Source organism: Haloarcula amylolytica JCM 13557, from assembly GCF_000336615.1.
Classification (GTDB): domain Archaea; phylum Halobacteriota; class Halobacteria; order Halobacteriales; family Haloarculaceae; genus Haloarcula; species Haloarcula amylolytica.
This window is the reverse complement of record NZ_AOLW01000006.1, coordinates 165,074-220,745: the sequence shown is the minus strand read 5'-3', so window position 1 is coordinate 220,745 and position 55,672 is coordinate 165,074. Positions and strand designations below refer to the sequence as shown.

Genomic DNA, 55,672 nt, shown 5'->3' with positions numbered 1-55,672 from the left:
CGAGACAGCAGGGCCGGCTTCGAGACATCGGTGCGCCGGCCTCTGCCGTCGTCGCGACGCGTGTCCACGGCGATGACAGCGAACCCGTCGAGGACGCCGCACACACGGTTCCGCACATCGGCGCGGGCGCGTCCAGACCACTTGCGACGGACCCCGATTCCGATGTCGCACCGACCGTCGCTGCGATGGCCGAGGACCTGCTTGATGTCGACCTCGGCCTGACCTTCGAGGACGACGGCCTGTTCTCCCGCTAGGGAAGTGGGAGGACGATGACTGGGCGGTCAACGCGGGTCAGGAGGTCCCGGCCCGTCGAACCGATACCATCGCTACCGTCGGTCCCGCGGCTCGGGCCGATGAGGAGTTCGTCCGGGTCGTGTTCGTCAATCGCCGCCAGTATCTCCGTCACGGGCTCACCGTCTTTCGTTTCCGTTACGGGCATAAACGACGCGAGTCGCGAGCGGGCGACATTGACTGCGTCACCCGCGTCACGCGGCGGAGCATCAGGGTCGCGGACGGCGACCACGACGATGTCGTCATCAGCTGCCGGATCGAGGCGCTTCTGGAGGTAGTCAGCGGCGGCCGCAGTGACGTGAACCGAGTTGGTGGCGAGCAGAAACGTCGTCATGGGCTACACTGTGGCGTCGCTCGGCTTCGTGCTTTCGCTCGTCAGCAGCGCACCACAGCGAAGGACAACTATACAGATAGCAACAGAATCGGGGCGTAGCATACACATAGCGGCTGGCTACTCATATACGGGACTCCTTGCGAAGCCATGCCCCTATCCGAAACCCCGGACCCGGTACGGTTCGTCTGTCCGTTCTGTGAGCGGACGTTCGGCCGGCCCCAGTCAGTGTGTGACAGTTGCGATAGCACAGTCGTCGTCTCCGTGGAAAGTCAATCAGTGTACGACAGCATCCTTCCGATGTGTGGACGGTAGGCCGGGTGGGACATGACGCTCCGGTCGCCTGTCACGCGCACCGACGGGCTTACATACAGCCCAACCTGTACCCGAGAGCGTGCGCGTCGAGAACAGTTTCATCGGCACCGACGGCGTCGGGGAGAAGACCGAGCGGTCGATCTGGGAGCAGGGCGTGACTCACTGGGACGAGTTCGAACCGTCCGTCGTCGGCGGCCAGCGCGGCGACCGCATCCAGCAGTTCATCGACGAGGGGCGGGACCGCGTGGCCGAGACCGACGTGACCTACTTCGACCACGCGTTCCCGAACAGCGAGCGCTGGCGGCTGTACGAGACTTTCCGCGAGCGGGCCTGTTTCTTCGACATCGAGACGACCGGACTCGACCAGGACCGGAATCAGGTGACCACGGTGAGCCTCCACCAGAACGGGGAAACACAGACGCTCATCGCCGGCGACGACCTGACCGCGGAGAACCTTCGGGCCGCGTTCGACGGCGCGGACCTGCTGGTGACGTTCAACGGCAAGCGATTCGACGTGCCCTTCCTCGAAGCGAACTTCGACGTCGACCTCGACCGCCCGCATCTGGACCTGATGTACACCTGCAAGAAAATCGGCCTCTCCGGCGGCCTCAAACAGGTCGAGAAAGACATCGGCATCGAGCGGGACCGACCGGACATTTCGGGGCGAGACGCGGTACGGCTCTGGCGGGAACACGAACAGGGCCGAGACGGTGCACTCGAAACACTGGTATCATACAATCAGGAGGATACGGTGAACCTCAAGACGCTGGCCGAAACCGCCACTCAGCGGCTTGACGAGCAGGTTTTCGTCGGCTGACAAACCGGTCGTGAACCGTCACCATACCCCCATTGTTTCGAGTGGAGTGTGGAAGTGTGACGGAATATCAAATGATCCTGATGAACCCAGGCGTATCGAGTTATCGACTCCAGAAGGGCGTATGCCCGTGTCCGAGAACGATAGAAGCGACGTGCCAGGCAACGAGTTCGAGGAACAGCGCCGTATCCTGTCCGATGCCGACGCCGTAGAGCGACGGGAGATACAACAGCGGCAGTAGTACGGCTCCCCAGAACGCGAACGGTCGGACACCGACGAGCGTCACGGTCCAGAGCCCGCGGACCGCAAACACGAGCGTATCGAGGTATCGGCCGGTGTCCGTCGGTCGTAATCTATCGGTGTCGCTCTGGTGGGGTAACGGGGGGTTATCGCTGCTCGATGACCCCACCGTCACTCACCCTGTCTGGCCTCGGTATCATTGGTCGAAACAACAGTATACCGCACCTAATCGGTGGTTGTTACACATATAGGCGGCCGCTTCGGCGTGTCTATGTGTATTCACGTCCACGGTTTCTGTCATGTCTGTTCCAGCAGGAATCACACCGGATTCACCGCGCCCTCACAATCCGGGCACGTCGCGAGCATCCGCGGCCAGTCGCCAGCCGTGTCGTACGCGATGACGAGATTCGTCGCGGGAATCCTCACGTCACAGGCCGGACACCTCCCCAGCGGTGGGTCGGCCGTTTCTATGTCACTGTCCCACATACACTGCGCTACGCGCTCAGTACATATTGTTACCAGGCTCCTACGAAGTGTGGGGCCAGTATCAGCAGCGTCCTATCAGAACTGGCGTGGCGAAGCTGTCTCGGAACGACGTGCTGCTCAGTAGTTGGCGGCCTCTGGCGTCTGTGACGAGTCCGTCGGCCGCAGCAGGTGGACGCGCCCGGCAAGGAACCCTAGCAAAAGGCCGGTGAAGTGTGCGATAAGCGCGACGCCGGGGTTCGCGGTCGCGAGGGTGATTGCGGCGGCAACAATGCCGGCCAGCGCCAACTGGACGCGCGGCGCGAGTTCGAAGCCCCCGATGACAGTATCGGTCAGGCGGTTGGCAGCGAGCAGGTAGCCGAAGAGGGCAAACACCGCGCCGCTGGCCCCGAGCACGGAGACGTGGCTGACCATCCCAGGAACGAGCGGGCCGACGAGACTGGTAATCGAGACCTGTGAGACGCCGGCGAGCGCGCCGGTCGAGACGAAGAAGGCGTGGAACCGGAGCGGCGACGTCCGGCGTTCGAGGACGACCCCAGCGAGAGCCAGCCCGACGGCGTTTGCGAGGAGATGCGACGGACCGGCGTGGGAGTACACGCTGGTGACGAGCGTCCAGGGACGACTGAGCAGCGGGGGCGAGAGGGCGAACAGGCTCCGCGGGGCGGTCACCACGCCGACGGCCTGCTGAGCGAGGAACACGCCGACGATGACAGCCAGCGTGACCACGGTGGGGCTTTCACGCAGCGGCTTCATTGAGCCTGTATTGTCGCCCTCGATACAAGAAACGCTCGGACAGCCCCCCGTTTCAGAACGCATACGTGGCATCGTCGCGTTATGTCGCGTATGTCCGAGCTGACCGATGCCCTCACCACGGCGTTCGCCGACGAGACCGACGAGGAAATCGCACAGACAGCCGCCGAGAACATCGCCGACTTCGCCGAGGCGTACGACGAGGATCTGACGAGCGACCGCGTCACCGACCTGCTCGCGGACGCGCCTTACGACGGGTTCGACCGCCAGTTCAACTGGGTCATCGGCGAACTCGCCGCCGAGAACGAGGACTGCACCGACTCCCGGGCGTTCCGTATCGACGGGTTCGGCGAGATCGCCGCCGACCCCGACATCGGGACCTGAGCGGGCACATGCCCGGCGGAACCTACACGCTGATTCTCGAACGGGATGCCAGCGAGTCGATTGCGGTCGGCGCGCTGGGCGAAATCGAGTTCCCGGCGGGCTGGTACGCCTACACCGGGAGCGCGCTGGGTAGCGGCGGCTTCGGCCGCATCGACCGTCACCGCGCGGTCGCCGCCGGGGACAACGACACCCGCCACTGGCACGTCGACTACCTGCTCGGCGACGCGGCGACGACCGTCGACCGGGTCGTCACGACCGAGGCCGACGTCGAGTGCGCCGTCGCCCAGCGGGTCGACGGACCGGCAGCGGAAGGGTTCGACCGCGTCGATGCCTTCGGCTGCTCGGACTGTGACTGCCGCTCACACCTGATTTACCACGAGCAGCGGGACCGGCTACTCAGTGCAGTGACTGCCGCCCACGAAGCCGCCCGAAAGGGGACAGCGGCCGCGACCGAGTAATCAGGAGATGTGGATCGCGGGTTTGTTCGGCCGCGCTTTGGCTGCGAGGTCGTCGTCGGGTGCGGCCCGTCGGACGACCACGTCGCAGTCGAACTCGTCCTCGAACAGCCACGCGGCCTGCTGGAGCGTATCGAGTTCGCGCTCGCCGTCGATAATCGGTTCGAGGCCCGCCCCGCGGTCGGCCAGGCGGTCGGCGAAGTCGGCGGCCGTGTCGCCGTGCTGTTTGATGTCCTCGTCGGCCATGATTTCCCCGACGATGGCGTCGTCGGGGTCGGACTCGCGGGCGATCTCGTAGGCCCGGTACTTCCAGTCGGCGGCGACGACGAGTTCGATCTCGTTCGGCGCCTCGATGTCGACGACCTCCGTGATTTCGCGCACGTCGTCGAGGGTCTGCCGGACGACCTGGCGCTCGATGCGGTAGTCGTCCACGTCCCGGAGCGGTTCCGGCCACCGGCTCTCGGCGACGAGGCCGTCCTCGTCGAGCAGCTGCCACATCTCCTCGGCGAGGAAGGGGGCGATAGGTGCGACGAGGCCGGCGAGCACCCGCAGGCCGCGGCCGTAGGCGAACTGGTAGGGCCGGTCGTAGCCCGCGTAGCGCCCTAACAGCCGGGCGAAACGCTGTATTTCGCCGATGACCCGATGGAAGCGGAAGCGGTCGTACTCCTCGGTGACGGCCGCGATTGTCCGGTCGATTTCCCGCTCCAGGTAGGCGTCGTGGTCAGTGCTCTCGGTTCGGGTCTCGGTACGGTCGGCGTACTCGGCGACCAGCCGGTACAGCGTCTGCTGGAAATCGTAGGCCGTTGAAACGTCCTTGACAGTCCACTCGAAGTCCTGAGAGGGGTGGGCCGCCGAGAGGACAAACAGCCGCGTCGTCTCGGCCCCGTACTCGTGGGGCGCGATGTCGTTGCCCTTGGACTTGGACATCTTCTCGCCGCTGTGGAGCACCGTCCCCTGGTTGATGAGCCGGTCGACCGGTTCCTCACGGTCGAGCAGGCCGATATCTGAGAGTGCCCTTGTGAAGAATCGAATGTACAGCAGGTGGAGCACCGCGTGTTCCTCGCCGCCGACGTACACGTCGACCGGGAGCCACTCGTCGGCGGTTTCCTGGTCGAAGGGGGCGTCCTCGAAGTGCGGCGAGAGATACCTGAGGAAGTACCACGAGGAGTCGACGAACGTGTCCATCGTGTCCGTCTCCCGCACCGCGTCGGCCCCGCAGTCGGGACAGGTCGTCTGTTTCCACTCCTCAGCGGCATCGAGTGGATTCCCGGTCGTCTGGACGTAGTCGGGCAGTTCCACCGGCAGGTCGTCCTCGGGAACCGGGACGTGGCCGCAGTCGTCGCAGTGGACGATGGGAATCGGCGTTCCCCAGTAGCGCTGGCGGGAGATGAGCCAGTCCCGCAGGCGGTAGGTCACCGCGGACTCGGCAGCTTCGTGCTCGCGCAGGCGCTCGCGGGCGGCGGAACTGGCGAGGCCGTCGTACTCGCCGCTGTCCGTGAGCATCCCGTCACCGGTGTAGGGCGCGTGCGGGAGGTCCGTTCCGCTGCCGTCGACCGGTTCGACAGCCTGTTCCACGGGCAGGTCGTGCTCCGCGGCGAAGGCGTGGTCCTGCTCGTTGTGGGCCGGCACGCCCATGACCGCGCCCGTGCCCACGTCGTCCAGCACGTATGCCGCGACGTACACCGGCAGTTCCGCGCCGGTGTACGGGTGGGTCGCGGTGCGGTCCGTCTCGACGCCGCTCATCCCGGCGTCGTCCGTGCTCGCCACTGATTCCACGTACTCGGCGACGGCGTCGTCCTCGTCGGCCAGCGCTCGCGCGAGGTCGTGGCCCGGCGAGAGCGCCAGATACGTCGCGCCGTACACCGTGTCGAGTCGCGTCGTGAACGCCTCGACGGTGTCGTGGTCGTCGTGGCCGACGGTAAACGAGACGCGAGCGCCCTCCTGGCGGCCGATCCAGTTGCGCTGGCTGTCCCGCACGCCGTCGGGCCAGCCCTCCAGGTCGTCCAGCCCGTGATACAGCTCCTCGGCGTAGTCGGTGATGGCGAAGAACCACTGGTCGAGGTCGCGCTGCTCGACGCCGGTGCCACAGCGCCAGCAGACGCCGCCGCCGTGAGTGTGGCTGTGGCCGGTGCCGGCAGTCGTCTCGCCCTCGTCCGCTTCCGGCGACGTCTCGACCTGTGCGTCAGCAAGCACCGTCTCACAATCCGGACACCAGTTTACCGTCGCCGCGCCGTAATCGACCAGTCCCTCGTCGTAGAACTGGGTAAACAGCCACTGGTTCCACTGGTAGTACTCGGGGTCGCAGGTGGTGATCTCCCGGGACCAGTCGTAGCCAAAGCCCATCTCCCGGAGGTCGTCTTTCATCTGGTCGATACACGTCCGAGTCCAGGACTCGGGGTCGGTGTCCCGCTCGTAGGCCGCGTTCTCCGCCGGCAGGCCGAAGGCGTCCCACCCCATCGGGTGGAGCACGTCGTCACCGCCCATCCGCCGGTACCGGGCGTACGCGTCGGTGATAGCGTAGTTCCGGATGTGTCCCATGTGCAGTGAGCCGGACGTGTAGGGGAACATCCCCAGCACGTACGTCGGGTCCGCGGCGTCAGTGGGGCACTCGAAGACCTCGTCTCGCTCCCAGGCCTGCTGCCAGTACTCTTGAACCCGGGCGTGGTCATATCGGCGCGACATTTGCTACCTCGTCCTGTGCCTGCCGCGCACATGAGTGTTCGGCTAGGAAAGGTGGCGAGTCGTAGTGAGACAGTGGTTGTGTACAGCCAGAAAGCCCCGGCTGTCATCGGACGCGCAGCGTCCGATTGCCCGCGAGAGCGAAGCTCTCGCCCTGGCTGAACTCGGGGGTGGTTCGAAAGACGCGAAGCGTCTTTCGTCATCACGAGAGAGCTTCGCTCTCTCGAACGACAGCGAGTCGCGGGAGCCGAGACGGCAGGGGCTTTCTGGCTGTTCGCATTCGATCAACTGCTGCGGGCAGAAACAAGTCCAGAGAAGGTTGTTCCTAGCTCATTCCTCGCCGGACTCGTAGTGCTCGCCAGCGGCTTCTGGCAGGCGGGTTTTGCCCACCAGCGCGAGGACGACGATGACGGCGACGAACGGAATGGCCTGGACCAGTGAATCGGGGACGGCGATGACATCGGCCGTCTGGAGGCGCAACTGGACGGCGTCGAGGCCGGCAAACAGCGTCGTCGACAGCAGCGCGCCGACCGGGTTGTAGTTGCCGAACAGATAGGCGACGATGGCGATGAACCCCTTGCCGTTGACCATCGTCGGGCCGTTGCCGGTGAACTGGCCGATGTTGATGGCCAGCGCGGCCCCGCCCATCCCCGAGAGAACGCCGGAGAGGAGGACGGCTGCGTAGCGGACGCGGGACACGTCGACGCCAGCGGTGTCCAGCGCCTTCGGGTTCTCGCCGGCGGCCCGGACCCAGCGGCCGAAGGTGGTGCGGTTCAGCACGTACCACGACGCCGCCACGGCGAGGAACATGATGTACACCGCGGGCGAGGCGTCGAACAGCGCGCCGAAGAACGGGATGTCGGCCAGCGCTGGGACTGTTATCGTATCGAAGGTGCCGACGTTGCTGGTGTTCGGCCCGCCGTAGAACACCTGCGAGGCGAACGGCGCGAGGCCGAGCGCGATGAGCCAGACGGCCAGGCCGGCGATGATCTGGTCGGCGCGGAACTCGATACAGACGACGGCGAACACGGCAGCGAGCAGCGTCGACGCGACGATGCCGATGAGGAACCCGAGCCACAGCGACCCGGTGGCGTCGGCCCCGAAGATAGCTGCGAAGGCCGAGATGATGAGCAGGCCTTCGAGCCCGATGTTGATGATGCCGCTCTTCTCGGCGAAGATACCACCGAGCGCGGCGAGCACGATCGGGACCGAGAGCCGTAGCGTCGAGGACAGCGTCGATTTTGAGGCCAGTACCCAGAATATCTGCCCGGGCGTCGACGCCGGCGCAAGGAGGCCGAAGCCGGCGAGGACGGCCAGTGAGAGGACCGCCGCGGCGGCGATGAACAGCCGGCCTGACATCGACGAGAGCCGATCCATTGCGCTGTCGTTAGTCATCGGCACCACCTCCCGCGGTCGCGGTGGCCTGTCTGTCGCTCTGTCCCCTTGCGAGCCGCCGACCGATGATACGGAAGAACTCCGGCATCGCGACGAACAGGATGATGAGCCCGCGCAGGACACCGACCAACTGTGGCGGCACGTTAGTCGCGAACGCCACCACGTTCGACCCGGATTTGAGGACGCCGAAGAGGAACGCGGCGAAGACGGCCCCGATGGGGTTGTTGCCGGCGAGGATAGAGACGGTGATCCCGTCGAAGCCGTAGCTCGGGATGCCAGTCTGGAACTTCCCGAGGGTCATCATCACGAACACGGCCCCACCGATGCCGCCGAGCGCACCGGACAGCGTCAGCGAGGTCAGGATGGTCCGGGCGGAGTCGACACCGCCGTACTCCGCGGCCGCGGGCTGGATGCCGGCGGTCCGCAGGTCGTAGCCGAAGGCCGTGTGTTCGAGCAGGTAGTAGACGCCGCCGACGAACACGAGCGCAATCAGGAGCGCGAGCAAGGAGAAGTCCGTCCGCGGGTCGAACAGTATCGAGGGGAACTGCCCCTCGACGGGCAGTGTTCGGGTCTGTGTCGCCTGGCTCGTCGGGTCGGCGAAGTGGTTCCGGACGAGATACAGCGAGACCCGGACAGCGACGAAGTTGAGCATGATAGTGGTAATTACCTCGTTCGCGTCGGCGTAAGCTTTCAACGCGCCGGGTATCGCACCGTAGAGGCCGCCACCGATTGCGCCGGCGAGCAGCCCGAGCGGGATGAACAGAACGAGCGCGATCGTTCCGGAGACCAGTGAACCGGCCCACAGCACCGTCAGTGCGGCCGCCAGCGCGCCGATGATGAGCTGGCCCTGCGTCCCGATGTTGAAGATGCCCGCACGGAAGGCTAAGGCCACCGAGAGTCCGGTGAACACCAGAATCGTCGTCTCCCGGAGTGTCGCCGCGAACTGCGCGTTCAGCGGCGACCAGCCGCCCGTGAAGGGGTCACCCAGTGCGCCGAGGAACAGGCGGTTGAACACGTAGAACGGGTCGTAGCACAGCGTCGTGGAACCGAAGGTAAGGACCGGCGACCGGCACGTCGCCATCAGTCCCGCAGCGGTGACGATAATCGTCCCGACGACGAGAGAGAGCAACAGCGCCGAGACGGCGATGAGAATCCGCTCGCCGACGGAGGTCTGGCCCAGCCTGATGAGTCGCTGCCGGTACTGTGACCATCGGTCGTCCGAGGCCGGTGCCGGCGGGTCGTCGCCGTTCCGCGACGGGCCGTCGTCGCTCATTGGTGACCCTCCCCGTTCGCCGCAATGGTCGGGACGGCGTCAGGTTGCTGCCCGGCCATCAGCAGTCCGAGCTGTTCCTCGGTCACGCGCTCGGGGTCGACGATGTCGACGATCTCGCCCTCGTAGACGACGGCGAGACGGTCCGAGAGCGACTGGACCTCGTCGAGGTTCGAGGAGATGAGCAACACGGCCCGTCCTGCTTCGCGGAGCGCGTTGATCTGATCGTGGATGAACTCCATCGACCCTACGTCCACGCCACGGGTGGGGTGGGAGGCGACGACGAGACGCGGGTCCCGGGCGAACTCCCGGCCGACGACGAACTTCTGCTGGTTCCCGCCGGAGAGGGACTTGGCGTGGGCGTTGGCATCCGGCGGCCGAACGTCGTACTCTTCGATTATCTCCTCCGCGTGGTCGCGCGTGTGGTTCCAGTCGATGCGCCCCTTCGAGGTGTAGTCGGCCGCGTGCTGGCTCCCCAGCAGGCCGTTCTCGACGAGGTCGAAGTCCATCACCAGTCCCCGCTCCTGTCGGTCTTCCGGGATGTAGGCCAGCCCGGCCTCGATGCGCTCCCGACGGCTGTCGGTGGTCCGGTCGACGTCGTCGTACGTTATCGTCCCCTCGTCAGGCATCTGGAGCCCGGTGATCGCTTCGACCAGTTCCGACTGGCCGTTCCCGTCGACGCCAGCGATACCGAGTACCTCGCCGGCCCGGACCTCGAGCGAAATCCCGTCGACCGCGCGGACGCCCCGGTCGTCCTCCACGACGAGGTCATCGACGTCGAGGATAGACCGGCCCGGCTCGGCGGGCTCCCGGTCGAGATCCAGCAGCACCTCCCGGCCGACCATCATCTCGGCCAGTTCCTCCCGAGTAATATCGTCGGCGGGCACCGTCCCGACGTTTTTCCCCTCGCGCAGGACGGTGATTTCGTCGGCAGCCTCCATCGCCTCGCCGAGCTTGTGCGTGATGAAGATAATCGTCTTGCCCTGGTCGGTCAGCTCTTCGAGCACGCGAAAGAGGTCCTCGACTTCCTGTGGCGTGAGTACTGCCGTCGGTTCGTCCAGAATCAGGACGTCTGCGCCGCGGTAGAGCGCTTTGAGGATCTCGACGCGCTGCTGGACGCCGACGCCGACGTCTTCGATGCGGGCGTCGGGGTCCACGTCGAACCCGTATCGCTCGGACAGTTCACGTACCTGTTCTCGGGACTGTTCACTGTCAACCGTGAGTCCAAGCCACTTGCGGGGCTCGTTCCCAAGCGTGATGTTTTCGGTGACGGTCATCGGATCGACCAGCATGAAGTGCTGGTGGATCATACCGACACCCTCGTCGATGGCGTCGCGCGGCGAGTCGAACTGCTGTGTCTCGCCGTGCACGTTGACCGTCCCCTCGGTGGGCTGGTAGAGCCCGTAGAGGACGTTCATCAGGGTGGTTTTTCCCGCACCGTTCTCGCCGAGCAGTGCGTGAACCGTCCCCTTCTCAACCGCCAGATCAACGTCGTCATTCGCGACTACCCCCGGAAACCGCTTTGTAATACCATCGAGGTGGACGGCCTGTTCCATACTCTGAGCCGTTACCTTCCCGTTGTTTTAACTTCACGGTTCCACATGTCTGGCAAAAATATGCGGCAACTGCGTGTGTGGCCGCGGTGACTGGGACGGGTTGTTGTATATTATTTTCGGATAATTCCGACCGCGGGGCGGAACAGATCGACAAATCGCTTTAACAATCCGTCTCAGGCATTGTCGGGGTCAGTCGGCACGCTGATGTCGCCGTCGATGATGCTCTGGCGGACCTCGGACACCTCGTCTTTGACGCCCTGTGGGATCTCCGAGCCGATCTGCTGGCCGTACACCGCTTCGACACCGTTCTGTTCGAGACCGAGCGTGTTCACGGCACCGCCCTCGAAGTTGTCGTTGACGACCGATTCGACCGACGTGTACACCGCGTTGTCGACGCGTTTGACCATACTCGCGAGGATGACGTCGCTGAAGTCCTCTTTCGTGACCGACTGGTCGCGGTCGACGCCGACTGCGAAGCGCCCCGCCTCCTGGGCCGCACGGAACACGCCGGTCCCGGTGTTACCGGCCGCGTGGTAGACGATGTCGGCACCGGATTCGTACATCGAGAGGGCCGCCTCCTGTCCGCCGGAAGGGTCGTTGAAATCGCCGACGTAGGCTGACTGCACCTCGACGTCCTCCTCCGCGTGCTTGACGCCGGCTTTGTAGCCGGCCTCGAAGCGACCGATGAGGTCACCCTCGACGCCGCCGACGAAGCCGACGCTCGCGGAGTCACCCTGCGTGGCACCGGCTCCAGCCGAGAAGTCCTGACTGGTCAGCTTAGCGGCCATCAGTCCGATGAGGAACGAGCCCTGATGCTCACCGAACACGTACGAGCCGACGTTGTCCGCCTCGACGACGGAGTCGACGATCATGAAGTCCTGCTCGGGGTACTGTTCGGCGGTCTCCGTGAGGGCGTCCGCCTGCAGGAAGCCGATACAGCAGACGAGGTCGTAGTCCGGGTTCGAGGACTGCGCGTACTGCTGCTGGAGGCTGCCGAAGTCCTGTGCCGCTTCCGGCTGAGACTCGTCGTATTCGATACTCAGCTCGTCTGCCGCCCGGATAGCGCCGGTCTGAGCCTGGTCGTTGAACGACCCGTCACCGAGCCCGCCCGTCGCGTACACCATTCCGACACGAGCGGCCGGGCCGCTGTCGCCGCCGTCCCCGCCATCGCTGTCGGTGTCCCCGCCGTCGCCTCCGCCGCCGTCCCCGCCATCGCCACCGAGGCATCCGGCTAACCCGATTGCAGTTGCGGTACCAACACTACTGATGAACGTGCGTCTCCGCTGTGACATGTCCCACCAGCGGTGTCGATAGGCGTTAAAGACTTCGGTGTCGCACATTAGCCACATCGGCGACAAATCATGGCAAGGCGGGCCGATCAGCTGTCGATACCGACGCCGCGGACATTTTATGTACTGGGTGTGAACGGCTGGCAATGACAGTCTGGTCGCGTTCACACAGCAGCAACTGGCAGGCCCTGACGGGCCCCAGCACGCGGTGACTACCGTCGTCTTCGGGGCGCTGGTCGCCCTCGCGACGCTCACCGGGCTGGTGACGGCCTGGACACTCGGTGCGAACAGCAACTCGCCGCCCTTCGCCCCGGCTATCGGCGCGAACGCCATTTCGACGATGCGTGCCGCCTTCATGATCGGCATCCTCGCCGCGCTGGGCGCACTGACCCAGGGCGGGAGTATCTCCGAGACAGTCGGAGCCGGCCTCATCGACGGTGTCGCCATCACATCGCTCGCGGCCATTGCCGGCCTGTTGACCGCGACGGGGTTCATGGCGTTCGGGATCTACTCGGGCTACCCCGTTCCGGCGGCGTTCGCAACGACGGGCGCGATGGTCGGCGTCGGGCTCTCGCTGGGCGGCCAGCCGGTCTTCGACACCTACCGCCGCATCGTCACGTTCTGGCTGCTCGTCCCGCCAGTGTCGGGGAGCCTGGCCTATCTCACCGCGACCGTGTTGCGCCGGGACGACATCCCCGAGACGGTCGGAGTCCCGTTACTCGCCGGCGTCGTCGGCGGTATCGTCGCCAACGTCCAGTTGAGCATCATCCCGTCGCCGGCCGGCACCGACCAGGGCTCGCTGGCCGGCTTCGCCGCGATGGTCACCGGAACGGATATCGCCGCCGTCGCCGCGACGCTGCTGGTTGCCGCCGGGAGCTTCTACTACATCCGCCTGCAGACCCAGGCCTCCGTCGACAAGGGTATCAAGACCTTTCTCGTCGTTCTCGGCAGCGTCGTCGCCTTCTCCAGTGGCGGGAGTCAGGTCGGCCTCGCGACCGGACCACTGGAGAACCTCTACCGCGCCGAACTCGGCCTGCCCGGATTTGTGTTGCTGGCGCTCGGTGCCGTGGGTATCCTCGGCGGCGCGTGGATGGGCGCGCCCCGCCTGCTACAGGCGACCTCCCGCGAGTACGCACAGCTGGGCGTCCGGCGCTCAATCGCCGCACTGGTTCCCGGGTTCATCATCGCACAGGCCGCCATCGCGCTGGGCATCCCCATCTCGTTCAATAACATCATCTCCGGGGTCATCGGCGGCGGCCTGGCCGGTGGCTCCGCTGGTGTCTCGCGCCGGAAGATCGGCGTGACTGTCGGGTTCTGGCTCATCACGCTCGTCACCAGCGTCGCGCTCGGCTTCGGCGTGTATCAGGTGCTGGAAGCGGCCCTCGGCAGCCAGGCCTGAGACGGTCCCGCGTACTGTCTCCGGGTCGACGGCTACCGGACGACCGTCACCGTCACCGGCGCTTCGCTGACGACCGCCGTCGCAACGGTCCCGAGCAACCGCCGGGCGATCTCGTTTCGCGTCCCGCCGTGACCACCCATCACCACCTGGTCCACGTCGACCGCCTCGACATAGTCCAGGATCGTTTCGGCTGGATTACCGGTCTCGACGGCCGTCTCGACCTGTTGACCGGCCTCGCTGGCCTGCTGTGACGCCCGGTCGACGAGAGTCGCGGCCCGCTCGTCGGCCGCCGCCCGGCGATCCGCGCCCGGTTCGAGCATCCCACCTTCACTCATTCCCGTATCGAGCGGCGCGACGACGTTCAGGACCGTAATCCGACAGTCGAACGTCTCCAGCGCGTACGTCAGCGCCTCGTCAGCCAGCGGTGAGCCGTCCAGCGGGACGAGGACGTGCGTCGGTGCCATATGTTCTCTCTGGCAGGAAGCTACAAGTAGCCACGGGCAAGCCGGCGCTTGCCAGATGTGTGTCAAGCCCGTCCCACATGAGTTCGAACCAGTGGAAGACTCGCTTCGCTGTGTGCGACTGGTAGGTTTCGAATCAGTAATTACGATTTCGCGGCTCGCCAGTTTGCTCGCCGCAGAAATAGTCCATCCTGGATTCGAACCGGAGGAAGACTCGCTTCGCTCGTCTTCCAGGGCTCGAATCCACTAATCACGACGCTGTCGCTCACGGGTTGTTCGCGACAAGAGTAGTCCATCCTGGATTCGAACCGGAGCCAGACGTGCTCGCTTCGCTGCGCGCGACTGGCGGGGTTCGAATCAGTAATTACGATTTCGCGGCTCGCGAGTTTGCTCGCCGCAGAAATAGTCCATCCTGGATTCGAACCAGGGTCGAAGCCCCCAGAAGGCTTCAGGATTGGCCTCTACCCCAATGGACTGATTGCAATATTCAGTATCCGGCTGCCGTATTTCAGTGTTGCGGAGTCAGGCGGCTATGTCACTCCTCGCCATCCACCTGCCCGGCTGTTGTCGGTCGAACCCCAGTCGGGACCTCATGATGTTCTTTTCTATGGCAGTTAGCACAGAGAATGTCACACTTATCCATCTCAACGCGGAGCTTCGACTTCGAGAAGCCGTATGTAATCATCTTGGAGATAGTCATCTCTTTGTCTGAATCGTTGCGATGGTGAAAATCGAGACACGCTGGGTCGGCTTCTCCGCAACGACAACAGCCGCCACTATCTCGTTTGTACTCATACACCCATGCCCGGTGTTTTGCCCGCCGGTTCAGGGTTCGTTGTTGATTCCGGTCAGCGTTTTTGTAGTGCCATCGCTGGTCCTGAGAAAGGTCAGCCCACGAAGAACCATCAGGGAGCGAAACGTCGGCAGGTTTCGTACCGAGTCGAGAACCGCGAGAATGATTGGTCTCTAATCCAGCAGCCTTCTTCGCACCGTTCCAGCTTTCCATCACCCGCTGAATCGTGCCAGATGCCGGCGTCACACCAAGTTCCTCGTACTGCGCTTTCGTCGGCGACTCGCCTAGTTCCACAGCGGCGCTGCGGAGGGCTCGAACACAGTCCTCTTCGCTTGTCACGATATCAGTTTGACATAGAAGTATATTTCAAGTTACCTTTCTGGGCGGTCACAAAATGGTCTAAGCGAACGGCTACTGCGACACCACGAACGAACATCGACAGCGCTTTTTCGGGGTGCCGTGCACACTCGCGTATGTACGTCGGACGATTCGTCGTCGTCAGTCCCGAGGTCGGCGCGTACCGCGTCTCCTCGCGCTCGTTCCCCAACCGCCAGACAGTACAGCGCGACGGCACGGTGACCGTCGAGCCGACGCCGGACGCCCCGGAGACGGACAACCCATACATCTCCTACAACGGCGTCCGCGTCACCGAGCGCGGCGCGGTCGTCGGCAACGGTTCCCACGTCGACCCAATCGCGGAGAAGCTCGAACTCGGCTATCCGGCACGGGACGCTATCGCGGAGCCGCTCCTCTCGCTCGACTTCGAGAAGGACGACTACGACACGCCACGGGTCGCCGGCATCGTCGGCGTCGACGGGGCGGACCCGACGACCAACGCCGACGGGCCGGGAGCGGTCATCGGGACCGTCCGCCGAGACGCGCTGCTGGTCGAGGAGGTCACCGAGCCGACGCTGGTGGCGACCTACGAGGAGAACAGCCCGACGGCGTTCGACCTGGCTGCGACCGAGGCCGGCGAGGTGGCCCGCGAGGTGTACGACCACGAGTACGAGCACGCCGTCTGTTCGGCCGGCGTCGCGGGGTCAGCGGGCGAGTTCGACGTGGCAGTGTACAACGGGGAGTGAGCGGATGGCCGCACAGCGGGCACAGATACTGAGTCAGGACCGACACTCAAGACCCCACAGGGGGTAGACACTAGCAATGAAACTCGGCATACTCTCTGATATCCACGGCAATCGGGTGGCGCTAGCGGCGGTGCTTGCGGACATGCCGCCGGTCGACAGGCTGGTCTGTGCGGGCGACGTGGTCGGCTACAACCCCTGGCACGCCGACTGTGTCGACGCGATGCGGGGGCACACCGATGGGCTCCCAGCGGACGTTCCCTGGCCGACCGAAGAAGTCCCGACGGTGATGGGCAACCACGACAGAGCGGTCGCCGCCGAGACGCCGTTCGCGTTCAACGGGATGGCACAGGCCGGCGTCGAACACGCCACGGAGCAGTTATCCGACGAGCAGATCGAGTGGCTGGCGGCGCTGCCCGACGAGCGCCGCGTCTGTGACGACCGGGTAAAACTCGTCCACGGCCACCCTGACGACCCGGACCACTACACCTACCCCGAGGAGTTCGGCCCGGACCTGCTGGGCGACGAGGACGTACTCGTGATGGGGCACACACACCATCAACACCACGAGGTGTACGAGGACGGCATCGTGATGAACCCCGGCAGCGTGGGCCAGCCCCGCGACAAGGACCACCGGGCGGCCTACGCCGTGCTCGACCTCGCGGACCTGACTGTCGAGGAGCACCGCGTGGCCTACGACACGAGCGAGGTCATCGACGCGGTTACCGACGCTGACCTGCCGCGGCAAATCGGCTTCCGGTTGACGCAGGGCCGGTAGCCACAGGGAGTGTACGTCGCCTGTTGCCGGCAGCCTGCAGAAACTGCAGCGGGAGGAGGGAATTTATGTCCGTGACCGCTACCGTGTGGTGTGGAGTCCCCATTCGAGGTCCTCGGAATTCTGCCGGACGCGGACGACGGGGAGATCGTCGATGCGTACCGCGAGCGGGTGAAGGAAGCCCACCCGGACCAGGGCGGCTCGACAGAGGAGTTCCAGGCGGTCAAAGACGCCTACGAGCGACTGCAGAACGGCTACGAGCCCGGGGACCCGCTGCCGGACGAGTCACCGACGGCCGAACCCGGGTCCGAGACCGAGCAAGCCCCGCCGGAACCGGACGACCCGCTGGTGGAGTTTCTCAACTTCGAGGTGCTGGAGGACCACGGCTGGGCGCTCGAAGACGATGACCTGTTCGAGAAAGCCGCCGACGCGAACCTGCGGTCGTCTGATTTCGGGCGGTTCTACGTCGATCCGAACGACACGCTGCTGGAAGCGGCCGAGAAGAACGGTTTCGCGTGGCCCTTTGCCTGTCGCGGCGGCGCGTGTACGAACTGTGCCGTCGCGGTCGTCGAGGGCGAGATGCCGTCGCCGGCGAGCCACATTCTCCCGCCGGACCTCACCGAGAAGGGGATTCGGCTCTCGTGTATCGCCGCACCGGTGTCTGACGACGCGAGGATCGTCTACAACCTGAAACACCTTCCCGAAGTCAGCGAACTCCTGCTGCCCGCGAGTCGGTTCGAGCAGGCCTCCTCGACCGATTAAAAAGAACCCAGCGGTCAGAACACGTCCTGTACGAGCGAGAGGGCCTGTTCGCGGTCCTCCCACGGAACGAACACCGAGACCGACGTCGCGGACGTGATCACGTCGTAGAGGTGGATGTGAGCGTCGGCCAGCGGTGCGACGACCTGATGGGCGAGCGCCGACTGGCTCGGATCGCCGCCGGTGACACGGATGACGGCGATATCGTCCTCGACGGTGACCGACGAGAGCGTCTCGTCGTCGACGATACGGGCGTGCAGCAGTGCTTCGGCTTCCTCGGCGTCGTCTTCGTCGACGTAGAACGTCAGCGAGTCCATTCCCGAGGAGTTGGCCTCGATATTTATCTCCTCGTCGGCGATAGCGCTGGCCAGGTCCGCGAGGATGCCCGGACTGTTCCGGATAGCGCGGCCGGCGACGGTCACGCAGGCGATGGGCTGTTCCTGCAGGTCGATGAGGTTCTGGAACTCGCCCTCGATGGACGTGCCACCGGCGAGCAGGTCGCCGTGCTGGTAGTGGACGACGCGAACACCGAGATCGTCGCTCTTGTACGATAGCGCCGACGGCGCGACCACCTCGGCCCCGCGGAACGACAGCGAACGGAGTTCGTCGACGGAGATTTTGCCGACGTTCCGCGCGCCTTCGACGACGCGCGGGTCCCCGGTCATGACACCCTCGACGTCGGTGACGATGACGACTTCGTCGGCGTCCATGTAGTCGCCCATCATCACGGCGCTCGTGTCGGAGCCGCCACGGCCAAGCGTCGTCACGTTGCCCTGATAGTCTTGTGCCAGGAAGCCGGTGATGACCGGGACGACGTCCTTGAGCTGGCCGGCCAGCGCGTGGGCGCGCTTCTGTGTCTCCTCGACGTCGACCTCGCCGTACTCGTCGGTGATGATCGGCCAGTCCTCGCTGCCGGGTTCGAGGAAGACGGCCTCGATGCCGCGGGCGGCGAGTGCCCCTTTGAGCATCCGGACGGAGGTCCGTTCGCCCATCGAGACGATTTCGGCGCGGTCCGCGGAGTCGGCGTCGTAGTTAATCTCGTCGAGCAGTTCGTCGGTCGTGTTGCCCATCGCCGAGGCGACGACCGCGACCTCGTGGCCCTGCTGGACGGCCGCAGCAATCGAGTCAGCGGCCCGGTTGATGCGGTCGCCGCTGCCGAGGCTCGTCCCACCGAACTTGGCGACTACGCGCATGCTACCACCGTGTCCATGTGTACGTGAGTCATTGCCCTCGCGTTATCCGTCGCTCGGGATAACTGTGTCCATCTGTTTCCACACCGCACTGTCGGCAGGACCCGACAGAGTCCGTCGCGTGACGACCTATTGCTACGGAAGCGAACGCGACCCGAAGCGTCCGACACACCGTTTATTTGCGTGGGGTTCCCACACATATGCATGGATATCCGCGACGCTATCGAGGACGACGCCGAGCGACTGGCTGCCCTCGCCGACGGGCCGCCGGACGTGATGCAGAACCTCGTTCACGACCGCACCGTCCGCGTGGCCGAGGAGGACGACGACATCGTGGGGTTCGTGAGCTTCGACGCCGAGCGTGGGACCGTCCACGTAACGCAGCTGGCCGGGTCGAGCGACGCCTGCGAAGTACTCCTGACCGACCCTATCGAGTTCGCGCGCCGGGAACACATGTCCGTGGAGCTACTGCTGCCGGAAGACGAGTCAGAAGTCCGGGCCGCCGTCGAGGCGGTCGGGTTCACCTCCACCGGAAACGGCCCCCGGTTCGACGGACAGGAGACGACGCGCTACCGGTTAGAGCCGGAGCGAGCGGAGCACTGACCGGCGTCACTGGACCGAGAGCCGCCACCCGAGCGTCGCACACAGCCCGAACCCGAAGGCGTTGAGCGAGCCGTGGAGCGCGACCATCGTCGAAATCGTCAGACCCAGCGAGTGGCCGGTGAACGTCGACACCCCGTAGCCGAGCGCGAGCGCCATCGAAATCGGGAGCGCCACGGCCGCGATGCCAAGCAAGACCCCTTGCGGTCGAGGGCAGGTGAGGGCGACGCGACGCAGGACCACGACGCCGAAGGCCGCGACGGCGACGGTGAAGAGACTCACTGCGACGACCTCCACCAGCGGCGAGAAGGCGATGCCGACCGCGATGAGCGCCGGGCCGACGAGGATGACACCCGCAACGGTGCGGAATCCCCGCGAGCGGTCACCGAGGTGTCGTCCGGTCAGTCCCGCCGCAACCGGGAGGACGAACCCGGCGTAGTGGAAGTGGACCGCCGTCAGTCGAATAATAACGCGGTCGAACCAGAACGTCAAGTCGAGATGTGCGAGCAGGAGTGCGACCGCACCGACTGAGACGTAGGCGAAGCCGGCGTCGATAGCAGTCTCCGGGAGCGTCAGGTCGCCTCGAACCCGCGTCCGTGCAAGCGCGGCGAGTCCGAGGAGACCGGTGACGGCCAGCCACGGTGTTGCGAGCCCGGCGGCCAGGGGGGACGGGGACGGGACGAGTAGCGATACCGCAAACAGGAGTGCGCCGACCGGCTGAAGCCAGATGGCTGTGGTCGTGAACCGGTTCGCAGGCCCCTGAAACGCCCCAGTCGCCGCCGTTCGGAGCGCGAGCGGGACCAGCACGAGTGGCGCGAGTGCGAGCGCCCGTTCGATGGCGGTCAGTTCGCCAGCGACAGTCAGCGCCAGCCAGGCCACCGCCCCGAGCGCCGCGCTCAGGTCCGCCACGGCAATGCTCCCGATTGTCGGCTGGGCGACGCTGCCGGGCGCTGGCTGCCGGGACCCGCCGGCGCGGTCGCTCATCGCGGCGGGAGCCGGTCGAGCCCGCGGACGATTCGAAGGTCGTCGGGCGTCCCGTCACCGCTGGTCTGCTCCTGTGTGAACGTCCCGCGGTAGCCGAGCATGTGGCCCACGAGGTCGTTCTCGACGGTCGCGGTGACGTGGTACCGCTCGTCGGTCTCGTCGTAGCGGTCGCGCACCTCGACATCGGCGGCCAGCGGCCCCGGCAGAGGAACGTACCGATTACCCAGCCGAGCCCACTGCCGGCCGCCGGCCACCACGAGCGCACCGTCCTCGACCCGCGGGTGGAGTTCACTGGCGATTCGCCCGTGGGTCCCCAGGAAGTCGAGCAGCCGCCCGGCCTCGGCGTCCCACACGGTCAGCGAGTCGAACAGGCGGGTGGTGTCGCCGAAGTCGAACGCGCGGCGGGTCGTCATGGCCTCGTGACCGCCATCGGTCGTGTAGGCCACCGTCGTCACCGAAAACGGCACGTCCTCGCCGGCTTCGGGAAACAGCATATTCTGCGTCGTCATCGCGTACAGCGCGGGCAGCACCAGCGTTCCGCGGGTGATGTCCATCTCGCCGCGGCCGACACAGACGGTCCCGTCGTCGGGGCCGAGACTGTAGCGGTCGCGGACCTTCGGATGGAGGTCGGCCGCGGCCTCGCCCAGCGCCCGTTCGTAGACGCCCGTCACAGCACCACCCGAGCCGGTGGCGTCGCCAGTACAAGCGGCGTCTCGACGGCAGTGGTCCGGTACGGCGCTCCCGTCGCACCACGGGTCCGTTCGTCCATCGGCTCGCTATTTCCGTGGCAGATAGATATTTCTACTGGGTAGGTGGCAGGAAAATATCGAACGGAGCGCCGTGCAGTCAGTTTTCCGCCGGAGGCATCAGTACAGCCGCGGAGCGGTTTGCGACCGCGCTCGCCGGCGTTACTTCTTCGAGAGGAACTTTCGGTAGAGGTACGCGACGCCGAGGCCGCCGGCGACCAGCGCCGGGACCAGCGGCGCGTTGGCGGCCTTCGACGCCTGTCGGCGAACCGTCTGGGCGACCGACGACGGTTCTTCGATGAGGTCCAGCACGGCTTCGGTGCTGTTTTCGACCGGCTCCGGCTCGTTCCCGGCCTCGGCGGCCGCCTCGGGGTCTTTGAGCAGGTGGCCCGTGGTCAGGCAGACGACCGACTCGTCGCTACCGACCTCGCCCTCGCGCCGGAGTTTCCGGAGGCCGGCGACGGAGGCCGCGGAAGCCGGCTCGACGCCGACGCCTTCCCCGGCGATATCGCGCTGCGCTTCGGTGATCTCTTCGTCGGAGACGGCGACGGCGGTGCCGCCGGTCTCCCGGATGCCCGGCAGCGCCTTCGGCGCGTTGACCGGATTGCCGATGCGGATGGCGGTCGCGCGGGTCTCGACGTCCTCCCAGCGGCGGGTGTCCTCGTACCCTTCCTCGATGGCCTCGACCATCGGGGCGGCCCCCTCGGCCTGGACGCCGGTGAGTTTGGGTACCTGGTCCTCGGTGATTGCGCCGGCTTTGACGAGTTCGCGGAAGCACTTGTACAGCGCCGCGGTGTTGCCGGCGTTGCCGACCGGCAGGACGATGCGGTCCGGATACTCGCCGTGGTCGGCGTAGAACTCCTCCATGATCTCCAGCCCGATGGTCTTCTGACCCTCAAGACGGAAGGGATTCAGCGAATTGAGGAGATAGGCCTCACCGCGCTGTGCGAGGTCCTGCACGATGTCGAGACACTGGTCGAAGTTGCCGTCGACTTCGAGGATGCGCGCGCGGTGGAGGCTCGCCTGTGCGATCTTGCCGGCCGCGACCTTCCCGGCGGGCAGGAGGACGAGCGTCTCCATCCCGCCGCGAGCGCCGTAGGCCGCAAGCGCCGCGGAGGTGTTGCCCGTCGAGGCACAGGCCAGTCGGTCGACGCCGACCTCCTGGGCGACCCGGACACCGACGGTCATGCCGCGGTCCTTGAACGAGCCGGTGGGGTTCATCCCCTCGTGTTTCACGCGGAGCGCGTCGACGCCGATGTCGTCTTTCAGGCGCGGCATCTCGTGCAGCGGCGTGTCACCCTCGGGGAGCGTGACACCCTCTTCGAAGGGCAGGGCGGCGTTGTACCGCCAGACCCCCGACCCCTCGAACTCGTCGAAGGTCGGCAGGTCGTCGTAGCGGACCTCGAGCAGACCGTCACAGTCGTCGCAGGTGTAGCGAATCGCGTCGAAGGGAGCGAACGTCTCACCACACTCGATACAGGCCAGCCAGACGCCGTCGTCGGCAACCGGCGGCACGTCGTCGGTGAGTTGCAGGTCAGCCATTGTCGGGACCATGCTCCCAGTGGGCAAAAGTCGGACGGTTGTCGGCCATACCACCGGCACTCACGGCACGGAGGCTGTCACTCGCTGGGGCTGGCGTCGAACTCGTCGATGCGGTGGTGGACCGCGGCAGTCCACTCGTCGAGGGTCTCGTGCATCAGTTCACGGGCCTCCGACAGCGGTGTCGCGGCGTACTGGTAGACGTGGCCGCCGCCGTCGAGCAACCGTCGTTTCCGCGTCGCGAGCCCCTTCTCCCGGAGCGTCGACAGCGACCGGTTAACGTTCGAGCGGTCCCGACCGAGTTCGTCAGCGAGTTCCTCGACGGTGCTTGCAGGAGTCTCAAGCAATGTCTGGTACGTCCGTACTTCGTGTTCCTGAACGCCGAAAACACAGGCCATCACGTCCGAGAGGTTCGGTTCGTCGTCGACCATCAGCTCGTGGAACTGGTCCGGAGAGGGGTTGACAGACATACCCCTCTGTATTATTCCAACCCGGATAAACTGGGTCGTTACCTCAACCTCACCGCGACGGAATCGTCGCTGTCCGCTTCCATCCGGTTCCGAGCTGTCGGCAGCGGCTCGGGAAACAGACCCCTGTGAACAGTTGTCGAATATATAGGGATAGTTACTGTTTCAGCTAGAGGGACCAGCTAGCAGGATTCCAATAGTAACTAGTACTGTGTGAAACAATGCCGAATACATCGAAAAGGGTGCTGTTTCGGGTGGAAATTGTCCTCATACGAACCAGAGCTGCCACAGATCACCTATATCCGCATAAGAATGTCTCGTCGAAGTACATATCAAAAGCATTAATACTCACCGGCTAATGTCACTTTAAAAGAAGTAAGCGCATTTCTCCTCGTGGTGTCCGAGCTACGACGAGGATGCTAATACTTCCCGATCCCAGAAACCAATGAACTACAGGAGTTTCGACCACCTCAGTGCTGATACGCAGGAGTGGATCGTCGATCTACCAAACGACCTGGATCTGATCGTCGGAATACCGAGAAGCGGGATGCTAGTGTCAAACTTACTTTCGCTGCATCTCAATCTCCCGATGACGGATATCGACGGGTTGCGGGAGGGCAGACTCCTACAGACGGGGGAACGGTACGACGGTGAGTTCGACCTCTCGGAGTTCTCGACGATACTGGTCGTCGACGACACCGTCTACACCGGGAGCGAAATGACCGATGCGCAGTCGACCATTGACGGGTTTGATCTGTCCGCGGACGTGTACTACGGCGCTGTGTACGTGGACGAGGGTTCCGAGCGGTTCGTCGATACCTACGCCCAGACCCTACCGTTCCCGAGGGTATTCGAGTGGAACATGATGCACCACGACTTCCTCGTGGATTCCTGCGTCGACCTTGACGGCATCCTCTGTCGCGATCCGACGCCCGAAGAGAACGACGACGGGCCGAAATACCGGGAGTTTATCTCGACTGTCGACCCGATCTGTGTTCCCTCGGTGGAAATCGGGCAGATCGTCACCTGCCGACTGGAGAAGTATCGCAGCGAGACCGCCGCCTGGCTCGACGAGCACGGAATCGAGTACGACGAACTGGTGATGATGCAGTACCCGGACAAGGCTACGCGGGTCGCCGCGGGCAACCACGGCGAGTACAAGGCCGAGGTGTACGGATCTTCGGACGCCAAGCTGTTCATCGAGAGCTCACACTCCCAGGCCCGAACGATCGCTATGCAGACGAACAAACCAGTCTACAGCAAGGAGCAAAACCGAATGCTCCAGCAGGGGTATCTGACCCGCGTCGCCAGAAACGGTCGGATGTCCATCGAAGCCGTCAAGTCCGACCCGCTCAGGTACGTCGATCAGCTCAGGTCAGACCCAGTGGACTTCGTCAAGCGGGCCTCGTCGGTGTTTCTCTAGGCCACGTTTTTGCTGAGCGGAGCGAAACGAGTCTTTCGGTGGGAAAACGCCGCCCCTCGCTCCGCTCGGAACGGTCTACGCCTGCTCAGACAGCCACACGAGCAGCCCTTTCTGCGCATGCAGGCGGTTCTCCGCCTGCGCCCAGACGATGGCGTTGTCCGACTCGATGGCGTCGTCGGTGACCTCCTCGCCGCGGTGGGCGGGCAGGCAGTGCATGAACGGCCGGTCTTCCAGCAGGTCCGTCGTGATCTGGAACCCCTCGAAGTCTTCGAGTTTCCGGCCGCGCTGGTCCTCCTGCCCCATGCTGACCCACACGTCGGAGTACACCACGTCGGCGTCAGCCACAGCAGCGTCGGGGTCGTGAGTCGTTTCGGGCGCGTTGCCGAAGGCGGCGGCGCGGTCGGCCACGTCGTCGGAAATGCCGTAGCCCTTCGGCGTGGCGACGGTGAGGTCGAGACCGACCATCGCCGCGCCGATGACGAACGACTGGCAGACGTTGTTGCCGTCGCCGACCCACGCCACGGACACGTCCTCGAAGTCGCCGAACTGCTCGCGAATGGTCAACAGGTCGGCGAGTGTCTGGCAGGGGTGGGCATCGTCGGTCAGCCCGTTGATGACCGGGACCTCGGCGTATTCGGCCAGTTCCTCGGCATCGGCGTGGTCGAACACGCGCGCCATGATGAAATCGACGTAGCGCCCGAGCGCGCGGGCGGTGTCCTTGACCGGTTCGCCGTGGCCCAGGTGGATGTCGTCGGGGCCGAGGAACACGGCGTGGCCGCCCAGTTGCGTCATCCCCGTCTCGAAGGAGACCCGGGTTCGTGTCGACGGCTTCTCGAATATCATGCCGAGCGTCTGCTGATCCAGCAGGTCGCTCGGGCTCCCCCCGCCGTGGTCGGCCTTGATGGCCGCGGCGCGGTCGAGGACGGTCGCCAGTTCGTCGGTCGTGAGGTCGTCGACGTCGAGTATGTCCATGTCAGTCCTCCAGCAGGCGTTCGGTCGCGGTTTCGAGCACCGCGACGGAGCGGTCGTACTCGTCGAGCGGAAGGTGCTCGTTCGGTGCGTGATCGAGGTCCGAGTCGCCGGGCCCGTAGGTCACCATCGGACAGTCCCACACCTTCGCGTAGACGTTCATGTCGCTGGTGCCGGTCTTGCGAAGCAACGTGGGCTCGCCGCCCGCCTGCCGAATCGCGGCCCGGAACGCCCGGGCGGCGCTGGTCCGGGGGCTCTGCATCACCGGTTCGACCCTGTCGTCCCAGTTGACCGTGCCGTTCTCCAGGAACCCGTCTGCGATTTCCCGGATCTCGTCAGTGCTGTACTCCGGCGGGACCCGAAGTTGCACGTCCATCGTCGCTTCGACGCTCAGTCCGTCGCTGGACGTGCCGCCCTTGAAGTCGACGGGCTTGCAGGTGACCCGTTCGAAGACCGGGTGCCACTCGTCCGTCTCGAACTCGTCGTCGACCGCCGACCACCAGTCGATGGCGTCCTGAATGGCGTTGTTCTCCGGGCGCGAGGAGTGGCCGGACTCGCTCGTCGCGACGTACGTTCCGGCCAGCAGGCCGCGGTAGCCCAGCGTGATGCCCTCCCAGCCGGAGGGTTCGCCGTTGACGACGGCGTCTGGGGCCTCGTCGCGGTCCTCGACGAGGTGGCGCGCGCCGCGGGAGTCGACCTCCTCGCCGACGACGCCGACGAAGGAGGCCCCCGTGCGGACGGCGGCCACGGCCATCGCGCACAGCGGGCCCTTCGCGTCGACGCTGCCGCGACCCCACAGCACGTCGCCGTCCTCGGTCTCCTCGACGCGGACCGGAATGTCACCCGGGACGGTGTCGATGTGGGAGGTGAGGAGGACGCCGTCGTCGGCTGGCGCGCGGACGTTGCCGACCTCGTCGAGATACACCTCGCGGTCGTGGGCCTCGAAGAACTCCGCCAGTCGTTCGGCCGCCTCTGTCTCGTTCCGCGAGACCGACGGGGTGCGGACGACCGCTTCGAGGAGGTCGCGGGCCTCCGTGTCGGCCTCGCGGCTCGCGGCTTCGCTCATTCCACCACCTCCGCCATCGCGTCGACGACGGCGTCGGCGTGGGACTCGTCGATGGTCAACGGCGGAAGCAGGCGGACGACCGTGCGGCCGGCCGGCAGCGCGAGCACCTGATGGTTCAGTGCGAGTTCCTTCAGCGCCGCGTTCGCGCCGCGGCCGACCTCGACGCCGATCATCAGGCCCTCGCCGCGGATGTCCCGCACCTCGTCGCCGATGGCAGCCTCCAGTTCGGTCAGGAGGTAGTCGCCCATCGCGGCGGCGTTTGCGGGAACCTCGTCGTCGATGACGGTCGAAACGGTCGCGCCGGCGGCCGCCGAGATGACCGGCCCGCCGGAGAACGTCGAGGCGTGGGAGCCGTAGTTCTCGGCGATCCAGTCCCGACACAGCGTCGCGCCGACGGGGAGGCCGTTGCCCAGCCCCTTCGCCGCGGTTATCATGTCCGGCGCGACGGCGGCACGCTGTGAGTTCCACAGCGCACCGGTCCGGCCCATCCCGGTCTGGACCTCGTCGAAAATGAGTGCGGCCCCGGCGTCCTCGGTGATCTCCCGTGCGGCTTCGAGATAGCCGTCCGAGGCCGGGTTGATGCCGCCCTCGCCCTGGACCGGTTCGACGATGAACGCGGCCGTGTCCTCATCGACGGCCTCGTCCAGCGCCTCGCTGTCGTCGTAGGGGACGAACTCCACGTCGCCGATGAGCGGCTCGTAGGGCTTCTTGTACTTGTTCTTCCACGTCGTCGCCAGCGCGCCCATCGTCCGGCCGTGGAAGCCCTGCATCGTCGCGACGATTTTCGAGTCCCCCGTCGCCGACCGGGCGAACTTCAGCGCGGCCTCGTTGGCCTCGGTCCCGGAGTTACAGAGCCAGGTCTTGTCGATGGGGTCCGGTGCGGTGTCGGCGAGCAGGTCGTACAGCGCCGTCCGCTCGGCGTTCGGATACGACGCCTGGACGTACGTGATCTTCTCTAGCTGCTCGCTGACGGCGCTCTGGACCGCCGGATGGCCGTGGCCAAGCGGGACACAGGCGTAGGACGCGCCCATGTCTAGATACTCTGTGCCGCCGTCGTCGTATACGTAGGCACCGTCGCCACGTTCGATCTGGATGGGTTTCTCGTTGAAGACGAATCCGCTCATTGTTCCTCCGTCGCTGTCTGGTCTGTGTCCTGTTCGAGTGCGCTCGCGTGGACGTGGGTCCCGTCGCCGTCGAGCGCCGACAGAATCGGCTCGTCGGCGTTGGCGTCGGCCACCACGACCTCGGGTGCGCCGCCGTCGAGCGCCTCCTCGGCGGCCATGATTTTACGGCCCATGAACCCCTCAGCAGCGGCTTCGAGGGCGGCCCAGTCGCTTGCCGTCTCGACCGACTTGATGAGCGTCGACGGGTCATCTGGGTCCGCGTAGACGCCCTCCACGTCGGTCAACAGCACCAACTGCGCGTCGAGTTCGCCGGCAATCGCCGCGGCCGAGCGGTCGGCGTCGGTGTTGACGGGAATCACTTCGCCGTCGTCATCTCCCGCCATGGGTGGTGCAGCGACCGGCGTGTACCCGTCGTCGAGCAGCGTCTCCAGCAGGTCGCCGTTGACCTGCTTGATGGTCCCCGAGTGGTCGCCACGACGAATCTTCTTCTTGCCGTCCTCGACGACCCGCACTGCGGACTTCCGTGGTCCGTAGAGCAGTTTGCCGTCGACGCCGGAGAGTCCGACCGCGTCGACGCCCTCGCTCTGGAGGCCGGCGACGAGCTGGGTGTTCAGGTGGCCGAAGGCCATCTCGAACACCTCCATCGTGGTCTCGTCGGTGAACCGGCCGACGACGCCCGACGGCGTCTCGACGTATTCGGGCTCGACGCCGAGCCGTTCGAGCGTCTCGTCGACTTTGGTGGAGCCACCGTGTACCACGACGACGCGCTCACCATCGGCCACTAACGATGCCACGTCCGCAAGCGCCCCCGCGGGGTCGACCGCGCGAGCGCCTCCGACTTTGATAACTACTGTCATAAAAACAACCTCCAGGAGTTACGGTGCGCCGACGGGGTGGAGCCCCTGGAACTCCAGGCCCGCCGTCTCTTCGATGCCGAGGGCGACGTTGGCCGCGTGGACCGCCTGGCCCGCCGATCCCTTCATCATGTTGTCGATAGCCGAGAACACGACCAGTCGCTTGTTGCCGGGGTCGAGTTCGAAGCCGACCTCGGCGCGGTTCGTCCCCGCGACCGACTTGGGCTCAGGGTAGCGGTAGACGCCACCGCCGCCGGCGACGAGTTCGACGAACGGTTCGTCCTCGTACTCGCCGCGGTAGGCCCCCCAGAGGTCGCCCTTCGAAACCGGGCCCTCCGGAAAGACGTGGCAGGTCGCGCTCGCGCCGCGGATCATGTCCACCGCGTGGACGGTGAAAGACACGTCGAGACCGAGGAACTGCTGAATCTCGGCCTCGTGGCGGTGGCCCGTGGGCGCGTACGGGCGGACGACGCCCGAGCGCTCCGGATGCGAGGATGCCTCGCCGCCGCCGGCCCCGCCCTCGCTGGAGCCGACTTTCACGTCGACGACGACCTGCTCGTCGCCGGAAAGGATGTCGGCCTCGAACAGCGGGAGCAGGCCCAGAATCGTCGCCGTGGCGTTACAGCCGCCGGAGGCGATGAGGTCGGCCCCTTCGAGATTGTCGCGGTTGAGTTCCGGCAGGGCGTACTCGCTCTGGTCAAGCAGTTCCGGGCGCGTGTGCCCGTCGTACCACTCGTCGTACTGGGCCTCCGAATCGAGTCGGAAGTCCGCCGAGAGGTCGACGACCGTGCCGGCGGCCTCCTGGAAGGCATCGATCTGCTCCATCGAGACGCCGTGGGGCGTCGCGGCGAACAGCACGTCGACCGACTCCAGGTCCGCCGGCGAGGAAAAGCGCAGGTCCGAGTGCCGGAGGTTCGGATGGGAGTGCCCGATGGTCTTGTTCTCCTTCGAGCGGCTGGTGGCCTGGGCCAGTTCGAACTCGGGGTGGCCATCGAGGATGCGAAGCAGTTCCCCGCCGGTGAAGCCGGAGCCGCCGACGACACTCGCCGTGTACGTCATGCTGTCACCTCGGCGTCGGCTTCCGTCGCCGCCTTCTGTTCGAGCCAGTCGACGACCTTCGCGGGCACGTCCACGTCGGTGACCTCGTTCAGCGCCTTGAACTCGACGGTGTGGTTGACCTCGTGGACGGTGTAGTCCTCGAACTCGCGCGCGTCCTGGGTGTCGCTTTGCGACACCCCGACTTCCATCAGGTCGATACCGAGCAGTCCGCCGCCGACCGCGTCGGAGGCCTTCTCGACCAGTTCCAGTGCGCGGTCGTCCAGTTCGAACTCGTTGGTCTCCGCGCCCTTCGCGGCGTTCGTGAGCCAGTGGTCCGAGGAGCGAACCATCGCCGCGATGGGTTCTCCGTCGACGGCCAGGACGCGCATGTCGCGACCGGGCTTGTCGACGAACTCCTGGACGTAGAAGATCTTGTGCTCGTAGTGGCCGAGCGTCTCCTTGTGTTCGAGGATGGCCTCGGCGGCCGAGCGGGAGTCGATCTTCGCCATCAGGCGACCCCAGGAGCCGACGACGGGCTTCAGGACGCAGGGGTAGCCGAACTTCTCGATGGATTCCAGCGCCGCGTCCTTTGTGAACGCCACGTCGGTGTTGGGCGTCGGCACGCCCGCCGCTTCCAGCGCGAGGCTGTTGTTGACCTTGTCCGCGCAGGTGTCGGCGACCTCTGGCCCGTTGACCACGGGGACGCCGTAGGCCTTCGCGAACTTCGTCGCGTACACGCTGCGGCTGGTCGCCAGACAGCGGTCGACGACGATGTCCAAATCTTCGAAGGCCTCGGGGGCTTCGTGGATGTTGAACTGCTGTTTGCGAACGTCTATCTTCTCGATCTCGTGGTCGCGCTCGCGCAGTTCCGACAGCAGGAGCTTCTCGTCCCGGCGGATGCGCGAGTAGAGGAGTCCGACTTTCATACTGAGTCCTCCGTGGGTTCGCGGCTCGCGGCGTCGAGCGCCACGGTCACGTACGGCGTCGAGCGCCGCGCCACCGCGAACACCTCACTCACCCCAGTCCTCTTCGAGCTCGGGTGCGCTGTCGAGCTCGACGGGGTCGGCGCCGACGACTTCGAGTTCGGCACCGCAGGTGGCACAGTCAACGATCTCTCCGACTTCGAGGTTGTCGTGCAGGGACACGTCCGCCCCGCACTCGATGCATTCTGCCATTGTAGTTCATCCTGTGACAGGGATCCACTTAAAGCCTTCGAACATATCAGAATAAATTTACTACACAGACAGCACTCTAATGGTGTGAAAGGCCCGAATCCACTACGTTTCTGAATCGTATATCAGAATTATGGTATAATTGTCCCACGAGGGGACGGTGGTCGCTCAAACATACCGGTCCACCTCCGTCTGGCGGCGGTCAGCCGCCTGTGAAACAGCCTGCCGGCGGTCAGCCAGTACCTCGCGGTCAGCGGCGAGAGCGTCCGCTGCTACCGACACCTGCTCGGCAACAGCGTCGGGGGCCGGGCCGCCGCGAGAGTCCCGCATCGCGACACTTTCGGTCGGGTCGAGTGCGGCCGAAAGCGCCTCGCGGTCGACGTAGGCTGACAGGGGTTCGCCAAGCACGTCTTCGGCGACGGCCGACAGCGCCTCGTACTCGGGCGCGTCTTCCTCGGGACCCAGCTGCGCGGCGGCCTCGGCGACGACCTCGTGGGCCGTCCGGAACGGCACGCCGGCCATCGCCAGCAGGTCGGCCACGCCGGTCGCCGTCGCGAACCCGTCGGCCGCCGCGGCTTCGAGCCGTTCGGCGGGCCAGTCGGCGGTCGCGACCGCGCCGGCGGCGACCGCGGTGCTCTCGGTGACGCTGTCGATGGCGTCCCAGGCGTGGCGACCGGCGCGCTGGAGGTCGCGGTTGTACGCCCGGGGCTGGCCCTTCAGATTGGTCAGCAGGCCGTTCAGCCCGGCGACGGCGTCGCCCGTGCGACCGCGGACCAGTTCCAGCGTGTCGGGGTTCTTCTTCTGGGGCATAATCGACGACGTCGAGGCGTAGTCGTCGTCGAGGTCAACGTGGCCCTTGCTCGCCATCACGACCACGTCCTCAGCCAGCCCTGACAGATTCGTCGCCAGCGTCGCGACGGCGCTGGTGGCCTCGACGAGGAAATCGCGTGTCGCCGAGGCGTCCATCGAGTTCTCCGCCACCGAGTCGAATCCGAGCAGTTCCGCGGTGCGCTCGCGGTCCACATCGAAGGGCGTCCCGGCGAACGCGGCCGACCCAAGCGGGTTCTGATTGACCCGCTCGTAGGCATCGAGCAGACGTGCGGTGTCGCGCTGCAGCGCCTGCTCGTAGGACAGTACCCAGTGGGCGACCGTCGTCGGCTGGGCGGGCTGGAGATGCGTGTATCCCGGCATCACCGTCTCGCGCTCGGCGCGAGCCACTTCGATGAGTTGCTCGCGGGCCCCGACGACAGTTTCGACGAGGTCCAGAACGTCCGCACGCAGCCGGTAGCGGATGCAGGCCGCCACCTCGTCGTTGCGCGAGCGGGCGGTGTGCATCTTCCCGCCGTCGGGACCGACGCGCTCGATGACCGCGCTCTCTATCGCCTCGTGCACGTCCTCGCCGTCGGGCAGCGCCTCGTGGCCCGCGTCCTCCACATCCGCCAGCGCGGCCAGTACCTCGCCGGCCGTCTCGCGGTCGATGATATCCTGTTCGGCCAGCATCACGACGTGGGCGCGGTCGACGGCCAGGTCGGCCGCGAAGATGCGCTCGTCGTCTGACAGCGAGGAGAGGAACGACCGGGCGGGCCCGCCCGCGAAGCGGTCGCGGCGGACGACCGCCTCACCGCCGGAGTCGGCGCTCGCGTCTCCCGTCTCGTGGTCCTCGCCGTCGCTCATTCGCTTACTCCTCCGTGGCCTCGCTCGCGGCGTGGTCGCCGCTGCCGTCCGTCACGGCGGCCCCTTTCTTCGCATCGTTCAGAATCTTGTTCGCGAGACGGGACTGGAAACCGTGGTACTTCGCGACGCCGGTCGCGTCCTGCTGGGTGATACCGCCGGAGACGTCCTCCTCGTTGAACGAGGCCGCCGACTCGCTGTAGACGGCGTAGTCGGATTCACGCGAAACGGCGCGGCAGTGCCCGCCTTCGAGTTTCACCGTGACGGTCCCGGTGACGCGCTCGTTGGTGTCGTCGATGAACGCCTCGAGCGCGCCCGTCAGCGGCGCGTCGACGAGGCCCTGGTAGGCCTTCTGAGACCACTCCTGGTCGACCTGGGCCTTGAACTGGCGTTCCTCCTGCGTGAGGACGAGCCCCTCGAGCGCCTCGTGGGCCGTCAGCAGGACGGTGGCCGCGGGGTGTTCGTAGTTTTCGCGGACCTTGAGCCCGAGCATGCGGTCTTCCATCATGTCCGTACGGCCGATGCCGTGGGCGCCCGCCTGCGCGTTGAGTTGCTCGATGAGTTCGACGCCGCCGAGTTCCTCGCCGTCGACGGCGACCGGGATGCCGTCCTCGAACGCGACCTCGACGAGTTCGGCGTCCTTGTCGGAGGGGTTGTCGGTCCACTTGTAGATGTCGTCCGACGGGATAGTGCTTGGGTCTTCGAGTTCGGAGCCCTCGATGGAGCGGCTCCAGAGGTTCGTGTCGATGGAGTAGCGGCCGCCGTCGCCGCCCTCAACGGGCAGGCCCTTCTCCGCGGCGTACTCGTTTTCCCACTCGCGGGTGAGTCCGAGTTCGCGCACCGGCGCGATAACATCCAGGTCGGAGTCACGCCAGACGGCCTCGAAGCGGAGTTGGTCGTTGCCCTTGCCGGTACAGCCGTGGGCAACGGCCGAACAGCCCTCTTCTTCAGCGACCGAGAGAATGGCCTTGGCGATGACCGGGCGCGCGAGGGCAGTCCCGAGCGGGTAGCCCTGGTAGTCGGCGTTGGCTTTGACGGCCTCCATACAGAGGTCCGCGAACTCCTCGGTCGCGTCGACGACGTGCTGTTCGACGCCCAGCGCCTCGGCGGTCTCCTCGGCCTCCTCGAACTCGTAGTCGGGCTGGCCGACATCGACGGTGACGCCGATGACCTCGTCGTAGCCGTACTCTTCTTTCAGCAGCGATACGCAGACTGTCGTGTCGAGCCCGCCCGAGAAGGCGAGCGCGACGGTTCCGTTTCCTTCTGGCATGGATGTGTTCTGAATTGGTTCCGTGGTGTGCCTGTCGGTTTCTCGATCGAACAACAGATCGAGTATCCCATCGAACCGACGACGACGGCGTCTAGCGACGAAACGAACCTGTCGAGTGAAGAGTAAGTAGTAGTGGGCCTAGAAACGGCCCGGTCGTCGTCGTCGTGGGGAGAAACGGAGGGACCCCTCGCTGTCCGCAGCGAGCATCGTGGAGCGAGAGGTCCGCGTCATGTACTACCTGCTGTGTGATTCGAGTACTAATAGTTTCCGTGTTAGTAGTGGCGTGTGTATGGTCCCCAGACACATGGACACAGTAGCCATCGCATCGCCCGTAGCGGCCAGTAGCGGCACGCAGACCGCTGTGTGACGAGCGTTAAACAGTATCTTCGCCTTCTTTTGTGCTATTGGCCAGCGTCGACAGTGTCGGACCCGACGTCGGTCGGCGGCTCGGTTTCACCGCCATCGGTGGCCGTCTCGTTGGCCGGCGTGGCATCGATATCGTCTGTCCGTTCACCTGCCTGAGTTCGTTCCCGCTCGACCCCGGGACGGTCGTCTGCCTCGGAGCGGTTCACCGCATCGCCGCCGCGGTCGCCGGCAGCGTCAGGTCGAGCCTGCTGTCCGACGTTCGGCCCGGCGATACCCTGTGCGATAGCGGCGACTTCCGGACCACTCAGTTCGCTCGCGCGCTGTGAGAGGGTCTTGATTGCCGCCGCGTCGACGCCCTGCCTATCCAGGGCTCCGGCGGGGAGCTGGCTGGCGGTTTCGTTCGTTTCGTTAGCCAGTCGCTGAACGTTCTTCGTTTCGGCGTGGAGCTGTGCAGCCTTCGCCCGGTACTCGCCCTCCCTCATCGAGCCGTTCTCGCGGGCCTCGGCGAGCGCCTGCTTTCGCTGTTCCAGCTCCGCGAGTCGTTCCTCGGAGTCGTTCAGTTGGTCGGCGACGACAGACGCCTTCGCGTCGTCAGTGTTCGCCTGCGCGATGCGGATCCCGAACGTCCGTGACTGGACCTCACCGTCAAGTTCAGCTTCCTGCACGCTGACGACGCCCGCCAGCTGTGCGCCGGGGGCCGTCGCGTTCTCGTCGGCCTGTTCGGTCATCGTTTCAGTCTCCTGTGCCATCGTCGCGGCGGGCACCGCGGCGAGCGTGCTCACCACGAGCACGACTGCCAGCAATACCGGAGTGGCTCGTCTCATTATAGCCGTTACTTGACCACCGAACACCCTATAAACAGGAGTCAATGATGCCGGGTTAGCGCCGATTAAGCCGAATTAAAACCGCAGTACTGCGACCGTATCAAGTGATAGGTTCGGGTGAACTGTCGGTACCTTTATTACTGTGTTTCGCCGCCGCTGTCGGCTCCGTCGCTCCCGTCACCGTCCCCACCAGTCACGTCGGTGTCCGGCAGCGTCACCACGTTCTCCCGGCCGATACGGAACGTCTCGACCTTGTCTTCGTCGCGCAGGCCGCCGATGACCTGACTCGTCTTGGCGTCGGTCCAGTCGAGTTCGCCGGCCACCTGCTGCTGTTTGAGCCGCCCGCCGTTCGATTCGAGCAGTTGCAGGACCTGCTCCTCGTTGCTCAAGAGTTCGGCCGGCGGTGCGCCAGCGTCGGGGTCCGTGCCGGCGGCCGTCTCCGCTTCGGAACCATCCGACTCGACCATCGACGCCGGCGGTTCGGCCGGCTCACCGCCGCCGAGCACGCCGTACCGCCGAAGGGCGTACGCCCCGACGGCGATGCCAACCAGCGCGAGGAGTCCGCCGATGAGGAGTCCGTTCGATCCGTCCTCCCCGCTAGCGGCGTCCCCCGGACGGACGACCACTCGCGGCTCGTTTTCCCCGAACGTCTGTTGCCCCCGCCAGGTGACAGAGGCGTTCTCCCGTTCGTCGGCCTGTGGCGCGACGGAGTCAGCCTGGTAGTTCGCCGGCCAGCGCACGGTCAACGAGGTCTCGCTGTCCAGAAACAGCCCCGAGAGCGCGTCGCCGATCTCGATGCGGTCGCCGGAGACACCGGCGAAGTTCGTCCACTGGAACCGATAGGTGATGACGCCGTACGTCTGGCCGAACGTCTCCTCGCGCGCGGTCACACTGACGTTTTCGATAGCCATCTCGCGGCCGGTTGCGTTCTCCGCGGCCCCAGCGGTGCTTTGCATCCGGCTCTCGAAGCGGTCCGTGTACGCCGACGGGTTGGCCTGAATATCCGCCCGCAGGTCCTCGAATGCCTGCGTTGCGTTATCGTCGTCTAGTCGGATTCGGTAGGCGACCGTCCAGTCGGCCGTTCCATCGGGGTTCACGTCCGCCGTCATCACGACCACGTCCGCGTCGACGGACTGCTGGCCGAGGCTGCCGAAACCGACTCCGGTCGCTGTCGGTACAAGCAGTGCTATCGCGACGAATACGACGACCAGCGTTCCAGCGCTCCGGCCCATCCTACCGCGGCTATCCCCTCAGCAGGTATATCGTTTATTGCCGATTGTGTGAACTGATAGTCAGCGGCCTTGCATCACAGGCCGCTTCCGTGCCGCACCCGAATGGTCAGCTCCCACAGCCACAAGGGGTTTGCCCCACGAGGGAGTCCTGTCGAGCATGGACAGAGCCAAACTGGACGTGGACACACTGCTGAAGATTGTCCTCGTCCTCGTTGTGGTCTGGTTAGTGCTCGAAATTATCGGTGGGATTCTGGGGGTATTGGGGTGGCTTCTCGGGCCGCTCCAGCCGATACTCGGCGTAGTGCTGATCGTCCTCATCGTCCTGTGGCTGCTCGACCGGCTGTAGGACCGCGCTCTTTTTGCCCGCAGCGAGCGACCCGCTCACTGTGTACAGCATCAACGTCCCGCTCCCGTCGGCAGTCACGTCGCTGGCGGCCGACCTCGCAGCCGAACTGCCGCTCGCACAGCGGCGGGGTCGGGGCGAGCACACGTTAGTCGCCAAGCGACTGGGCAGCGGCGACCACGCGGCCTACGCGCGACTGGAAGCGCAGGGGCGTGAGGCGCTTCGCGGCCAGCCGGCGTTCGAGGCGCGGATTTCGGGCGTCGAGCAGTTCGAGACGGCCGTGACCGGTCCATCGCCGGTGGTGTATCTCGCCGTCGAGAGCCCGGGGCTTGTCGCCCTGCACGAGCGGCTCTGCGAGCGGTTCGATCCCGTCGACGGCATGGAGGGCGACGAGTACGTCCCGCACGTAACCGTCGCCCGCGGCGGGGACCGCGACGCGGCCGCTCGGCTGGTCGAGCGGGACATCGAGCCGATCCGGTGGACCGTCGACGAACTCTCGTTCTACGACGCTGACCGGAACCAGCCGGTCAGTCGGGTGTCGCTGCCGGGGTAACGCCGGTCGGTCGTCTGTCCCGGCACAATGGCGAACAGGCGGCACGGGTCGGTCCCGGCGCGGTGTGCCGCGCAATCGCTGAGCGCGCCGGGTCGTGGCTACGTCACGGCGGCGGTGATCCCGGCCTCGGATATAAACGGTCGCACCGAAAGCAACGCTTTTGGAGCGGCCTGCCATCGAGTACGTATATGGATTACCGGGAAGTCGACAGTACGTCCGAGTACGTCTGCCGACTGGCACACGGCGCGGACTGGCGGGGCGAAATCGAGGCCTTCGCGGACGAACAGGGCATCGACGCCGGCTTCTTCTACGGGCTCGGGGCGGTCCAGGACGCGGAGCTCATGTTCTACGACCAGGACCGGACCGAGTACGACTCGCTGACCTTCGACGAACCGCTGGAAGTCGCCGCCTGTATGGGCAACATCTCGCAGCTGGACGGGGAGCGGTTCGCCCACACTCACGCCGTTCTCTCGCGGCCCGACGGCGAAGCGATTGCCGGCCACCTGAACGCCGGCACAGTCTGGGCGGGCGAGCTGTACGTCCGCGGGTTCGACACGGCACTGGAACGGGAGCACGACGAGCCGACCGACCTCGACCTCTGGAACATCTAAGATGCGGGAGGCCGACGAACAGTACTTCGAGACGCTGGAAACCCAGCTCGAAGCCGCCTTCGACGTCGCCGAACGGGCCAAGGAGCGCGGCGGCGACCCGAAGCCAGAAGTCGAAATCCCGACCGCGCGCGACATGGCCGACCGGGTCGAGAACATCCTCGGCATCGACGGCGTCGCCGAGCGGGTTCGAGAGCTGGAGGGGCAGATGTCCCGCGAGGAGGCCGCGCTGGAACTGGTCGAGGACTTCGTCGAGGGGACTGTCGGCGACTACGACAGCCGCGAAGGGAAAGTCGAGGGGGCGGTCCGGACCGCCGTTGCCCTGCTGACCGAGGGTGTCGTCGCCGCCCCGATAGAGGGCATCGACCGCGTCGAACTGCTGGAAAACGACGACGGGACGGAGTTCATCAACGTCTACTACGCCGGCCCGATCCGCTCCGCCGGCGGGACCGCGCAAGCGCTGTCGGTGCTGGTCGCCGACTACGCCCGCGCGCTGCTGGGCATCGACCAGTACAAGGCCCGCGAGGAGGAGATCGGCCGCTACGCCGAGGAGATCGACCTCTACGACAAGGATACCGGCCTGCAGTACTCGCCCAAGGAGAAGGAGACGAAGTTCATCGCCGAGCACATGCCCATCATGCTCGACGGCGAGGCGACCGGCGACGAGGAGGTGTCCGGGTATCGCGACCTCGAACGTGTCGACTCGAACTCGCCGCGTGGCGGGATGTGTCTGGTACTGGCCGAAGGGATTGCCCTGAAAGCGCCGAAGATCCAGCGCTACACCCGGAACTTAGACGAGGTCGACTGGCCGTGGCTGCAGGATCTCATCGACGGGACCATCGGCAAGGACGAGGCCGACCAGGCGGACGGCTCGGAAGACGCGAGTGGAGACGACGCGAGCGAGGGAGCGGACGACGGCGGCGAGGACGACGCTGACGAGCAGTCGGGGCCGCCCCGCGTCGAGCCAGCCGACAAATACCTCCGGGACCTCATCGCCGGCCGACCGGTGTTCTCCCACCCGTCGAAGGCGGGCGGGTTCCGGCTTCGCTACGGGCGGTCGCGCAACCACGGCTTCGCGACCGCGGGCGTCCACCCGGCGACGATGCATCTCGTCGACGACTTCCTCGCGACCGGCACACAGATCAAGACCGAGCGGCCGGGGAAAGCCGCTGGCGTCGTGCCGGTCGACACCATCGAGGGGCCAACAGTCCGCCTGGCCAACGGCGACGTGCGCCGCATCGACGACGCCGAGGAGGCGCTGGAAGTCCGCAACGGCGTCGAGAAGATACTCGACCTGGGCGAGTACCTGGTCAACTACGGCGAGTTCGTCGAGAACAACCACCCGCTCGCGCCGGCCTCCTACACCGTCGAGTGGTGGGAACAGGACCTCGACGCCGCGGGCGCGGACGTGCAGGCGATGCAGGACTCGCCCCACGTCGACCTCGCCGACCCGAGCGCCGAGGAAGCCATCGAGTGGGCGACCGACTACGACGCCCCGTTGCACCCGAAATACACCTACCTCTGGCACGACGTGAGCGTCGACCAGGTGTGTGCGCTCGCCGACGCCGTCGAGGATGCACAGGTCGCACAGGCCGACGGCGCGTACGCCGACCCGGAGGTGAATGGTACAGCGGGCGAGACGTACAGCGACGACGGCGCGCTCGTCCTGCCCCGCACCGATGCCGTCCAGGAGACGCTGGAACACCTCCTCGTCGAGCACACCCAAGACGACGACACGATTACCGTCACCGACTGGGTGCCGCTGGTGCGGACACTCGGGTTCTCCCGCTCGTTAGAGCGGGACTGGACGCCTGCGGACCTCTCCGAGCGCGCCAAGACCTACGGCGAGAGCGAGTCGCTCGACGCAATCGGGGTTGCCGAGGACGCCGAACGCGAAGACGGCCAGAACGCCATCGAAGCCATCAACGAGATCGCGCCGTTTCAGGTCCGTGAGCGCGCCCCGACCCGCATCGGCAACCGGATGGGTCGCCCCGAGAAATCCGAGCGGCGGGACCTCTCCCCGGCCGTCCACACGCTCAGCCCCATCGGTGAGGCCGGCGGCGCACAGCGTGACGTGGCCAAGGCGACGAAACACGCCGACGGGATGAGCGACACGCCCGGCCGCGTCGAGGTGGAGATCGCCCGCCGGCGCTGTCCCGACTGCGGGACCGAGACCCACCAGGCGAACTGTGTCGACTGCGGCGGCACCACCGAGCCGGTGTACGTCTGCCCCGACTGCGAGGCCGAGGTCGAGCGCGACGAGTCCGGCCGGGCGGAGTGTTCGCGCTGTGAGACGCTCGCTTCGCCGACCCAGTACAAAGTGCTCGACCTGCAAGAGGCCTACCGCGATGCCCTGCAGAACGTCGGCGAGCGCGAGACGGCCTTCGAGCAACTGAAAGCGGTCAAGGGGCTCACCTCCGAGGAGAAGGTTCCGGAGCCGATGGAAAAGGGGATCCTCCGGGCGAAACACGACGTGTCGGCGTTCAAGGACGGCACCGTCCGCTACGACATGACGGACCTGCCGGTGACGGCGGTTCGGGCCTCGGAACTGGACGTCTCCGCCGAGCGACTCCGGGGGCTGGGCTATACGGAGGACATCCACGGCGACCCGCTGACCCACGGCGACCAGCTGGTCGAACTGAAGGTCCAGGACATCGTGCTCTCGGACGGCGCGGCCGAGCACATGCTCCAGACCGCCCGCTTCGTCGACGACCTTCTGGAGCAGTACTACGGCCTGGAGCGGTTCTACGAGTTCGACGACCGCGAGGACCTCGTCGGCGAACTCGTGTTCGGGATGGCCCCACACACCAGCGCGGCGACGGTCGGCCGCGTCGTCGGCTTCACCTCCGCCGCCGTCGGCTACGCGCATCCGTACTTCCACGCCGCCAAACGCCGGAACTGCTTCCACCCGGACACCCGACTGTGGTATGAGGACGAAGGCGGCAGCTGGGAATACGGTCCTATCGAGGAGCTGGTCGAAGACCGGCTGGACGACCCCGAGGAAGACGACTTCGGCACGCTCGTACAGGAACTCGACGGCGAGGTGACCGTGTCGTCGCTGGGCGAGGACGGCCCCTGTCGCCAGCCCGTCGACGCCGTCTCGAAACACCCCGCACCGGACCACCTCGTCGAGATTTCCGTCGGGGACCGAACACTCCGGGTCACGCCCGACCACACGATGCTCCGGGCCGGTCCCGATGGGATCGAGGAGGTCCCGGCCAGCGACCTGACCCCCGGCGACGAACTCCCGGCCTACGACGGCGGCGAGACGACCACGATGACGGCACGCGGCGAGGCCTCGACGGCAGCCACCGACGGTGCAGCCCCGACGGACACCGTCGAGACTGTCGAGTACGTCGAAAGCGACGTGGACCACGTCTACTGTCTCACGGTCGCCGACACGCACCGCGTTGCCGTCGAAGGAACCTACGTCGGCCAGTGCGACGGTGACGAGGACTGCGTGATGCTACTGATGGACGGTCTGCTGAACTTCTCGAAGTCCTACCTCCCGAACCAGCGCGGCGGACAGATGGACGCCCCGCTGGTGATGTCCTCGCGCATCGACCCCAGCGAGATCGACGACGAGGCCCACAACATGGACATCATGGCGTCCTACCCTCGGGAGTTTTACGAGGCCACCCGCGAGATGAAAGACCCGACCGAGGTCGAGGACGTGATGAAGATCGCCGAGGAGACGCTGGGGACCGACCGCGAGTACACCGAGTTCCGCCACACCCACGACACGGCGAACATCGCCGCCGGGCCGGACCTCTCGGCGTACAAGACGCTCGGGTCGATGGAAGACAAGATGGACGCCCAGCTTGAGATCTCCCGGAAACTCCGGGCCGTCGTCGAGAGCGACGTGGCCGAGCGCATCATCGAGTACCACTTCCTGCCGGACCTCATCGGGAACCTCCGGGCGTTCTCCCGGCAAGAGACTCGCTGTCTGGACTGCGGGGAGTCGTTCCGCCGCGCGCCCCTGACCGGCGACTGCCGAGAGTGTGGCGGCCGCGTCAACCTCACCGTCCACGAGGGGTCGGTCAACAAGTACATCGACACGGCCATCCGCGTCGCCGACGAGTTCGGCGCGCGCGACTACACGAAACAGCGGCTCAAGATACTGGAACGGAAAATCGAGTCGGTGTTCGAGAACGACCACAACAAGCAGTCGGGCATCGCGGACTTCATGTGAGCGACAGTAGCACCCGGATTCATCAGGTCGACAGACGGGCGCGTGACGGCCGTCCGACGGGTGTTTTTGCCTGTGGCGGTCCTGTCACGGGTATGGCCTCGTCCCGCGATTCAGCGCCGCCGTTCGACTCCGGGGACCGGTCGGGCTCCCCGTCACCATCGGCCCGACAGACGCCCAGTACGATCTATCAGATACAGATCGCGCTGTTGCGCTCGCAGGTGGCGACACTCGAAACCGCGCTCGAACAGGAGCGCGAACACCGCCAGGCCGTCGTCGACCGGTACGAGCGCCTTATCGACAGCAAATAACCCGCGACTGACTTTCGAAAAATTCCGCCGCGTGTTACTCGTCGCCGAGTTCGACGTAGGTCGTCTCGATGATGCGGCTGTCGCCGTTGAGTCGCTCGATGATGTCCTGTGGCGGCTGTTCGTCGAGGTTGTAGACGGACAGGGCCTCTCCGCCGATGGTCTCGCGGCCGTTGAACATCCCGGCGATGTTGATGTCGGCCTCGCCCAGCACGGTCCCGATGTACCCGATGGTGCCGGGCTCGTCGCGATTGCGGACGACCAGCATGTGCCCGTGGGGGACGGCCTCGATGCGGTGGTCGTCGATGCGGACGATGCGGGGCTCCTCGCCGCCGAACTGGGTCCCACAGACGGAGACGGATTCCTCGCCGTCGGAGACGGTGACGGTGATGAGGCTCTGGTAGTCCTCGGAAGAGCGGGTCTTGGACTCGGTCACGTCGATGCCCCGGTCCTCGGCGATCTGCGGGGCGTTGACGGCGTTGACCTGCAGATCCGAGGGTGCGAACACGCCCTTCAGCGCGCTGGCGGTGACGTACTCCACGTCCTCCTCGGCGATGTCGCCAGCGTAGGTGACCTGCACTTCGGACATGTGACCGCCGAACAACTGCACGGCGATGCGACCGGCAGTATCGGCGAGGTCGAGGTACGGCCCGACCTGCTTGAACGTCGCCTCGTCCAGCGACGGCGCGTTCAGGGCGTTGGCGACGGGCTGGCCGTTGGCCGCGGCGATGATCTGGTCGGCCGTGGAGGTGGCGACGTTCTCCTGTGCCGCCTCCGTCGACGCGCCCAGGTGGGGCGTGACGATGATGTCCTCAACGTCGAGCAGCGGGCTGTCATCGGGCAGGGGTTCCTCGCCGAACACGTCGAGCGCTGCGCCCTTTAGGACGCCGTCCTCGACGGCCTCGGCCAGGGCCGGCTCGTCGATGATGCCGCCGCGGGCGCAGTTGACGACGTAGCCGCCTTCGAGTTCGGCGAGCTCTTCCTCGCCGATCATGTTCTCTGTCTCGGGAGTCAGCGGCGTGTGGATGGTGATGAAATCGGACTTGGCGAGACAGTCGTCGAGGTCATCGACCAGTTCCGCGCCGAACTGGTCGGCGCGCTCCTGGCTGATGTAGGGGTCGAAGGTGACGATGTCCATGCCCAAGCTACCGAGCCGCTTGGCGACCTGCTGGCCGACGCGGCCGAAGCCGACGACGCCGAGGGTCTTGTTGTTGACCTCCGTTCCGAGGAACTCGCCTTTCGCCCACTCGCCGCTTTTCAGGCGGTCGTGGGCCTGGGGAATGGAGCGCGCGGTGGCAAACGCCATCGCAACAGAGTGTTCCGCGGCGGCGCGGACGTTGCCCTCCGGGGCGTTGGCGACGATGACGCCGTGGTCGGTCGCGGCGTCGATGTCGATGTTGTCCACGCCGATACCGGCCCGACCGACGATGATGAGGTCGGGCGCGGCCGCGAACACTTCCTCGGTGACCTCGGTGCCCGAGCGGACGATGAGCGCGTTCGCGTCGGCCACCGCGTCGAGGAGCGCGTCGCCCTCGACCTCGTAGGCTGTTTCGACGTCGTGGCCCGCCTCACGGAGCCGCGTGAGACCGGCATCAGCGATAGGGTCCGTAACGAGTACCTTCATACCGAATCGAACTTACTGGGGCGGCATAACGCTTGTTTTCTCCGTCCGAACGGAGCGGCGTCGGTGCTGGTGGCTGCCCGACAGAACAGATGTGGCGTACGTGCGTCGCCACCCCTACTCCAGGGACTCGTCGACGACAGTCGCTTCCGGTGAGTTCGCCATCACACTGCGCAGGCCCTTCCAGGCGTTGTGTTTGCGGGTGTACCCCTCACCGCTGGTCGCCATAACGTTGCCGTTTCGGTGTCGGAGCCGCCAGCGCCACTCCTCGCGCCTGTCGCGGAACACCTCGAACCGGGCGAGCGACTGCGACGCGTCGGCCGCGGCCGCCGGAACAGCGGCGGCGTCGGAACGGCTGTCGGTGTCGGTTTCCGTTGCTGCGCCGTCTTCCGGTTTCGCCTCCGCATCAACTCCCGATTCTGCCGCCGTGTCGATCCCTGTCTCCTCGTCCGGGTCCGACTGTCCATCGGCCGCCGCGACTCCTGTCGACACTTCGGCCGGTGACACGGCCACCCCGGTCTCAGTGGAGTCCACAGTAGCAGCGGACCACTCCAGTTCGAGTTCCAGGCTCACATCGTTGTCGTCCGTTTCGAGTTCGATTTCGAGTGAGAGCGACTCCGGGGTGTCGACTGTGAGAGCCTCCTCACCGCCTTCCAGGCGGATAGCACCTGCGAGCACGCCGTCTGCCACGCCGTGTATCGCCGCCGCGATGTCCGTTCGACTGCCTGTCAGTTCAGTTTCGTACTCGTCCTGTGACATTTATAGACAAACGTGTTACAGCGCCTTAAACTACCTCGCTACGAGTCCCCGGGACGAGAACCAGCGCCAAGGCCCGTCCACGGCACGGCCGGGGGCTGTTGACTGGGTTAATTAACCGGAAAACCTGTGCCTCGGCCGGGCCGCCCTACCGCCAGGCCGGCAGCGAGGCAGCGTCCGCGAGCGGGGTTGTGAGATAGGCGTCGTCTCGGGTCACGTCAGCGACGATAAACTGGTCCGTTGGACCCTCTTCGACGGATGCCATGATGTCTCCGTCCGCGGCCATCTCAACCGGAGCGACAGTATCCGACTCCATGCATGATAATATGTAACAACCATATAAAAACTTAGCGAAACCCATAGAGGGCAAGAGTATGATCCAGCGCCAACTGTCTGACAATAGTTCGTATCCTGTCAATATTGGGACGATATGGTCCGTGAGCCAGTACACACAGAGCCTTATACATCAACTATCAGCGGCTGTCTCCGTGGTTCTGTTCATACCAAGATGCGGAACATCAATATGGCAGAAGACGAAGGGTTTTCGAGGCGGCACAGTCCCTGGGTTTCCGAGAAGGCGTCTGCACGGTCGTCGGCGAGAGCCGATGGCCGGCCGGCGTGCTACCCGGATGCCGAAAACGGACGGATGTTAAGGACTTAGTAGATGCGGGAAGGAAGTTCTGGCAGTATGAACGTCGCAGACGCTATGACGCCACGCTCGGAGGTCGTCACGGTCACCATTCCTGGGACCCGTGATGACGCACTGGAGTACCTCCAGGAGCAGGCCTTCTCGTCGGTCCCGGTCATCAAGGAGACCGACGGGGGCGAGGAGTTCAGAGGGATTATTTCACGCGATGCGCTCATCGAGAGCCCCGACGAAGACCAGCTAGCCCTGCTCGTCGAGGAAGTCCCGGCGATCAGCGAGGACACGTCTATCGAAGCCGCCGCGCAGGTGATGGTCGAGGACGGCGAGCGACGCCTCCCCATCGTCGACGGCCAGCTCAAAGGGATCATCACAGTGACCGACGTGATTCGGTCCATCGCCAACGGCGACGTCGACGGCGACAGGATCGTCGGTGATCTCGCCAACCGCGACATCAACTGCGTGTACGAAGGCACGCCGCTGACCGTCGCCGAACGGGAGCTTTCCCACGCGAACGTCCCATACGGCGTCGTGCTCGGCGACGACGGCGACATGTCGGGGATGCTCACCGAGGTCGATATCATCGCGGTCGCCCGCGTCGTCGAGGGCGAGGACGACACCGGCGACTCCATCGCCAACCAGGACGACGACTGGGCCTGGGAAGGCATCAAAGCCGTCGGCGGTCGGTACATGCCCACTCGCAACGTCGAGCTCCCTGCCGAGCCCGTCCGCGAGTTCATGACCGACGAGGTCGTGACGGTGAACAAGCGCCGCACCGCCGAGGAGGCGGCACAGCTGATGATCGAGCACGACATCGAACAGATCCCGCTGCTGTCGGGTGACGAGCTCACCGGCATCGTCCGGGATATCGACCTGCTGCGAGGCCTATGAGCGAGGGCGAACGCCTCACCGAACTGGCGAAGCGTCGCGGCTTCTACTTCCCCTCGTCGAGCGCCTACGGCGGCACGGCGGGCTTCTGGACCTACGGGCCACAGGGCGCTGCGCTGAAATCGAACATCGAGGACGCCTGGCGGGACCGCTACGTCGTCAAGGAAGGCCACCAGGAGATTTCGGCCCCCGACATCATGCCCGAGCCCGTCTTCGAGGCCTCGGGCCACCTCGACGGCTTCGACGACATGATCGTCGAATGTGGCGAGTGCGGGGCGACCCACCGCGCGGACCACCTGGTCGAGGACAACACGGACATCGAGGAGGCCGAATCGCTCCCCAACGAGGAGGTGATGGACCTCATTGCCGACCACGGCATCGAGTGTCCCTCCTGTCACACGTCCCTGGCCGACCAGCCGGTCGACAACTTCAACCTGATGTTCGAGACCAACATCGGCCCGGGGTCGTCGTCGCCGGGCTATCTCCGCCCGGAGACCGCACAGGGCATCTTCGTGGAGTTCCCGCAGCTTTCGGAGTACGCCCGGAATCAGCTTCCCTTCGGCGTCGCCCAGATCGGGAAGGCCTACCGGAACGAGATCTCCCCGCGGAAGTCGCTGGTCCGCGTCCGGGAGTTCACCCAGGCCGAACTGGAACACTTCATCGACCCCGAGGAGGACGAACCGCCGCTGGCCGAGGTCGAGGACGTGACGCTGCCGCTGTACTCCGCCGCAGCACAGGAGAGCGAGGACGGCGGCCAGCGCGAACTCACGGTCCGCGAGGCCGTCGACGAGGGCGTCGTCGAGAGCGAGTGGGTCGCCTACTACCTGGGTGTCTCCACGGAGTGGTACGAGCGCGTCGGCGTCGACATGGACCGCTTTCGCTACCGACAGCACCTGGCCGGCGAGCGCGCCCACTACGCCTCCGACTGCTGGGACGCCGAGAGCGAGGTCGACGGCGACTGGATAGAGATCACGGGCTTCGCCTATCGGGGCGACTACGACCTCTCGAAACACGCCGAGCACTCCGGCGAGGACTACACGGTGTTCAAGCAGTACGACGAGCCGATCACCGTCGAGCGCGCGACCGTCGATCCCGACATGAGCTACCTCGGGCCGGAGTTCGGCGGGGACGCCGGCGCGGTCGCCGACGCGCTCGAAGCGCTGGCCGAGCGGAACCCGGACGCCTTCGATGACGACGAGGTCACCGTCGAGGTCGACGGCGAGTCCCACACCGTCCCCGTCGAGGAGACGAACTTCAGCGTCGACGAGGTCACCGAGAACGGCGAACACATCCGCCCACACGTCGTCGAACCCTCCTTTGGCGTGGGCCGGATCATCTACACCGTGCTCGCACACGCATACGAGACCGACGAGGTCGACGGCGAGGAGCGGACCTACCTCGACCTCCCGCCGGAGCAGGCCCCGACCACGGTCGGCGTCTTCCCGCTGATGGACAAGGACGGAATGGCCGAGCTCGCAAGCGACATCGCCGACGACCTCCGGGCCGCCGGTCTCTCGGTCACCTACGACGACTCCGGGGCCATCGGGCGGCGCTACCGCCGCCAGGACGAGGTGGGGACGCCCTACTGCGTGACCATAGATTACGAGAGCTTGGAAGACGGCGAGGTCACGGTACGCGAACGCGACACGACCGAGCAGAAACGCCTCCCCATCGACGGGCTCGCCGACCGGCTCGAACGGCTCGCAACCGGCGACCTGACCTTCGCCGACCTGTAGATGGCCGACGAGGTATCCCGGCGGCTCGTCCACGTCACCGGTGCGGCGGTCCCGCTCGCGCATCTGCTGCGGCCGGACCTGATTACGTGGCGCGTCGTACAGGGATTCCTAGCCGTGGCGCTCGTCGTCGTGTGTGTTCTCGAAGCCGTACGGCTGACGACCGGCCTGGACTGGGTGGTGTACGACCGGCTCACCCGCGAGTACGAACAGGACAACCCCGCCGGCTACGCGCTGTACATCGTCGGGATAGCCATCGTCGCCTTCGCCGTCGAGCTTCCGAGTATGACCGAGACGGTCGCCGTCCCGGCGATGTTGATGCTCGCCATCGGCGACCCCATCAGCGGCCTGCTGGGCTCGGCTGATGCCAGCAACGTCAAACAGGCCTGGGTCCTGCTCGTGATGTTCGGCGTCTGCACGCTGCTTGCGGCCCCGTTCGTCCCCCCCGCGGCAGCCGTGCTTGGCGGTATCGCGGCGACGTTCGCCGACGGCGTCAAACCCCGGATCGCCGGCTACGTCATCGACGACAACTTCTCGATTCCGGTGCTTGGCGCGCTGGCGATGTGGGTCGGCGTCCAGTACCTGCCCGGCTTCGGCCTCTGAGGCCGTCCGTTCACTTTCACCCTGGTATCTGAACCCTTAACCACCGGCAGGACGAACGCGTGGGTAATGGCGACCACCGACGCCGGTGGCGAGCACGTCGAGCGCCCGCTGGTGACGCCGGAGTTCCTGGAGAACCGCCGCTACCAGACTGAACTGGCGGAGACGGCGAGCGGAGACCACACGCTCGTCTGTCTTCCGACCGGGCTGGGCAAGACGACTGTCTCGCTACTGGTGACCGCCGAACGGCTGCACGCCGTCGGCGGGAAAGCGCTCATGCTGGCCCCGACGAAGCCGCTGGTCCAGCAACACGCCGAGTTCTACCGCGAAGCCCTGGAGATCGACGACGAGGACGTCGTCGTGTTCACCGGCGAAGTCCGACCCGACGACCGGGCCGCCCTCTGGGAGGACGCCCGCATCGTCATCGCGACGCCGCAGGTTGTCGAGAACGACCTCGTCGGCAACCGCATCTCCCTTGCCGACGTGACCCACTGCACCTTCGACGAGTGCCACCGGGCGACCGGCGATTACGCCTACAACTACATCGCTGACCGCTACCACGCCGACGCCGAAGACCCGCTTGTGACGGGCATGAGCGCCTCCCCCGGCGACGACGAGGAGGCGATACTCGAAGTGTGTGAGAACCTCGGCCTGTCCGAAGTCGCGGTGATGACCGAGAACGACGCCGACGTGGCCGAGTACACCCACGACACCAGCGTCGACTGGAACCGCATCGAACTGCCCGAGGTCGTCGTCGAGATCCGCGACGCGATCAACGAGGTCATCGAAGACCGGCTGGACCAACTACGGGAACTCGGCGTCACGAACAAATCCTCGGCGGACATCTCCGAGCGCGAAATCCAGCAGATTCAGGGGCAACTGCGGGACCTGATGAACAACGACCAGAGCGAGGGCTACCAGGGGATGAGCTTTCTCGCGGAGGTCCGCAAGCTCCGGACTGCCGTCACGTACGTCGAAACGCAGAGCGTCGAGTCCCTGCGGCGGTACTTCGAGCGGCTAAAGGAGGCTGCCCGCTCCTCCGGCGCGTCGAAGGCCGACCAGCGCCTCGTCAGCGAGCCGAAGGTCCGCGAGGCGATGCGGAAGGCCAGTGACTACGACGACCTGCATCCGAAGTTCCGACAGACCCGGATGTTGCTGGCCGAGACGCTGGGCATCGAGAACGGCGAGCGCGTCATCGTCTTCACCGAATCGCGGGACACCGCCGAGACGCTCGTGGACTTCCTCTCGGACCACTTCACGACCCAGAAGTTCGTCGGTCAGAGCGACACCGACGGCAGCGAGGGGATGAGCCAGAGCCAGCAACAGGAGACGCTGGACCGGTTCCGGGACGGCGAGTTCGAGGTGCTCGTCTCGACATCCGTCGCCGAGGAGGGGCTTGACGTGCCCGAAGTCGATCTAGTGTTGTTCTACGAACCGGTGCCGACCGCGATTCGAGCCATCCAGCGGAAGGGCCGGACTGGCCGACAGGCCGAGGGCCGCGTCGTCGTCCTGCTGGCCGAGGACACCCGCGACGAGGCGTACTTCTGGAAGGCCCGCAACGACCAGAAGCGGATGAAACGCGAACTGAACGAGCTCAAAAGCGTCGCCGGCGAGTTGGAAGCCCGCCTCGACCAGACCGGTCTCGACGAGTACGAGGACGCCGAGGGGACCGCTTCGAGTGGAACCGGGGAGGAGGAAACCGCAACAGGGCAGTCGGGTTCCACTGGAAACGGGAGGGGTAGCGAAGCTAACAAGTCAGCCGATGAGAACGACGACGGCGACGGGCAGGCCGGGCTGGACGCCTTCGCAGACGACCCGTCGGAAGCGGCCGAAGTCGACGGGGACGCGACGCAGAGCGACGGGGAAGACACCGGGACTGCAGGTGGCGAAGGGACCGCTGGGACAGCGGCCGACGAGGGAACGGGCGCCAGCGCCGGCCGCGACGACGAGGACGACCCCGTCGAAATCGTCGCCGACCAGCGGGAGCTCGATTCGAACATCGCCCGGGACCTCTCGACGCGGGACGGTATCGAGACCCGACTCGAAACGCTGGCCGTCGGCGACTACGTCCTCTCGGACCGCGTGGTCGTCGAGCGCAAGACCGTCGCTGATTTCATGGACACGCTGACGGGCGGCGACCGGTCGATGTTCGAGCAGGTCGGCGACGCCACGCGAAATTACGGCCGGCCCGTGGTCGTTATCGAGGGGGAGGACCTCTTCGGCGCGCGTAACGTCCACCACAAGGCGATTCAGGGGGCGCTCGCGTCGCTGGCCGTCGACTTCGGCGCGAGTGTCCTCCGGACCAGCGACGAAGACGAGACCGCCGACCTGCTGGAGGTCATCGCCGAACGGGAACAGGAGGTGGCCGACCGCGAGGTGAGCGTTCACGGGGAGAAACAGTCGAAGACGCTCCCGGAACAACAGGAGTACGTCGTCGCCTCGATAGCCGAAGTCGGGCCGGTGACCGCGCGCACGCTGCTGGAAGCCTTCGGTAGCGTCGAGGCGGTGATGACCGCCGACAAAGACGACCTGCTGGGCGTGTCCGGCATCGGCGACGTGACCGCCGACCGGATTCGAGAAGTTATCGCCAGCGACTACGACCCGTAGCTAGGGCTCCGTTCAGAACCACGCCGCGTCCAGCGCTTCCGCTGCTTCTCGGGCTGCCTGTAGATGTTCGCGAGCCTCGCGCGGGTTCTCGGTCGCGGCCGCACGCTCGGCGAAACGGTGGGCAGTCTCGGCTAGCAGCGCCGACGCCGCGTCCATATTCGCCGCAATATCGTCGGTATTGCTATCGGACGGGACTGTCTGTCGAGCGGAAACGGGGGGGTTCTGTGTCTCCGTCTCAAACGGCTGTTCGTTTGCAGTCTGCCGGTCCTGCTCCGATGAAACGCCTGTTCGGGCGGTCTGTGTCGCTGGCTCCGAGTGGCCGGACTGCTGAGGCGTCTGGCTACCCCCCGCTTCGGGTGGAGCGGCCGGGTCGCTCGTCGACGGCGTCGCCCCGGATTCGTCCGTCGCGTCCGGCGCACTTTCGGTTGCCCCCTCGTCGGAGTCGCCGAACTGAACGCGGGCCTCGTCGCTGGGGTCGGCGACCTCAATCTGGTCACTGTCATCGCTCTGACCCGCCTGTTCGGGAGCGTCCGACGCATCCGTGCCGTTGGCCTGCGTATCACGAGCGACCGGTTTCTGGCAGCTGGGGCAGAACTCCTGGCCGTCGTAGCGGAAGATGGGGTCGCCACACTCGCTGCAGTGGGCGTTCGTCATCGTCGCGCCCTTCAACAGGAGTTCGCTCATCTGCTCTGTCGCCGCCCGGTTGTCCTCCTCTTGCTCGAACTTCTCGCGGAGTTTCTCGCGTTCGGCTTCCTTGTCGAAGTCGCTCATACAAGTCACAACGCCACGGGGCTGAAAACAGTTTACGGGTGCGAGATGTCGGTATTGCCTGAACGCTGTGCGGCGGAATCGGGGTTTCGACACGTTTAACGTTCGCGCCCGAGCCTTTCCGAATGGTATGACAAAGGTAAGCGTAGTCGGCGCAGCCGGCACAGTCGGCGCAGCCGCAGGGTACAACATCGCGCTCCGTGACATCGCTGACGAAGTCGTTTTCGTGGACATCCCGGACAAGGAAGACGACACGGTCGGGCAGGCCGCCGACACGAACCACGGCATCGCCTACGATTCGAACACGCGTGTCCGCCAGGGCGGCTACGAGGACACCGCCGGCTCCGACGTGGTCGTCATCACGGCCGGCATCCCCCGCCAGCCCGGCCAGACCCGTATCGACCTCGCCGGCGACAACGCGCCGATCATGGAGGACATCCAGTCCTCGCTGGACGAGCACAACGACGACTATATCTCGCTGACCACGTCGAACCCCGTCGACCTGCTCAACCGCCACCTCTACGAGGCTGGCGACCGCTCGCGCGAGCAGGTCATCGGCTTCGGCGGCCGCCTGGACTCCGCGCGGTTCCGCTACGTGCTGAGCGAGGAGTTCGACGCGCCGGTTCAGAACGTCGAAGGGACGATTCTCGGGGAACACGGCGACGCACAGGTCCCCGTGTTCTCGAAGGTCCGCGTCGACGGCACCGACCCCGAGTTCAGCGACGACGAGAAGGAGGCGCTGCTGGGCGACCTGCAGGAATCGGCGATGGACGTCATCGAGCGCAAGGGCGCGACCGAGTGGGGGCCGGCACGCGGCGTCGCCCACATGGTCGAAGCTATCCTCCACGACACGGGCGAGGTGCTGCCGGCCTCGGTCAAGTTAGAGGGCGAGTTCGGCCACGAGGACACCGCCTTCGGTGTTCCGGTCCGTCTCGGGAGCAACGGCGTCGAGGAAATCGTCGAGTGGGACCTCGACGACTACGAGCAGGACCTGATGGCCGACGCCGCCGAGAAGCTCTCCGACCAGTACGACAAAATCTCGTAACCCGGTATCGCTCGCGACCGACGGGTTTCGGGACGGTATCCGTCCCGAGCTGTATTTTTCGCCTCGCCAGCGGTGTGAGAGACGTGGCTGTAACTGCGAGAGGTGCTCCCTGACGAACCGTGATCGTTACGGGAAAACGAGGAGAAAGCCTCGCCGTTCACGGCGGCCATGAATCCGACAAATTGGCGTCATGCTACACCCGTAGCTACGGCTGGATATTCCACTATTAGACATCACCCGAACAATTATATAAGTAATAATACTATGCTTACGTGTGTCGAATCAGGTCGTCACTCGGACACTGAAAGCGAGTGTCACTAATCACTCGCAAGTCTCTGACGACCTTGATTCGCATGGCTTCGCCGCCAGCAAACTCTGGAACATCGGGCGATGGACAATCTCTCGTGTTTGGGACGCTATCGACCATATCCCAAGCGCCGACGAACTCTGCTCGTACCTCAAAAATCACGAACGCTACGCGGACCTACATTCTCAGTCCAGTCAACGAGTTCTCCAAGAACTTGGTGAGGCGTTCGTCTCGTGGTACGAGCAGGACGATCCTGACGCGAATCCGCCCGGTTATCGCAAACACGGCGACGAACACCCGCGTTCAACCGTGACGTGGAAAAATAAGGGCTTCAAACTGGATACCGAGTACAACCGCGTTCGTCTCTCAAAGGGCACGAATATGAAGGAGTCTCGGTACGCCGCAGACTACATCCTCTGTGAATACACGATCCAAGCAGACGACCAGACGCTTTCCGATGTTGAAACCGTCCAGACGGTGCGTTCTGTCTGGACTGGCAACCAGTGGGAACTGCATTTCGTCTGCGAAATGCAGATTGAAACGTCGGAGAGTCCCGGCGAGAAGACGGCTGGTGTTGATCTTGGTATCTGCAACACGGCGGCTGTCTCTATCGGTGACGAGACGCTATTGTATCCGGGCAACGCCCTGAAAGAAGATACTCACTACTTCCGTCATGAAGAATACAACACAGAGGGTGAAAACGGCCCGAGCAATGAGGCACAGCGACTTCGACAAAAGAAGTCCCGGCGGCAAGACCATTTCTTGCACGCACTATCGAAAGATATTGTGGAGCAATGCGCCACTCGCAATGTCGGGACGATAGCAATAGGTCATCCGAAAAAGATTCGTGACGACTCTGATTGGGGACGCCACGGGAACAAGCGGCTGCACGATTGGGCGTTTGAAACGCTGTTGAGCCACATTGAATACAAAGCCGAAGAACGCGGCATCAGTATAGAGCGCGTTCCCGAAGGCGGATTAAAAACCTCGAAAACATGCTGTGAGTGTGGCACAGAAGCGGATTCTAACCGTGTTGAGCGCGGGTTGTATGTGTGTTCAGAGTGTGATTTGGTTGCGAACAGTGATCTGAATGCGGCGGAGAATATGCGAGCGACGGTAACTCCGAGTCCGTCACAGGATAGGAGTAACGGCTGTTTGGCACAGCCATCGGTGCGCCTGTTCGATAAATCAACGGGCAGATTACGCCCACAAGAACAGGTTGTCCCGTAGACCACAATATCCCAACGGCAGTCGGGAATCTTCGCCCTTCAGGGCGGAGAGGATGTCAAGCGGGGTCGTCCTGGTCGTCAAGCAAGTCGCTGTCACGCCCGTCGTCGTCGATATCAGCACCGAGGAGTGACGCCCACTCTTCGAGGTGTGAATCCGATGTCGAGAGTTCTCGGTGGCTCATGGCGTTATCCGAAGCATCCACGGCATATTATATAATGGTTGTGCCCGCGTTGATACTCAATGGAGTGTGCAGCCGTTCTACGGCATAATTCGGGCTAACGAATGGGTGAAAGCGGCGATAAGACCGTGTCGGTCACTCGGAACGGATGGTTTCGGGGACCTGAATCGAGTAGTGCCCGTCTTCCTGCAGCGCGATGATGTACTCCTCGCGGTCGTACAGTTCCATCAGGTTCAGTTCGTACTGGCCGGGTTCCAGTACCTTGATCGACTCGAACTGGTCGTTGAGTTCCGCGCGCAGTTCCTCCAGGTCGGGGCGGTCCTCTTGTTCTGGTTCCGCCGGTGGGTCAGGGTCCGCACCGACAGGGCGGAACTGGTGTTCTGATTCGGACGCCGACGGTGCGTCGGACGGGAGTTCGTCCGGTTCGACGATATCGCCGCGGGCACTTGCCTGGGCTGAATCCTCAGCCGCAGACGTGCGGTCGGGTTCGGTCGACGGCGAGCCGGACGTGTGGGATGGGTCACTCGGCTGTGAGTCAGCCGACCGGTCGGCGTCGAGATGGGACTGTTCGGCGGGACGGTCGCCGTCCGGAGCGGAGCCACTGACGAAGTCACGTACCGAGGCGGCGGTCTTGCCGACGGTACGGGCGACAGTGCTGTCAGGTCCCGGTGGTTCCGGTGGCTCCGCGTCCGGCGTCTCGGAGATGTCGGCCCCCTCGGGCTGATACTGGAACTTGTTCCCGCCGCAGTTGGGACAGCCCGAGAGCATCTCCTTCGACCCGTCGTCGAAGCCACGGCCACAGTCCGTACACTGGTGGGGCATTATTTCCGGGAGACGAGCGCGCTGATGAGCGTTTCGTCCTTATGGAGCGTCTCTATCTGGTTCGCCGGCCCGATGACTGTCAGCTTCTGGGTCGACTGTTTGCCCATCAGCCGGTCGAGGATGCTAGCGTCGGCAGCCTCGGACTTGGGGTAGGTCTCGATTTCGATGCCGTTGAACTCGTCGGGGCTGATCTCCGTCATCGTGACTTCGATCAGGCGGGACTCCTCGTCGGGGGAGAGTCCCTCTTCGAGGATGACGATGTTGCCGTCACGAACCCCGTCGAGAATCATTCGGATCTTCTCCATCGAGGCCAGTCCGGCCATGCGTTCGCCGCTGATGAGGTCGATCTGGACGCCGTCGTCTGGGTCTTTGACTTCTGCCATTATATCACCCGAAGTACTCCGCGATTTTGTCGTAGAC

55 protein-coding genes and 1 pseudogene (2 of these 56 cut by a window edge) are annotated in these 55,672 nt (G+C 65.3%); 21 read left to right on the top strand and 35 right to left on the bottom strand.

Annotation, left to right across the window (positions count from 1 at the left end):
- A protein-coding gene (locus tag C442_RS01410) for a ParA family protein (protein ID WP_008307239.1) crosses the window boundary here: on the top strand, positions 1-254 show its 3' portion. It extends 475 nt beyond the left edge of the window; 254 of the gene's 729 nt are visible here — the last part of the coding sequence; its start codon lies beyond the left edge, outside the window; the stop codon is at positions 252-254.
- On the opposite strand, the gene C442_RS01405 is transcribed toward C442_RS01410, so the two are convergent.
- Positions 251-625, bottom strand: coding sequence for a universal stress protein (locus C442_RS01405; protein ID WP_008307238.1), 375 nt, complete (start codon positions 623-625; stop codon positions 251-253). The two genes, C442_RS01410 and C442_RS01405, sit on opposite strands and share 4 nt — an antisense overlap.
- Before the next feature lie 391 nt (positions 626-1,016).
- On the opposite strand from C442_RS01405, the gene C442_RS01400 reads away from it, so the two are divergent.
- Complete coding sequence (locus C442_RS01400; protein ID WP_008307237.1) at positions 1,017-1,754, top strand: ribonuclease H-like domain-containing protein; 738 nt, start codon at positions 1,017-1,019, stop codon at positions 1,752-1,754.
- 100 nt (positions 1,755-1,854) lie between these two features.
- On the opposite strand, the gene C442_RS01395 is transcribed toward C442_RS01400, so the two are convergent.
- From C442_RS01395 to C442_RS01390, 3 genes are all read right to left on the bottom strand, one after another.
- Positions 1,855-2,160 carry a hypothetical protein gene (locus C442_RS01395; RefSeq protein ID WP_239642247.1) on the bottom strand — a complete coding sequence of 102 codons (306 nt, stop codon included), beginning with the start codon at positions 2,158-2,160 and terminating at the stop codon, positions 1,855-1,857.
- Between the two features lie 149 nt (positions 2,161-2,309).
- Positions 2,310-2,477: a DUF7837 family putative zinc-binding protein gene (locus C442_RS21995; protein WP_008307235.1), complete on the bottom strand. Its 168-nt coding sequence runs from the start codon at positions 2,475-2,477 to the stop codon at positions 2,310-2,312.
- Positions 2,478-2,594: 117 nt separating this feature from the next.
- On the bottom strand, positions 2,595-3,227 hold the full coding sequence (locus C442_RS01390; RefSeq protein WP_008307234.1) for a rhomboid family intramembrane serine protease: 633 nt from the start codon (positions 3,225-3,227) through the stop codon (positions 2,595-2,597).
- Between the two features lie 90 nt (positions 3,228-3,317).
- Here C442_RS01390 and C442_RS01385 point away from each other — a divergent pair, with 90 nt between their 5' ends.
- Together C442_RS01385 and C442_RS01380 are read left to right on the top strand one after the other, a co-directional pair.
- Positions 3,318-3,608 (top strand): hypothetical protein, encoded by a 291-nt coding sequence (locus C442_RS01385; RefSeq protein WP_049942758.1) that lies wholly within the window; start codon positions 3,318-3,320, stop codon positions 3,606-3,608.
- A gap of 8 nt (positions 3,609-3,616) precedes the next feature.
- The gene (locus tag C442_RS01380; protein ID WP_008307232.1) at positions 3,617-4,066 is read left to right on the top strand and encodes a GIY-YIG nuclease family protein; all 450 of its coding nucleotides are present in this window, start codon (positions 3,617-3,619) and stop codon (positions 4,064-4,066) included.
- Here C442_RS01380 and leuS read toward each other — a convergent pair whose 3' ends face one another.
- The 5 genes from leuS to C442_RS01355 form a co-directional block, all read right to left on the bottom strand.
- Positions 4,067-6,745 (bottom strand): leucine--tRNA ligase, encoded by a 2,679-nt coding sequence (gene leuS, locus C442_RS01375; RefSeq protein ID WP_008307231.1) that lies wholly within the window; start codon positions 6,743-6,745, stop codon positions 4,067-4,069.
- Between the two features lie 327 nt (positions 6,746-7,072).
- Complete coding sequence (locus tag C442_RS01370) at positions 7,073-8,119, bottom strand: ABC transporter permease (RefSeq protein WP_008307230.1); 1,047 nt, start codon at positions 8,117-8,119, stop codon at positions 7,073-7,075.
- A gap of 10 nt (positions 8,120-8,129) precedes the next feature.
- Complete coding sequence (locus C442_RS01365; protein WP_008307229.1) at positions 8,130-9,410, bottom strand: ABC transporter permease; 1,281 nt, start codon at positions 9,408-9,410, stop codon at positions 8,130-8,132.
- A complete protein-coding gene (locus C442_RS01360) occupies positions 9,407-10,963 on the bottom strand; it encodes an ABC transporter ATP-binding protein (protein ID WP_008307228.1) in 1,557 nt (518 codons plus the stop codon). The genes C442_RS01365 and C442_RS01360 overlap by 4 nt, the downstream gene beginning before the upstream one ends.
- Before the next feature lie 173 nt (positions 10,964-11,136).
- A complete protein-coding gene (locus C442_RS01355) occupies positions 11,137-12,303 on the bottom strand; it encodes a BMP family lipoprotein (protein WP_008307227.1) in 1,167 nt (388 codons plus the stop codon).
- A 157-nt stretch (positions 12,304-12,460) separates the two neighbouring features.
- Between C442_RS01355 and C442_RS01350 the strand changes: the two genes are divergently transcribed.
- Positions 12,461-13,651 (top strand): inorganic phosphate transporter, encoded by a 1,191-nt coding sequence (locus C442_RS01350; protein WP_008307226.1) that lies wholly within the window; start codon positions 12,461-12,463, stop codon positions 13,649-13,651.
- A 32-nt stretch (positions 13,652-13,683) separates the two neighbouring features.
- Here C442_RS01350 and C442_RS01345 read toward each other — a convergent pair whose 3' ends face one another.
- Both C442_RS01345 and C442_RS22805 read right to left on the bottom strand, forming a co-directional pair.
- A complete protein-coding gene (locus C442_RS01345; protein WP_008307225.1) occupies positions 13,684-14,115 on the bottom strand; it encodes a universal stress protein in 432 nt (143 codons plus the stop codon).
- Between the two features lie 973 nt (positions 14,116-15,088).
- Positions 15,089-15,244 (bottom strand): annotated as a pseudogene (locus C442_RS22805) (homing endonuclease associated repeat-containing protein); the annotation flags it as partial.
- A gap of 134 nt (positions 15,245-15,378) precedes the next feature.
- Between C442_RS22805 and C442_RS01330 the strand changes: the two are divergent.
- From C442_RS01330 to fer, 3 genes are all read left to right on the top strand, one after another.
- Complete coding sequence (locus C442_RS01330) at positions 15,379-15,987, top strand: IMP cyclohydrolase (protein ID WP_008307224.1); 609 nt, start codon at positions 15,379-15,381, stop codon at positions 15,985-15,987.
- 76 nt (positions 15,988-16,063) lie between these two features.
- On the top strand, positions 16,064-16,762 hold the full coding sequence (locus C442_RS01325) for a metallophosphoesterase family protein (protein ID WP_008307223.1): 699 nt from the start codon (positions 16,064-16,066) through the stop codon (positions 16,760-16,762).
- A 90-nt stretch (positions 16,763-16,852) separates the two neighbouring features.
- Positions 16,853-17,521 carry a ferredoxin Fer gene (gene fer, locus C442_RS01320; protein WP_008307222.1) on the top strand — a complete coding sequence of 223 codons (669 nt, stop codon included), beginning with the start codon at positions 16,853-16,855 and terminating at the stop codon, positions 17,519-17,521.
- Positions 17,522-17,535: 14 nt separating this feature from the next.
- Here fer and C442_RS01315 read toward each other — a convergent pair whose 3' ends face one another.
- Positions 17,536-18,711, bottom strand: a complete 1,176-nt coding sequence (locus C442_RS01315) for an aspartate kinase (protein WP_008307221.1) — start codon at positions 18,709-18,711, stop codon at positions 17,536-17,538.
- A gap of 201 nt (positions 18,712-18,912) precedes the next feature.
- Between C442_RS01315 and C442_RS01310 the strand changes: the two genes are divergently transcribed.
- The gene (locus tag C442_RS01310; RefSeq protein WP_008307220.1) at positions 18,913-19,311 is read left to right on the top strand and encodes a GNAT family N-acetyltransferase; all 399 of its coding nucleotides are present in this window, start codon (positions 18,913-18,915) and stop codon (positions 19,309-19,311) included.
- A gap of 6 nt (positions 19,312-19,317) precedes the next feature.
- Here C442_RS01310 and C442_RS01305 read toward each other — a convergent pair whose 3' ends face one another.
- From C442_RS01305 to C442_RS01290, 4 genes are all read right to left on the bottom strand, one after another.
- Positions 19,318-20,292, bottom strand: a complete 975-nt coding sequence (locus C442_RS01305; RefSeq protein ID WP_008307219.1) for a YndJ family protein — start codon at positions 20,290-20,292, stop codon at positions 19,318-19,320.
- Complete coding sequence (locus C442_RS01300; protein ID WP_008307218.1) at positions 20,289-20,963, bottom strand: DUF4166 domain-containing protein; 675 nt, start codon at positions 20,961-20,963, stop codon at positions 20,289-20,291. Before C442_RS01300 ends, C442_RS01305 begins: the two co-directional genes overlap by 4 nt.
- 237 nt (positions 20,964-21,200) lie before the next feature.
- Complete coding sequence (gene thrC, locus C442_RS01295) at positions 21,201-22,592, bottom strand: threonine synthase (protein WP_008307217.1); 1,392 nt, start codon at positions 22,590-22,592, stop codon at positions 21,201-21,203.
- A gap of 65 nt (positions 22,593-22,657) precedes the next feature.
- Entirely contained in the window at positions 22,658-23,047 is a 390-nt protein-coding gene (locus C442_RS01290) for a helix-turn-helix domain-containing protein (RefSeq protein ID WP_008307216.1), read from the bottom strand.
- A gap of 442 nt (positions 23,048-23,489) precedes the next feature.
- Between C442_RS01290 and C442_RS01285 the strand changes: the two genes are divergently transcribed.
- On the top strand, positions 23,490-24,467 hold the full coding sequence (locus C442_RS01285) for an orotate phosphoribosyltransferase (RefSeq protein WP_008307215.1): 978 nt from the start codon (positions 23,490-23,492) through the stop codon (positions 24,465-24,467).
- 75 nt (positions 24,468-24,542) lie between these two features.
- On the opposite strand, the gene argF is transcribed toward C442_RS01285, so the two are convergent.
- The 11 genes from argF to C442_RS01230 all read right to left on the bottom strand — a co-directional run bounded on the left by argF (position 24,543) and on the right by C442_RS01230 (position 36,053).
- The gene (argF, locus tag C442_RS01280) at positions 24,543-25,439 is read right to left on the bottom strand and encodes an ornithine carbamoyltransferase (RefSeq protein ID WP_008307214.1); all 897 of its coding nucleotides are present in this window, start codon (positions 25,437-25,439) and stop codon (positions 24,543-24,545) included.
- Between the two features lies 1 nt (position 25,440).
- Positions 25,441-26,502: a [LysW]-lysine hydrolase gene (locus C442_RS01275; RefSeq protein WP_008307213.1), complete on the bottom strand. Its 1,062-nt coding sequence runs from the start codon at positions 26,500-26,502 to the stop codon at positions 25,441-25,443.
- Positions 26,499-27,626, bottom strand: a complete 1,128-nt coding sequence (locus tag C442_RS01270) for an aspartate aminotransferase family protein (RefSeq protein ID WP_008307212.1) — start codon at positions 27,624-27,626, stop codon at positions 26,499-26,501. The genes C442_RS01275 and C442_RS01270 overlap by 4 nt, the downstream gene beginning before the upstream one ends.
- Positions 27,623-28,483 (bottom strand): acetylglutamate/acetylaminoadipate kinase, encoded by an 861-nt coding sequence (locus C442_RS01265; protein ID WP_008307211.1) that lies wholly within the window; start codon positions 28,481-28,483, stop codon positions 27,623-27,625. Before C442_RS01265 ends, C442_RS01270 begins: the two co-directional genes overlap by 4 nt.
- Positions 28,484-28,501: 18 nt before the next feature.
- Entirely contained in the window at positions 28,502-29,539 is a 1,038-nt protein-coding gene (argC, locus tag C442_RS01260; protein ID WP_008307210.1) for an N-acetyl-gamma-glutamyl-phosphate reductase, read from the bottom strand.
- Positions 29,536-30,444, bottom strand: coding sequence for a lysine biosynthesis protein LysX (gene lysX / locus C442_RS01255; RefSeq protein WP_008307209.1), 909 nt, complete (start codon positions 30,442-30,444; stop codon positions 29,536-29,538). Before lysX ends, argC begins: the two co-directional genes overlap by 4 nt.
- Before the next feature lie 84 nt (positions 30,445-30,528).
- Positions 30,529-30,693 carry a lysine biosynthesis protein LysW gene (gene lysW / locus C442_RS01250; RefSeq protein WP_004959888.1) on the bottom strand — a complete coding sequence of 55 codons (165 nt, stop codon included), beginning with the start codon at positions 30,691-30,693 and terminating at the stop codon, positions 30,529-30,531.
- 165 nt (positions 30,694-30,858) lie between these two features.
- Positions 30,859-32,364, bottom strand: coding sequence for an argininosuccinate lyase (gene argH / locus C442_RS01245; protein WP_008307208.1), 1,506 nt, complete (start codon positions 32,362-32,364; stop codon positions 30,859-30,861).
- 4 nt (positions 32,365-32,368) lie between these two features.
- A complete protein-coding gene (locus C442_RS01240) occupies positions 32,369-33,631 on the bottom strand; it encodes an argininosuccinate synthase (RefSeq protein ID WP_008307207.1) in 1,263 nt (420 codons plus the stop codon).
- Positions 33,632-34,032: 401 nt separating this feature from the next.
- Positions 34,033-34,821 carry a hypothetical protein gene (locus C442_RS01235; protein ID WP_193363399.1) on the bottom strand — a complete coding sequence of 263 codons (789 nt, stop codon included), beginning with the start codon at positions 34,819-34,821 and terminating at the stop codon, positions 34,033-34,035.
- 137 nt (positions 34,822-34,958) lie between these two features.
- A complete protein-coding gene (locus C442_RS01230; protein ID WP_008307205.1) occupies positions 34,959-36,053 on the bottom strand; it encodes a helix-turn-helix transcriptional regulator in 1,095 nt (364 codons plus the stop codon).
- Between the two features lie 157 nt (positions 36,054-36,210).
- On the opposite strand from C442_RS01230, the gene C442_RS01225 reads away from it, so the two are divergent.
- The 5 genes from C442_RS01225 (at position 36,211) to C442_RS01205 (ending at position 42,057) form a co-directional block, all read left to right on the top strand.
- Complete coding sequence (locus tag C442_RS01225) at positions 36,211-36,399, top strand: DUF7554 family protein (protein WP_008307204.1); 189 nt, start codon at positions 36,211-36,213, stop codon at positions 36,397-36,399.
- A 13-nt stretch (positions 36,400-36,412) separates the two neighbouring features.
- Positions 36,413-36,949: a 2'-5' RNA ligase family protein gene (locus tag C442_RS01220; protein WP_008307203.1), complete on the top strand. Its 537-nt coding sequence runs from the start codon at positions 36,413-36,415 to the stop codon at positions 36,947-36,949.
- A 188-nt stretch (positions 36,950-37,137) separates the two neighbouring features.
- Entirely contained in the window at positions 37,138-37,560 is a 423-nt protein-coding gene (locus tag C442_RS01215) for a PPC domain-containing DNA-binding protein (RefSeq protein ID WP_008307202.1), read from the top strand.
- A gap of 1 nt (position 37,561) precedes the next feature.
- Entirely contained in the window at positions 37,562-41,749 is a 4,188-nt protein-coding gene (locus tag C442_RS01210) for a DNA-directed DNA polymerase II large subunit (RefSeq protein ID WP_008307201.1), read from the top strand.
- A gap of 92 nt (positions 41,750-41,841) precedes the next feature.
- The gene (locus C442_RS01205; RefSeq protein ID WP_008307200.1) at positions 41,842-42,057 is read left to right on the top strand and encodes a hypothetical protein; all 216 of its coding nucleotides are present in this window, start codon (positions 41,842-41,844) and stop codon (positions 42,055-42,057) included.
- A 34-nt stretch (positions 42,058-42,091) separates the two neighbouring features.
- On the opposite strand, the gene serA is transcribed toward C442_RS01205, so the two are convergent.
- The 3 genes from serA to C442_RS21990 form a co-directional block, all read right to left on the bottom strand.
- Positions 42,092-43,678, bottom strand: coding sequence for a phosphoglycerate dehydrogenase (gene serA, locus C442_RS01200; RefSeq protein WP_008307199.1), 1,587 nt, complete (start codon positions 43,676-43,678; stop codon positions 42,092-42,094).
- Between the two features lie 114 nt (positions 43,679-43,792).
- Positions 43,793-44,434 (bottom strand): amphi-Trp domain-containing protein, encoded by a 642-nt coding sequence (locus tag C442_RS01195; protein ID WP_008307198.1) that lies wholly within the window; start codon positions 44,432-44,434, stop codon positions 43,793-43,795.
- A gap of 145 nt (positions 44,435-44,579) precedes the next feature.
- The gene (locus C442_RS21990) at positions 44,580-44,747 is read right to left on the bottom strand and encodes a DUF7556 family protein (protein ID WP_167320669.1); all 168 of its coding nucleotides are present in this window, start codon (positions 44,745-44,747) and stop codon (positions 44,580-44,582) included.
- A 372-nt stretch (positions 44,748-45,119) separates the two neighbouring features.
- On the opposite strand from C442_RS21990, the gene C442_RS01190 reads away from it, so the two are divergent.
- From C442_RS01190 to C442_RS01175, 4 genes are all read left to right on the top strand, one after another.
- The gene (locus C442_RS01190) at positions 45,120-45,965 is read left to right on the top strand and encodes a CBS domain-containing protein (protein WP_008307196.1); all 846 of its coding nucleotides are present in this window, start codon (positions 45,120-45,122) and stop codon (positions 45,963-45,965) included.
- Positions 45,962-47,698, top strand: a complete 1,737-nt coding sequence (gene glyS / locus C442_RS01185) for a glycine--tRNA ligase (protein ID WP_008307195.1) — start codon at positions 45,962-45,964, stop codon at positions 47,696-47,698. The genes C442_RS01190 and glyS overlap by 4 nt, the downstream gene beginning before the upstream one ends.
- Positions 47,699-48,298, top strand: coding sequence for a dolichol kinase-like protein (locus tag C442_RS01180; protein WP_008307194.1), 600 nt, complete (start codon positions 47,699-47,701; stop codon positions 48,296-48,298).
- Positions 48,299-48,364: 66 nt separating this feature from the next.
- Positions 48,365-50,902, top strand: coding sequence for a DEAD/DEAH box helicase (locus tag C442_RS01175; RefSeq protein WP_008307193.1), 2,538 nt, complete (start codon positions 48,365-48,367; stop codon positions 50,900-50,902).
- A gap of 12 nt (positions 50,903-50,914) precedes the next feature.
- Here C442_RS01175 and C442_RS01170 read toward each other — a convergent pair whose 3' ends face one another.
- The gene (locus tag C442_RS01170) at positions 50,915-51,673 is read right to left on the bottom strand and encodes an Sjogren's syndrome/scleroderma autoantigen 1 family protein (RefSeq protein WP_008307192.1); all 759 of its coding nucleotides are present in this window, start codon (positions 51,671-51,673) and stop codon (positions 50,915-50,917) included.
- Positions 51,674-51,800: 127 nt separating this feature from the next.
- Between C442_RS01170 and mdh the strand changes: the two genes are divergently transcribed.
- Entirely contained in the window at positions 51,801-52,715 is a 915-nt protein-coding gene (gene mdh / locus C442_RS01165) for a malate dehydrogenase (protein ID WP_008307191.1), read from the top strand.
- A 274-nt stretch (positions 52,716-52,989) separates the two neighbouring features.
- Entirely contained in the window at positions 52,990-54,252 is a 1,263-nt protein-coding gene (locus C442_RS01160) for an RNA-guided endonuclease InsQ/TnpB family protein (RefSeq protein WP_008307190.1), read from the top strand.
- Positions 54,253-54,307: 55 nt separating this feature from the next.
- On the opposite strand, the gene C442_RS22800 is transcribed toward C442_RS01160, so the two are convergent.
- From C442_RS22800 to C442_RS01145, 4 genes are all read right to left on the bottom strand, one after another.
- Positions 54,308-54,433: a hypothetical protein gene (locus C442_RS22800; RefSeq protein WP_008307189.1), complete on the bottom strand. Its 126-nt coding sequence runs from the start codon at positions 54,431-54,433 to the stop codon at positions 54,308-54,310.
- A 132-nt stretch (positions 54,434-54,565) separates the two neighbouring features.
- Positions 54,566-55,252, bottom strand: coding sequence for an OapC/ArvC family zinc-ribbon domain-containing protein (locus tag C442_RS01155; protein WP_008307188.1), 687 nt, complete (start codon positions 55,250-55,252; stop codon positions 54,566-54,568).
- Positions 55,252-55,635 (bottom strand): DUF2073 domain-containing protein, encoded by a 384-nt coding sequence (locus C442_RS01150; protein ID WP_004517591.1) that lies wholly within the window; start codon positions 55,633-55,635, stop codon positions 55,252-55,254. Before C442_RS01150 ends, C442_RS01155 begins: the two co-directional genes overlap by 1 nt.
- A 4-nt stretch (positions 55,636-55,639) precedes the next feature.
- A protein-coding gene (locus C442_RS01145; protein WP_004590329.1) for an Era-like GTP-binding protein crosses the window boundary here: on the bottom strand, positions 55,640-55,672 show its final stretch. 609 nt of this gene lie beyond the right edge of the window; only the last 33 of its 642 coding nucleotides appear in the window; its start codon lies off the right edge, out of view; it ends in the stop codon at positions 55,640-55,642.

What these genes read in the sequence shown, in the direction of transcription:
- C442_RS01405 (WP_008307238.1), bottom strand. Translation starts at nt 625, where the DNA reads ATGACGACGTTTCTGCTCGCCACCAACTCGGTTCACGTCACTGCGGCC.
- C442_RS21995 (WP_008307235.1), bottom strand. Translation starts at nt 2,477, where the DNA reads ATGTGGGACAGTGACATAGAAACGGCCGACCCACCGCTGGGGAGGTGT.
- C442_RS01390 (WP_008307234.1), bottom strand. Translation starts at nt 3,227, where the DNA reads ATGAAGCCGCTGCGTGAAAGCCCCACCGTGGTCACGCTGGCTGTCATC.
- C442_RS01385 (WP_049942758.1), top strand. Translation starts at nt 3,318, where the DNA reads ATGTCCGAGCTGACCGATGCCCTCACCACGGCGTTCGCCGACGAGACC.
- C442_RS01380 (WP_008307232.1), top strand. Translation starts at nt 3,617, where the DNA reads ATGCCCGGCGGAACCTACACGCTGATTCTCGAACGGGATGCCAGCGAG.
- leuS (WP_008307231.1), bottom strand. Translation starts at nt 6,745, where the DNA reads ATGTCGCGCCGATATGACCACGCCCGGGTTCAAGAGTACTGGCAGCAG.
- C442_RS01370 (WP_008307230.1), bottom strand. Translation starts at nt 8,119, where the DNA reads ATGGATCGGCTCTCGTCGATGTCAGGCCGGCTGTTCATCGCCGCCGCG.
- C442_RS01365 (WP_008307229.1), bottom strand. Translation starts at nt 9,410, where the DNA reads ATGAGCGACGACGGCCCGTCGCGGAACGGCGACGACCCGCCGGCACCG.
- C442_RS01360 (WP_008307228.1), bottom strand. Translation starts at nt 10,963, where the DNA reads ATGGAACAGGCCGTCCACCTCGATGGTATTACAAAGCGGTTTCCGGGG.
- C442_RS01355 (WP_008307227.1), bottom strand. Translation starts at nt 12,303, where the DNA reads ATGTGCGACACCGAAGTCTTTAACGCCTATCGACACCGCTGGTGGGAC.
- C442_RS01345 (WP_008307225.1), bottom strand. Translation starts at nt 14,115, where the DNA reads ATGGCACCGACGCACGTCCTCGTCCCGCTGGACGGCTCACCGCTGGCT.
- C442_RS01330 (WP_008307224.1), top strand. Translation starts at nt 15,379, where the DNA reads ATGTACGTCGGACGATTCGTCGTCGTCAGTCCCGAGGTCGGCGCGTAC.
- C442_RS01325 (WP_008307223.1), top strand. Translation starts at nt 16,064, where the DNA reads ATGAAACTCGGCATACTCTCTGATATCCACGGCAATCGGGTGGCGCTA.
- C442_RS01315 (WP_008307221.1), bottom strand. Translation starts at nt 18,711, where the DNA reads ATGCGCGTAGTCGCCAAGTTCGGTGGGACGAGCCTCGGCAGCGGCGAC.
- C442_RS01310 (WP_008307220.1), top strand. Translation starts at nt 18,913, where the DNA reads ATGGATATCCGCGACGCTATCGAGGACGACGCCGAGCGACTGGCTGCC.
- C442_RS01305 (WP_008307219.1), bottom strand. Translation starts at nt 20,292, where the DNA reads ATGAGCGACCGCGCCGGCGGGTCCCGGCAGCCAGCGCCCGGCAGCGTC.
- thrC (WP_008307217.1), bottom strand. Translation starts at nt 22,592, where the DNA reads ATGGTCCCGACAATGGCTGACCTGCAACTCACCGACGACGTGCCGCCG.
- C442_RS01290 (WP_008307216.1), bottom strand. Translation starts at nt 23,047, where the DNA reads ATGTCTGTCAACCCCTCTCCGGACCAGTTCCACGAGCTGATGGTCGAC.
- C442_RS01285 (WP_008307215.1), top strand. Translation starts at nt 23,490, where the DNA reads ATGAACTACAGGAGTTTCGACCACCTCAGTGCTGATACGCAGGAGTGG.
- argF (WP_008307214.1), bottom strand. Translation starts at nt 25,439, where the DNA reads ATGGACATACTCGACGTCGACGACCTCACGACCGACGAACTGGCGACC.
- C442_RS01275 (WP_008307213.1), bottom strand. Translation starts at nt 26,502, where the DNA reads ATGAGCGAAGCCGCGAGCCGCGAGGCCGACACGGAGGCCCGCGACCTC.
- C442_RS01270 (WP_008307212.1), bottom strand. Translation starts at nt 27,626, where the DNA reads ATGAGCGGATTCGTCTTCAACGAGAAACCCATCCAGATCGAACGTGGC.
- C442_RS01265 (WP_008307211.1), bottom strand. Translation starts at nt 28,483, where the DNA reads ATGACAGTAGTTATCAAAGTCGGAGGCGCTCGCGCGGTCGACCCCGCG.
- argC (WP_008307210.1), bottom strand. Translation starts at nt 29,539, where the DNA reads ATGACGTACACGGCGAGTGTCGTCGGCGGCTCCGGCTTCACCGGCGGG.
- lysX (WP_008307209.1), bottom strand. Translation starts at nt 30,444, where the DNA reads ATGAAAGTCGGACTCCTCTACTCGCGCATCCGCCGGGACGAGAAGCTC.
- lysW (WP_004959888.1), bottom strand. Translation starts at nt 30,693, where the DNA reads ATGGCAGAATGCATCGAGTGCGGGGCGGACGTGTCCCTGCACGACAAC.
- argH (WP_008307208.1), bottom strand. Translation starts at nt 32,364, where the DNA reads ATGAGCGACGGCGAGGACCACGAGACGGGAGACGCGAGCGCCGACTCC.
- C442_RS01240 (WP_008307207.1), bottom strand. Translation starts at nt 33,631, where the DNA reads ATGCCAGAAGGAAACGGAACCGTCGCGCTCGCCTTCTCGGGCGGGCTC.
- C442_RS01235 (WP_193363399.1), bottom strand. Translation starts at nt 34,821, where the DNA reads ATGAGACGAGCCACTCCGGTATTGCTGGCAGTCGTGCTCGTGGTGAGC.
- C442_RS01230 (WP_008307205.1), bottom strand. Translation starts at nt 36,053, where the DNA reads ATGGGCCGGAGCGCTGGAACGCTGGTCGTCGTATTCGTCGCGATAGCA.
- C442_RS01225 (WP_008307204.1), top strand. Translation starts at nt 36,211, where the DNA reads ATGGACAGAGCCAAACTGGACGTGGACACACTGCTGAAGATTGTCCTC.
- C442_RS01215 (WP_008307202.1), top strand. Translation starts at nt 37,138, where the DNA reads ATGGATTACCGGGAAGTCGACAGTACGTCCGAGTACGTCTGCCGACTG.
- C442_RS01210 (WP_008307201.1), top strand. Translation starts at nt 37,562, where the DNA reads ATGCGGGAGGCCGACGAACAGTACTTCGAGACGCTGGAAACCCAGCTC.
- C442_RS01205 (WP_008307200.1), top strand. Translation starts at nt 41,842, where the DNA reads ATGGCCTCGTCCCGCGATTCAGCGCCGCCGTTCGACTCCGGGGACCGG.
- serA (WP_008307199.1), bottom strand. Translation starts at nt 43,678, where the DNA reads ATGAAGGTACTCGTTACGGACCCTATCGCTGATGCCGGTCTCACGCGG.
- C442_RS01195 (WP_008307198.1), bottom strand. Translation starts at nt 44,434, where the DNA reads ATGTCACAGGACGAGTACGAAACTGAACTGACAGGCAGTCGAACGGAC.
- C442_RS21990 (WP_167320669.1), bottom strand. Translation starts at nt 44,747, where the DNA reads ATGGAGTCGGATACTGTCGCTCCGGTTGAGATGGCCGCGGACGGAGAC.
- C442_RS01190 (WP_008307196.1), top strand. Translation starts at nt 45,120, where the DNA reads ATGAACGTCGCAGACGCTATGACGCCACGCTCGGAGGTCGTCACGGTC.
- glyS (WP_008307195.1), top strand. Translation starts at nt 45,962, where the DNA reads ATGAGCGAGGGCGAACGCCTCACCGAACTGGCGAAGCGTCGCGGCTTC.
- C442_RS01180 (WP_008307194.1), top strand. Translation starts at nt 47,699, where the DNA reads ATGGCCGACGAGGTATCCCGGCGGCTCGTCCACGTCACCGGTGCGGCG.
- C442_RS01175 (WP_008307193.1), top strand. Translation starts at nt 48,365, where the DNA reads ATGGCGACCACCGACGCCGGTGGCGAGCACGTCGAGCGCCCGCTGGTG.
- C442_RS01170 (WP_008307192.1), bottom strand. Translation starts at nt 51,673, where the DNA reads ATGAGCGACTTCGACAAGGAAGCCGAACGCGAGAAACTCCGCGAGAAG.
- mdh (WP_008307191.1), top strand. Translation starts at nt 51,801, where the DNA reads ATGACAAAGGTAAGCGTAGTCGGCGCAGCCGGCACAGTCGGCGCAGCC.
- C442_RS22800 (WP_008307189.1), bottom strand. Translation starts at nt 54,433, where the DNA reads ATGAGCCACCGAGAACTCTCGACATCGGATTCACACCTCGAAGAGTGG.
- C442_RS01155 (WP_008307188.1), bottom strand. Translation starts at nt 55,252, where the DNA reads ATGCCCCACCAGTGTACGGACTGTGGCCGTGGCTTCGACGACGGGTCG.
- C442_RS01150 (WP_004517591.1), bottom strand. Translation starts at nt 55,635, where the DNA reads ATGGCAGAAGTCAAAGACCCAGACGACGGCGTCCAGATCGACCTCATC.